The sequence below is a fragment of the Hyphomonas pacifica genome, from assembly GCF_000682675.1.
Taxonomy (GTDB): Bacteria; Pseudomonadota; Alphaproteobacteria; order Caulobacterales; family Hyphomonadaceae; genus Hyphomonas; species Hyphomonas pacifica.
Genome location: NZ_AWFA01000017.1, coordinates 1 through 52,861, shown reverse-complemented (window position 1 = coordinate 52,861; position 52,861 = coordinate 1). Strand labels below are relative to the sequence as shown.

55 protein-coding genes and 2 tRNA genes are annotated in these 52,861 nt (G+C 60.4%); 15 read left to right on the top strand and 42 right to left on the bottom strand.

All coding sequences use genetic code 11. From position 1 onward, the window contains the following. Window positions 1–55: 55 nt before the first annotated feature. Together HY2_RS07240 and HY2_RS07235 are read left to right on the top strand one after the other, a co-directional pair. On the top strand, window positions 56–364 hold the full coding sequence (locus HY2_RS07240) for an ETC complex I subunit (protein WP_034826162.1): 309 nt from the start codon (window positions 56–58) through the stop codon (window positions 362–364). A gap of 19 nt (window positions 365–383) precedes the next feature. After that, window positions 384–460: transfer RNA gene (locus HY2_RS07235), tRNA-Arg, on the top strand. 37 nt (window positions 461–497) lie between these two features. Here the strand turns inward: HY2_RS07235 and HY2_RS07230 are convergent. Then, window positions 498–1,157 (bottom strand): hypothetical protein, encoded by a 660-nt coding sequence (locus HY2_RS07230; protein WP_034826161.1) that lies wholly within the window; start codon window positions 1,155–1,157, stop codon window positions 498–500. Window positions 1,158–1,238: 81 nt separating this feature from the next. Continuing rightward, window positions 1,239–2,939, bottom strand: a complete 1,701-nt coding sequence (locus tag HY2_RS07225) for a class I adenylate-forming enzyme family protein (RefSeq protein ID WP_034826160.1) — start codon at window positions 2,937–2,939, stop codon at window positions 1,239–1,241. Between the two features lie 117 nt (window positions 2,940–3,056). Between HY2_RS07225 and HY2_RS07220 the strand changes: the two genes are divergently transcribed. From HY2_RS07220 to HY2_RS07210, 3 genes are all read left to right on the top strand, one after another. Further along, window positions 3,057–3,539, top strand: a complete 483-nt coding sequence (locus tag HY2_RS07220) for a DUF2946 family protein (RefSeq protein WP_112061895.1) — start codon at window positions 3,057–3,059, stop codon at window positions 3,537–3,539. Window positions 3,540–3,620: 81 nt separating this feature from the next. After that, window positions 3,621–6,308 carry a TonB-dependent receptor gene (locus tag HY2_RS07215; protein ID WP_034826158.1) on the top strand — a complete coding sequence of 896 codons (2,688 nt, stop codon included), beginning with the start codon at window positions 3,621–3,623 and terminating at the stop codon, window positions 6,306–6,308. Window positions 6,309–6,365: 57 nt separating this feature from the next. Then, window positions 6,366–7,082 (top strand): PepSY domain-containing protein, encoded by a 717-nt coding sequence (locus HY2_RS07210; RefSeq protein WP_034826157.1) that lies wholly within the window; start codon window positions 6,366–6,368, stop codon window positions 7,080–7,082. Between the two features lie 10 nt (window positions 7,083–7,092). On the opposite strand, the gene HY2_RS07205 is transcribed toward HY2_RS07210, so the two are convergent. The 5 genes from HY2_RS07205 to HY2_RS17550 all read right to left on the bottom strand — a co-directional run bounded on the left by HY2_RS07205 (window position 7,093) and on the right by HY2_RS17550 (window position 10,925). Further along, complete coding sequence (locus HY2_RS07205) at window positions 7,093–7,578, bottom strand: UPF0262 family protein (protein ID WP_034826156.1); 486 nt, start codon at window positions 7,576–7,578, stop codon at window positions 7,093–7,095. Beyond that, complete coding sequence (gene hisD / locus HY2_RS07200) at window positions 7,578–8,879, bottom strand: histidinol dehydrogenase (RefSeq protein WP_034826155.1); 1,302 nt, start codon at window positions 8,877–8,879, stop codon at window positions 7,578–7,580. Before hisD ends, HY2_RS07205 begins: the two co-directional genes overlap by 1 nt. A 3-nt stretch (window positions 8,880–8,882) precedes the next feature. Continuing rightward, window positions 8,883–9,335 (bottom strand): DUF2948 family protein, encoded by a 453-nt coding sequence (locus tag HY2_RS07195; RefSeq protein ID WP_051594822.1) that lies wholly within the window; start codon window positions 9,333–9,335, stop codon window positions 8,883–8,885. 18 nt (window positions 9,336–9,353) lie between these two features. Further along, window positions 9,354–10,634, bottom strand: a complete 1,281-nt coding sequence (gene murA, locus HY2_RS07190) for a UDP-N-acetylglucosamine 1-carboxyvinyltransferase (protein WP_034826151.1) — start codon at window positions 10,632–10,634, stop codon at window positions 9,354–9,356. 147 nt (window positions 10,635–10,781) lie between these two features. After that, entirely contained in the window at window positions 10,782–10,925 is a 144-nt protein-coding gene (locus HY2_RS17550) for a hypothetical protein (RefSeq protein ID WP_199285697.1), read from the bottom strand. Window positions 10,926–11,002: 77 nt separating this feature from the next. Here HY2_RS17550 and HY2_RS07185 point away from each other — a divergent pair. Then, window positions 11,003–11,077, top strand: a tRNA-Thr gene (locus HY2_RS07185). A gap of 37 nt (window positions 11,078–11,114) precedes the next feature. Here HY2_RS07185 and HY2_RS07180 read toward each other — a convergent pair. The 5 genes from HY2_RS07180 to HY2_RS07160 form a co-directional block, all read right to left on the bottom strand. After that, window positions 11,115–11,336, bottom strand: a complete 222-nt coding sequence (locus HY2_RS07180) for a hypothetical protein (RefSeq protein WP_034826149.1) — start codon at window positions 11,334–11,336, stop codon at window positions 11,115–11,117. An 87-nt stretch (window positions 11,337–11,423) separates the two neighbouring features. Then, window positions 11,424–12,905, bottom strand: coding sequence for a glycerol kinase GlpK (gene glpK, locus HY2_RS07175; RefSeq protein ID WP_034826147.1), 1,482 nt, complete (start codon window positions 12,903–12,905; stop codon window positions 11,424–11,426). 57 nt (window positions 12,906–12,962) lie between these two features. Continuing rightward, window positions 12,963–13,430: a hypothetical protein gene (locus HY2_RS07170; RefSeq protein WP_034826145.1), complete on the bottom strand. Its 468-nt coding sequence runs from the start codon at window positions 13,428–13,430 to the stop codon at window positions 12,963–12,965. After that, a complete protein-coding gene (locus HY2_RS07165; RefSeq protein WP_034826143.1) occupies window positions 13,418–13,837 on the bottom strand; it encodes a D-Ala-D-Ala carboxypeptidase family metallohydrolase in 420 nt (139 codons plus the stop codon). The genes HY2_RS07170 and HY2_RS07165 overlap by 13 nt, the downstream gene beginning before the upstream one ends. Before the next feature lie 116 nt (window positions 13,838–13,953). Further along, the gene (locus HY2_RS07160; RefSeq protein ID WP_034826141.1) at window positions 13,954–14,955 is read right to left on the bottom strand and encodes an NAD(P)H-dependent flavin oxidoreductase; all 1,002 of its coding nucleotides are present in this window, start codon (window positions 14,953–14,955) and stop codon (window positions 13,954–13,956) included. 176 nt (window positions 14,956–15,131) lie between these two features. On the opposite strand from HY2_RS07160, the gene HY2_RS07155 reads away from it, so the two are divergent. Both HY2_RS07155 and HY2_RS17595 read left to right on the top strand, forming a co-directional pair. Next, a complete protein-coding gene (locus HY2_RS07155; RefSeq protein WP_034826138.1) occupies window positions 15,132–16,316 on the top strand; it encodes a glycoside hydrolase family 43 protein in 1,185 nt (394 codons plus the stop codon). A gap of 131 nt (window positions 16,317–16,447) precedes the next feature. Beyond that, window positions 16,448–16,888 carry a hypothetical protein gene (locus HY2_RS17595; RefSeq protein WP_034826135.1) on the top strand — a complete coding sequence of 147 codons (441 nt, stop codon included), beginning with the start codon at window positions 16,448–16,450 and terminating at the stop codon, window positions 16,886–16,888. 34 nt (window positions 16,889–16,922) lie between these two features. Here HY2_RS17595 and HY2_RS07145 read toward each other — a convergent pair whose 3' ends face one another. Further along, window positions 16,923–17,141: a hypothetical protein gene (locus HY2_RS07145; RefSeq protein WP_034826132.1), complete on the bottom strand. Its 219-nt coding sequence runs from the start codon at window positions 17,139–17,141 to the stop codon at window positions 16,923–16,925. Between the two features lie 126 nt (window positions 17,142–17,267). On the opposite strand from HY2_RS07145, the gene HY2_RS07140 reads away from it, so the two are divergent. The 6 genes from HY2_RS07140 (at window position 17,268) to HY2_RS07115 (ending at window position 23,338) form a co-directional block, all read left to right on the top strand. Further along, the gene (locus tag HY2_RS07140) at window positions 17,268–19,187 is read left to right on the top strand and encodes a methylmalonyl-CoA mutase family protein (protein WP_034826129.1); all 1,920 of its coding nucleotides are present in this window, start codon (window positions 17,268–17,270) and stop codon (window positions 19,185–19,187) included. Continuing rightward, entirely contained in the window at window positions 19,187–21,349 is a 2,163-nt protein-coding gene (gene scpA, locus HY2_RS07135; protein ID WP_034826127.1) for a methylmalonyl-CoA mutase, read from the top strand. The genes HY2_RS07140 and scpA overlap by 1 nt, the downstream gene beginning before the upstream one ends. Before the next feature lie 123 nt (window positions 21,350–21,472). Beyond that, the gene (locus HY2_RS07130) at window positions 21,473–21,901 is read left to right on the top strand and encodes a hypothetical protein (RefSeq protein WP_112061904.1); all 429 of its coding nucleotides are present in this window, start codon (window positions 21,473–21,475) and stop codon (window positions 21,899–21,901) included. A 44-nt stretch (window positions 21,902–21,945) separates the two neighbouring features. Then, window positions 21,946–22,560, top strand: a complete 615-nt coding sequence (locus HY2_RS07125) for a class I SAM-dependent methyltransferase (protein WP_034826121.1) — start codon at window positions 21,946–21,948, stop codon at window positions 22,558–22,560. A gap of 56 nt (window positions 22,561–22,616) precedes the next feature. Further along, window positions 22,617–22,937, top strand: a complete 321-nt coding sequence (locus tag HY2_RS07120; protein ID WP_034826119.1) for a YbjQ family protein — start codon at window positions 22,617–22,619, stop codon at window positions 22,935–22,937. Then, window positions 22,934–23,338, top strand: a complete 405-nt coding sequence (locus HY2_RS07115; RefSeq protein WP_034826117.1) for a metallopeptidase family protein — start codon at window positions 22,934–22,936, stop codon at window positions 23,336–23,338. Before HY2_RS07120 ends, HY2_RS07115 begins: the two co-directional genes overlap by 4 nt. Here the strand turns inward: HY2_RS07115 and HY2_RS07110 are convergent. From HY2_RS07110 to HY2_RS07060, 11 genes are all read right to left on the bottom strand, one after another. After that, entirely contained in the window at window positions 23,335–23,739 is a 405-nt protein-coding gene (locus HY2_RS07110) for a GFA family protein (protein ID WP_081814973.1), read from the bottom strand. The two genes, HY2_RS07115 and HY2_RS07110, sit on opposite strands and share 4 nt — an antisense overlap. A gap of 1 nt (window position 23,740) precedes the next feature. Then, window positions 23,741–24,220 (bottom strand): YbjN domain-containing protein, encoded by a 480-nt coding sequence (locus tag HY2_RS07105; protein ID WP_034826115.1) that lies wholly within the window; start codon window positions 24,218–24,220, stop codon window positions 23,741–23,743. A gap of 89 nt (window positions 24,221–24,309) precedes the next feature. Beyond that, entirely contained in the window at window positions 24,310–25,758 is a 1,449-nt protein-coding gene (locus HY2_RS07100; protein WP_034826112.1) for an amidase, read from the bottom strand. A 61-nt stretch (window positions 25,759–25,819) separates the two neighbouring features. Continuing rightward, a complete protein-coding gene (locus HY2_RS07095; protein WP_034826110.1) occupies window positions 25,820–26,281 on the bottom strand; it encodes a periplasmic heavy metal sensor in 462 nt (153 codons plus the stop codon). Next, window positions 26,278–26,724 carry a hypothetical protein gene (locus tag HY2_RS16745; protein WP_051594821.1) on the bottom strand — a complete coding sequence of 149 codons (447 nt, stop codon included), beginning with the start codon at window positions 26,722–26,724 and terminating at the stop codon, window positions 26,278–26,280. Before HY2_RS16745 ends, HY2_RS07095 begins: the two co-directional genes overlap by 4 nt. After that, window positions 26,721–27,263 (bottom strand): RNA polymerase sigma factor, encoded by a 543-nt coding sequence (locus tag HY2_RS07085; RefSeq protein WP_034826108.1) that lies wholly within the window; start codon window positions 27,261–27,263, stop codon window positions 26,721–26,723. The genes HY2_RS16745 and HY2_RS07085 overlap by 4 nt, the downstream gene beginning before the upstream one ends. A 100-nt stretch (window positions 27,264–27,363) precedes the next feature. After that, a complete protein-coding gene (locus HY2_RS07080) occupies window positions 27,364–27,840 on the bottom strand; it encodes an EF-hand domain-containing protein (protein WP_051594820.1) in 477 nt (158 codons plus the stop codon). Window positions 27,841–27,895: 55 nt separating this feature from the next. Continuing rightward, window positions 27,896–30,574 (bottom strand): bifunctional [glutamine synthetase] adenylyltransferase/[glutamine synthetase]-adenylyl-L-tyrosine phosphorylase, encoded by a 2,679-nt coding sequence (locus tag HY2_RS07075; RefSeq protein WP_051594819.1) that lies wholly within the window; start codon window positions 30,572–30,574, stop codon window positions 27,896–27,898. 4 nt (window positions 30,575–30,578) lie between these two features. After that, window positions 30,579–31,982, bottom strand: coding sequence for a sensor histidine kinase (locus HY2_RS07070; RefSeq protein WP_034826106.1), 1,404 nt, complete (start codon window positions 31,980–31,982; stop codon window positions 30,579–30,581). 33 nt (window positions 31,983–32,015) lie between these two features. Next, window positions 32,016–32,687, bottom strand: coding sequence for a response regulator transcription factor (locus HY2_RS07065; protein WP_034826172.1), 672 nt, complete (start codon window positions 32,685–32,687; stop codon window positions 32,016–32,018). A gap of 36 nt (window positions 32,688–32,723) precedes the next feature. Next, window positions 32,724–34,265, bottom strand: coding sequence for a Do family serine endopeptidase (locus HY2_RS07060; RefSeq protein ID WP_034826104.1), 1,542 nt, complete (start codon window positions 34,263–34,265; stop codon window positions 32,724–32,726). A 621-nt stretch (window positions 34,266–34,886) separates the two neighbouring features. Here HY2_RS07060 and HY2_RS07055 point away from each other — a divergent pair. Beyond that, a complete protein-coding gene (locus tag HY2_RS07055) occupies window positions 34,887–35,450 on the top strand; it encodes a prepilin peptidase (protein WP_051594818.1) in 564 nt (187 codons plus the stop codon). Here the strand turns inward: HY2_RS07055 and HY2_RS07050 are convergent. The 18 genes from HY2_RS07050 to HY2_RS16740 all read right to left on the bottom strand — a co-directional run bounded on the left by HY2_RS07050 (window position 35,447) and on the right by HY2_RS16740 (window position 52,708). Further along, the gene (locus HY2_RS07050; RefSeq protein WP_034826102.1) at window positions 35,447–35,863 is read right to left on the bottom strand and encodes a cytochrome c-type biogenesis protein; all 417 of its coding nucleotides are present in this window, start codon (window positions 35,861–35,863) and stop codon (window positions 35,447–35,449) included. The two genes, HY2_RS07055 and HY2_RS07050, sit on opposite strands and share 4 nt — an antisense overlap. Beyond that, entirely contained in the window at window positions 35,860–37,752 is a 1,893-nt protein-coding gene (locus HY2_RS07045) for a heme lyase CcmF/NrfE family subunit (protein ID WP_051594817.1), read from the bottom strand. The genes HY2_RS07050 and HY2_RS07045 overlap by 4 nt, the downstream gene beginning before the upstream one ends. Further along, a complete protein-coding gene (locus HY2_RS07040; RefSeq protein WP_034826100.1) occupies window positions 37,749–38,174 on the bottom strand; it encodes a cytochrome c maturation protein CcmE in 426 nt (141 codons plus the stop codon). The genes HY2_RS07045 and HY2_RS07040 overlap by 4 nt, the downstream gene beginning before the upstream one ends. 57 nt (window positions 38,175–38,231) lie before the next feature. Continuing rightward, the gene (locus tag HY2_RS07035; protein ID WP_034826098.1) at window positions 38,232–39,305 is read right to left on the bottom strand and encodes an acyltransferase family protein; all 1,074 of its coding nucleotides are present in this window, start codon (window positions 39,303–39,305) and stop codon (window positions 38,232–38,234) included. Window positions 39,306–39,371: 66 nt separating this feature from the next. Further along, entirely contained in the window at window positions 39,372–40,004 is a 633-nt protein-coding gene (locus HY2_RS07030; RefSeq protein WP_034826096.1) for a tetratricopeptide repeat protein, read from the bottom strand. Beyond that, window positions 40,001–41,434 carry an ATP-binding protein gene (locus HY2_RS07025; protein ID WP_034826094.1) on the bottom strand — a complete coding sequence of 478 codons (1,434 nt, stop codon included), beginning with the start codon at window positions 41,432–41,434 and terminating at the stop codon, window positions 40,001–40,003. Before HY2_RS07025 ends, HY2_RS07030 begins: the two co-directional genes overlap by 4 nt. A 25-nt stretch (window positions 41,435–41,459) precedes the next feature. Continuing rightward, window positions 41,460–42,143 carry a response regulator transcription factor gene (locus tag HY2_RS07020; protein WP_034826092.1) on the bottom strand — a complete coding sequence of 228 codons (684 nt, stop codon included), beginning with the start codon at window positions 42,141–42,143 and terminating at the stop codon, window positions 41,460–41,462. A 36-nt stretch (window positions 42,144–42,179) separates the two neighbouring features. After that, window positions 42,180–42,491: a PepSY domain-containing protein gene (locus HY2_RS07015; RefSeq protein WP_051594816.1), complete on the bottom strand. Its 312-nt coding sequence runs from the start codon at window positions 42,489–42,491 to the stop codon at window positions 42,180–42,182. A 49-nt stretch (window positions 42,492–42,540) separates the two neighbouring features. Beyond that, entirely contained in the window at window positions 42,541–43,203 is a 663-nt protein-coding gene (locus HY2_RS07010) for a hypothetical protein (RefSeq protein WP_034826090.1), read from the bottom strand. Further along, window positions 43,200–43,802, bottom strand: a complete 603-nt coding sequence (locus HY2_RS07005) for a hypothetical protein (RefSeq protein ID WP_146617178.1) — start codon at window positions 43,800–43,802, stop codon at window positions 43,200–43,202. The genes HY2_RS07010 and HY2_RS07005 overlap by 4 nt, the downstream gene beginning before the upstream one ends. A gap of 125 nt (window positions 43,803–43,927) precedes the next feature. Further along, window positions 43,928–44,695 carry a helix-turn-helix transcriptional regulator gene (locus HY2_RS07000; RefSeq protein ID WP_034826085.1) on the bottom strand — a complete coding sequence of 256 codons (768 nt, stop codon included), beginning with the start codon at window positions 44,693–44,695 and terminating at the stop codon, window positions 43,928–43,930. 69 nt (window positions 44,696–44,764) lie between these two features. Next, a complete protein-coding gene (locus HY2_RS06995) occupies window positions 44,765–45,880 on the bottom strand; it encodes a hypothetical protein (protein ID WP_146617177.1) in 1,116 nt (371 codons plus the stop codon). A gap of 198 nt (window positions 45,881–46,078) precedes the next feature. Then, a complete protein-coding gene (locus HY2_RS06990; protein WP_034826082.1) occupies window positions 46,079–46,957 on the bottom strand; it encodes a DnaJ C-terminal domain-containing protein in 879 nt (292 codons plus the stop codon). A 44-nt stretch (window positions 46,958–47,001) separates the two neighbouring features. After that, window positions 47,002–50,631, bottom strand: a complete 3,630-nt coding sequence (locus tag HY2_RS06985) for a baseplate multidomain protein megatron (protein ID WP_034826081.1) — start codon at window positions 50,629–50,631, stop codon at window positions 47,002–47,004. 3 nt (window positions 50,632–50,634) lie between these two features. Then, on the bottom strand, window positions 50,635–51,066 hold the full coding sequence (locus tag HY2_RS06980) for an NlpC/P60 family protein (RefSeq protein ID WP_034826080.1): 432 nt from the start codon (window positions 51,064–51,066) through the stop codon (window positions 50,635–50,637). Then, window positions 51,063–51,710 (bottom strand): DUF2163 domain-containing protein, encoded by a 648-nt coding sequence (locus tag HY2_RS06975; protein ID WP_051594815.1) that lies wholly within the window; start codon window positions 51,708–51,710, stop codon window positions 51,063–51,065. The genes HY2_RS06980 and HY2_RS06975 overlap by 4 nt, the downstream gene beginning before the upstream one ends. A gap of 3 nt (window positions 51,711–51,713) precedes the next feature. Next, window positions 51,714–52,325, bottom strand: coding sequence for a phage distal tail protein, Rcc01695 family (locus HY2_RS06970; protein ID WP_034826079.1), 612 nt, complete (start codon window positions 52,323–52,325; stop codon window positions 51,714–51,716). Between the two features lie 2 nt (window positions 52,326–52,327). After that, a complete protein-coding gene (locus HY2_RS16740; protein WP_051594814.1) occupies window positions 52,328–52,708 on the bottom strand; it encodes a phage tail tape measure C-terminal domain-containing protein in 381 nt (126 codons plus the stop codon). Window positions 52,709–52,861: the final 153 nt, after the last annotated feature.

The window sequence follows — 52,861 nt, the reverse complement described above, 5'->3', positions numbered from 1 at the left end:
GTAGGTTCGAATCCTATCGCTCCGACCATTTCTTTCGCAGCGGTGAGGCTCATCAATGCAAGCGCGTATCTACAAACCTTCTAAGAGCGCCATGACGTCTGGCCGGGCCAAGACGAAAACCTGGGTTCTGGAATTTGTCGATAATGATGCAAAGCGTTCTGTTGACCCGTTGATGGGCTGGACCAGTATTGATGATACATCCGGCCAGGTTCGCCTGACCTTCCACACACGGGAACAGGCCATCGATTATGCGCAGAGCCAGGGCATGACCTTCACGGTCGAGCCGACGCATGAGCGCAAACGCCTTGTAAAGTCTTACTCGGCTAATTTTGACGCAGATCGCAAGCAACCCTGGACGCACTAGGGGGCTGCCGGCACAGTCCGGCCCCGTAGCTCAGCTGGATAGAGCACCCGACTTCTAATCGGACGGTCGCAGGTTCGAATCCTGCCGGGGTCGCCATGACTTCATGGCATCTGCTTATTAGGTCACCATCACCCTATTCAGAGCGCGGGATGCACTCACCGGCTTCGTAACGTTTCTTCATCCGGCTTTTCTGAAGGTCGAGGTGTAACAGAACATCTTCCCCGAAATCATATGGAATGAATAACCGAGCCACGACCGGGGAGACGATCGTGACTTGCCGGCTAATGAATGGCGGCTGGGTCACCTTGCGTCCCCCAATTTCAACCTCCACCTTTTCGCCGTTCATCCGCTCCGGATTTTTCTCATAGAAATAAAAGCGGGAATCGATGGTGCAGCGCCACTCCGTCCGCGCGCTGCCATCAGCCGCCTGTACAGTCCGCGCGACAGGTGTGTAGTCGTAGTCCTGAGAGCCAAACCCATACTTGCCACAGGCCTTCAATTGATCCTTGGCGCCGGGGAAATCGTAAAACGCCAAGATGATCGACTCCTTGGCATTCTCCCCGTTCAGGTCTCCGCGATACTCCAGCCAGACCGAACTGGCAGGAGGCGTCGCCGCCAGTTCCTCATCCATGAATTCCAGCTTCTTGTCCGGAAAGAAGGTGATCTGTTGCAGGGTGACATGGCCATTGGCGTCTTCGAAATAGCCTGCCTTGATCTGGTGTGAGTCCCCCATCACACCGGATTCGCAGAAAGGGATGTCCGCCCCCTCTTCGGCAAAAGCGCCTGGCGACATTACGCACAATGCTGCCGGCAGGAGTCCGTAGAATATCTTTATCGCTTGCGTCCCCACGCCAAAAATTCTGCCCGCAGCGACCTAGCTGACTTCCGCGCTGTCCATTTCCTTGGTCAGCTGTTCTTTAAGGTCACGCTTGATGAACTTGCCGCTGGCATTCCGGGGCAGCGCATTCAGGAACCAGATATAGCGAGGCACTTTGTGCTTCGCCATGATCTCGGCGCAATGCGCGCGCAGCTCTTCTGCGGTCAGGCTTTCGCCATCCTTCAGCACGACCGCCGCGCCGACTTCTTCGCCCAGTCGGTCATCCGGAACGCCAAACACGCTACATTCTGCGACAGCGGGATGGCGGTAGAGCGTCGATTCGACTTCCGCGCAGTACACATTCTCGCCGCCGCGCAGCACCATGTCTTTCTTGCGGTCGACTATGTAGATGAAGCCATCCTTGTCGATGCGCGCAATGTCACCGGTGTGCAGCCAGCCATCGGTGATGGCTTCCGCCGTCGCCTCAGGCCGGTTGATGTAGCCCTTGATGACAGATGACCCGCGCACCCACAGCTCGCCCACTTCGCCTTGCGGCACAGCTTCACCAAACTCGTTGACGCATTTTGTCTCGAAGTTTGGCATCGCCGGGCCAGCACTGTCGGGCTTGTCGACGAAGAAGTCTGCGGCCACCGACGTAATGATGCCGCATGTTTCCGTCATGCCATAGCCGGTGTTCGGGCGGGCTGTTGCAACTTGCGAATCGATCTTCTGCACCAGGTCCGGCGGCAATTGCGCCCCACCCCCGCCCAGCGTGGCCAGGGTGGATGTATCAGTCTTTTCAAAGTCCGGATGATTGATCAGTTCCCGCGCCATGACCGGCACACCACTCATCGCGGTGATGCCTTCCCGCTCGATCAGTTTCAGCGCCTCGCCGGCATCCCAGCGATACATCAGCACGATCTTGCCGCCCGCTGCCGTAAGCAGATAGGCCGCGCAATTATTGGCCGTCACATGGAAAAGCGGCGTCGTGATCAGGCCGACTGGCACGGGGGGCTCTTCCGGGGGCTCTTCCCCTGTCGCCCATTGTGTCGCGAGCGCCGTGGAGGCGGATGAGAACATAAGATTGAACAGGTTTGCGACACAGCCGCGATGCGTCAGCTGTGCCCCCTTCGGGAAGCCTGTCGTGCCGGATGTATAGAAGATACAGGCATCGGCATCCGGGTCGACCGTTACAGTTGGCAGATCTCCGCCATGCGCGATCACCTCATCCCACGGCGTCACATCATCCGGCACGTCCGGAAGGCGCACGCCGACAAGCTTGATATCGCCTATGTCTCCAATCGCCCGCACACGCTCCAGACGCTCGGAATCCACGAACAGCACCTTTGGCTCTGAATCCTTCAGGGCGTAGGCCATTTCCTCCGGCGTCCACCAGGCATTCATGCCCACAACCACGATGCCAACCGAGGCGCAGGACCAGTAGATCTGCATCCATTCGGGATAATTGCGCATCGCCACAGCCACACGGTCACCCGGCTTTACCCCCTGCGCGAACATCCAGGCCGCCAGCGCATTCGTCCGCTGGTGCGTTTCGGCATAAGTCAGCGTCTCCTCTTCATAGACCAGGTAGGGACGCTCAGCGTATTGAAGGGTCGACAGCCACAGCTCGCGGATGCTGGGCGGGGCGTTCTTGTAAACGCGCAATGTGTTGCCCAGAACATCGGCTTCAACGATCTCGAAATCGCCGCCTGGCCCTGTCAGTTCCTCACGTGCCTTCAGCAGTTCGGTATAGTGCATGCTTCCTCCGGATACTTTGGCAGGATCATACACAATGACGCCGCGTCAGGAATACCAGACGTGGGGGCAACATGCTGTGGGCAGCTTCAATTCTGTTTACGAAACCCAGCATCTGCTATGACTACAACACCATATGTGCGCATCATGCCGCACATGACAGCATTTTCAGAACAGGCTGCCAGTGCTAACAGCCCGCCCATGTTGTCAGGGCTACACGCTGCGACAGCGCGCATTCTGGCGATGCTGGCCATCAGTCTGCTGGGGCTCCAGCCAGGCGCAATGTCCTATGGCCAGGCCCGGGGACTGGATTTTTCCAGCTTTTATTGCGGTCCGTCCGGCGAAGCCCCCAACACCGCCGTCACCAAGACCCTGTCGAAGATTGCCAAGCTGGCAGATGGGAAACAACCCGGTTCACCTTCCCAGTCAAAGCACTGCCCGCTTTGCGTCATGGCGCATGGGGTTGTTCTTCCGACCCTCAGCCTTCCCGCAGCACTGGTGCATTTTGGTCCACACTTTGTAGCAGTTCGCTACGAGCCCTGCTTTTCCCGTCATTCGCATGGGCCGCCGCTCGGCTCGCGCGCGCCTCCCTCACACATCTGAACGCACGTGCCACTGTTCCGCCTGGCGGAACACCTTGAGCTGCGCCCTGGCGCGGCATGCCTCCCCTTGTGTGAGATACAAATGAAACAACTTCAAACCCTGCTACTGGCAGGCACTTCGCTTGCGGCCCTTGCCGCTACAAACTGCAACACCGCTTCCGCTCAGGAGGCAGACCCGGATCCGGACGCCGTCCAGCAAACCGTTATCGTAACCGGTAGCCGGATCATCCGGGATGATTTGACATCAGTTGGCCCGATGTCGATCTATGATGCAACCCAGATCGACAATCTCGGCATCACCAATGTTGAAACGCTGCTACAGCGCGCGCCTTTCTCTGCCGGCTTTGCCGGTAACGCCAATTCAGCCTATTGGGTCGGGGGCGGCTGGGGCACCGCGCAGGTCAATCTGCGCGGTCTAGGCGTGAACCGCACGCTCGTCCTACTCAACGGACGCCGAGTCGTCGCTGGCGGGTCAGGTGCCAATGACTCTGTTGACCTGAACATGATCCCTATCTCGATCCTCAACCAGGTCGAAGTCCTCAAAGACGGCGCGTCGGCCGTCTATGGGGCCGACGCGGTGGCAGGGGTTGTGAACCTGATCACCAAGGATACCTTTGATGGCCTGCAGATTGAGGGCAAATATGGCATCACCGGCGAAGGGGACGGCGAAGAATACCTGCTGGACCTGACATGGGGCGTCAGCAATGATCGCGGTAGCCTGGCGCTAAACATGAACTATCAGGACAGTCAGGCCGCGCCCCTGTCGCCCCGCGCCCCCTGTTCTGTAGCGGACCTTGATGGAAACGGCAGCCTGGAGTGCACCCCCGGCAGCTCCTCCACCGCGGGCGGTCGCGCCGTGTTGCCAAATGGCGATCAGATCAATTTCATTGGCGGGGATGTCTACGAGCCATTCGACATCCAGAAGCATGGCTTCAATTTCAATCCCTATTTCAACGCCTCGAACCCTCTTAAACGCCTCAGCTTAAGCGCCTTCGGGAGCTACCGGCTGAACGATACCACAAATTTGTTCTCGGAAGCGCTGTTCAACTGGCGTAATTCCACGCAACCGGCATCACCTGCGACCCTGAAGAATATAGCTATATCCGCGTCCCATCCCGCAAACCCGACGGGAGAGGACATTGTCGTTCTCAGTCGCCGCACGACAGAATTCGGCGCGCGCACATTTGAGCAGGATGTTGAAACCTGGCGCATCGTCGCCGGGCTTGAAGGGGAGTTCGGCTCAGGCTGGCACTATGATGTTGCGCTCAATTGGGGTCGCAATACCGCCACCGATGCCCTTCTCAACAACATCAATACGCGCCGCTTTGCCGAAACCCTGAATCCAGACCTTTGCGGATCGAATGGCATCCCGTGCGCCGATATTCTCGGTGAGGGAGACCTGACGAAAGAGATTGGCGACTATATCCTCGTCAATCAGAGAAGCACTGGCGGCAATGAGCAACGCAGCCTGACCAGCAATCTCACGGGCCAGGTATTTGACTTGCCTGCGGGCACGGCCGGAATCGCGGTCGGCTTTGAACTGCGCGAGGATGAAGGCTGGCTGGAACCGGATGCCCTGCTCGCCTCTGGCGGTGCACTTGGCAACGCGCAGACCCCCATCCGGGGCAGGATAAAGGCGAGCGAGATTTACGGCGAAATCAATTTGCCTCTTTTAAAAGATGCCGCCTTTGCAAAGGCGCTCGATCTGGATGCGGCTGTTCGCTATTCCGATTACCACCTGTTCGGCGGAGACACAAACTACAAGCTGGGCCTCAACTGGCAGATTGTGCCATCCTTCAAGTTGCGGGGTACATGGTCCACCGCTTTCCGTGTACCGAGCGTGCGGGAATTGTTTTCCGGGGTAAACGAAGCGCAACTTCCCACGCAAGACCCGTGTTCCAATTACGTAGATCTCGACCCGTCCAGCACAATCTATAAGAACTGCCAGGCGGCAGGTGTTCCGCTCAATTTTGAACAATTCGGCTCTATTATCCTGACAGACCAAGGCGGCAATCCGGACCTGCAACCGGAAACCTCGAAAACCTTCACCTTGGGCCTTGTTGCAAAACCTGACTTGGTCCCTGGCCTGTCTCTCACTCTCGACTATTTCGATATTGAGATTGAAGACGCGATCCGGCAGACCTCCGGCTCGGCAAAGCTGGCAAGCTGCTACACAACGCCGGGCTTCAGCCATCCTTTCTGTGCCAGCAGGCACCATACACGCAACCCACTGACGGGCGAGGTGAACTTCCTGTCGGCGCAAAGCTCCAACACAGGTGACGAGACTATGCGCGGCATTGATTTCGGCGCGTCCCACACAGGCGAACTCGGCCAGCTGAACAGCCATGTCCAGTTGCAGACGACCTACCTGATCGACTATGAAACGGTGGCCTTCGACGGGGCAGACCCGTTTGAGTATGTCGGCGGGGTTGGCTGCTGCGAAGGGGGCTATCCGGAATGGCGAGGTCAGGCCAGTTGGACGCTATCGTCTGACTGCTGGGGCGTGACCTGGAATGCCCAATATATTGGCGAAGCGACAGACCTCTACGGAGATCCTGAAGGCGTCGGTTACAATATTGATCCTGTAGTTTATCATAACGTACAAGGACGGTATCGCCTGTCAGACACGGCAGAACTGGGCTTTGGCATCGACAATCTGTTCGATGAGAAAGCGCCATATGTTCAGTCTTGGTCCGATGGCAATACCGACACGATGACCTATTCACTGCTCGGTCGCTTCTTCTATATGCGGGCGACGCTGAACTATTAGGCCCAACACGCTTCCGGCGGCATATACTGCCGGAAGCGACCTTTCAGGACAGATACGATGATCATTCTGCGATGGGCCGTTCGGGTCCACAAATGGCTGGCCCTTCTGATAGGCCTTCAGGTCTTTCTCTGGCTGCTTGGCGGGCTGGTGATGAGCGCGCTGCCGATTGAACGGGTGCGCAGCGAGCATAACATTGCTGAGCATCCAGCCTTGGAACTATCGCCTGCCAGCCTGATCTCACTGCAGCAGGCGACTGACGCGGCTGGCCTCGCCGTGATTGATGAGGCAACACTTGGCGGGCTGGCCGGCGCGCCCGTCTGGCGGCTGAAGAGTGGCACGCAGACGGTTCTGGTCTCTGCTGAGGATGGCACACGGCTGACGCCCCTGCCTGAGCAGCTTGCCCGCACAATTGCCGAGGATGATTTTGCGCCCGACATCCCGGTGAAAAGCGTCCAGCTTATGGAAAAGCCGCCTTCGGAATATGGACCAGGAGGCCCTGTCTGGCAGATTGTCTTTCAGGACAAGGAAGACACGCGGCTCTATGTCGATCCTGAGAGCGGGATTGTTCGTGCCAGGCGGTCATCTACCTGGCGGCTGTTTGACTTCTTCTGGCGCCTGCATGTGATGGACTATGATGATGGGGCGGATTTCAACCATCCCCTGCTCATCGCATCTGCTCTTCTGGGCGTTCTGGTGTCTGTCGCCGGACTGGTGATCCTGTTCTTCCGAATGCGGCGCTTTCTTCAGATCAGGGCTGTCAGGAAAATCCGATGACTCCTGTAGACTAGCCTGCCGCGCGGGTCTGTCCCGCATGCAGGGCGCAGATCAGGGTGAAGAGGCGGCGGGCCGTCTGGAAATCGACCTCCACCTTGCCTTCCAGGCGCTCAGCCAACAATTCGGAGCCTTCATTGTGAATCCCGCGCCGCGCCATGTCGATCGCCTCGATCTGGTGCGGCGTCTGCGTGCGTATGGCATCGTAATAGCTGTCGCAGATCATGAAGTAATCGCGAATCACCCCCCGGAACGGCCCCAGGGACAGGATGAAGGTGTGCACTTCATGGCCCGTCTCATCACGCACGGCAAAGACGAGACGACGCTCTATCTTTGACAGAACAAGCAGATAAGGCCCCTCATCCTTCTCGATCAGTTTGAAGGAATTGCTTTCCAGCAGATCAAAGATCGCAACGCGCCGCTCATGCTCTGCATCGGGGCCGGAAGCGCCCAGCGTCTCATCGTCGATCTCGACACCGATGAGTCTGTCATTGCTCATCAGTCCGGTTCCCTGTTGGACCGGATCGACACAGACCGCGCATGGGCCGGCAGGCGTTCCGCCTCAGCCAGGCGCAGGGCCGCTGGCGCAAGTGCGGCGAAACCCTCAGGGCTCGCGCGCTGGACACTCATACGCTTCAAAAAATCATACAGGCCAAGCCCCGAAGAGAACCGGGCCGCCCGGCTGGTCGGCAGAACGTGGTTGGAGCCCGTTACATAATCGCCCAGCGCTTCGGGTGTGTGGTGCCCCAGAAACACCGCACCGGCATGGCGGATGCTCGGCAACAGGGCATCTGGATCGGCAATTGCCAGCTCAAGGTGCTCGGGTGCGATCTGGTTCGCAATGTTCGCGGCAGTGGCAAGGTCAGGCGCATCGACAATAGCGCCGTGTGCACTCCAGCTCTCGGCTGCGCGCTCGCCCGTGGAGAGAGATTTCAACTGACTTTCCACCGACTTATCCACAGCCTTGCCCACAGACTTGTCCACGGTGATCAGAATGGATTGAGACGAGGGGTCATGCTCTGCCTGGGACAGCAGGTCAGCGGCGATCCAGTCCGGGTTTGCCGTTTCATCCGCGATCACGAGAATCTCTGACGGGCCCGCAATTGTATCGATGCCGACGCGTCCGAAAACCTGACGTTTAGCCTCTGCGACAAAAGCGTTGCCGGGACCGACAATCTTGTCTACCGGCGCAAGGCTAGACGTTCCAAACGCCAACGCACCAACCGCCTGCGCGCCGCCAATCGGGTAGAACTCATCCACGCCAGCCTTCACGGCGGCATAGGCAACCGCAGGGGCCAATTGCCCCTCCGGCGCGGGCGCGACCATGACAATCCGTTCCACACCGGCAATCTTTGCAGGCACGACATTCATCAGAACCGATGACGGATAGCTTGCCCGGCCGCCTGGCACGTAAACGCCGACGCTTTCCAGCGCCGTCCAGCGCCATCCGAGTTGCACACCGGCATCGTCGGTAAAGCTGTGGTCATTTGGCCTCTGCGCCGTGTGATAGGCCGCGATCCGGTCATGTGCATAATCAATGGCATCGCGCAGATCCTGCGGGCATTGCGCGGCCAGAAGGTGAAGATTCACATTGTCCGATTGCAGCGTCGCAGGATCGATCTGCAGCTTGTCGAACTTGACGGTATATTCGGCCACCGCTTCGCCGCCGCGCGCCTGAACATCTCTCAAGATGCCTGACACGATATCTGCCACATCATGCCCTGTGCCGCGCTCTTCCTTCAGGAAGGCGGCAAACTCGCTTTCGAAAGCGGCGCGTGAGGCATCAAAGTGGCGGACCATGATCTATCTCCGGCGCCGCTCATGATTTGGCAGGTGGCGCGTGGGCCACACATAGTCACTATCCAGCAGAGTTGCATCCAGTACTTCGACGTCGAGTGCAATTTCGCCATCGCCTGCGAACAGCAATGTCACGGTTCCGCCTGGCGGTTCCTGAGATGGCGTGAAGGTAACCTGCAACAGCGACAGGATCATTTCCGGGTCAGCCTTGTTCACGGCGCGAGTTTTCACCTTCAGCACGCCATCAAAGGCCAGCAGAGACCGGATGCGCTCGCCTTCCTTGGCGCGCTTGCCCTGGCTTTCCCAGCGATAGCGGTTCAGTTCCAGCGTGAACCGCCTGTGGCGGGACTCGTAATTCAGGTTTTCCGCCTTGACGACGCTATCCTGAATGGCCGCTGAAATGACTTCCAGATCCTCGACACTTTCGGCGAGGAGGCGAAGTGGTTTTACATCAGCCATAACAGCCCCTTGAATAATCTATTCGTCTTCTCCCGACCGGCGCTCAATGCTTGCACCACAGGCGTTAAGCTTCTCTTCCAGTCGCTCGAACCCCCGGTCCAGGTGATAAATACGGTTCACCACAGTCTCCCCCTCCGCGGCAAGCCCCGCAATCACCAGAGAGACGGACGCGCGCAGGTCTGTTGCCATGACAGGTGCGCCGGTCAATTGCGGAACACCTTTCACAATGGCCTCCTGCCCGCGCACCAGAATGTCCGCGCCCAGCCGCTGCAGCTCTGGCGCGTGCATGAATCGGTTCTCGAAAATGGTTTCACGAATGATGCTCGTGCCGTCCGCCAGGCTCATCAGGGCCATGAACTGGGCCTGCAGATCTGTTGGGAAGCCCGGATGCGGCTGGGTCGAGACATTGATGGATTTCAGCCGTGTGCCATTGCGCACGATGCGTAACGTATTGGCCTCCTCGTCTGCCTCCACCGTCACGCCAGCTTCTCTAAGCTTGGAGATCATCGCGCCCAGCGCAGCCACAGGTGCGCCTTCCAGCGTAACATCCCCGCCCGCCGCCGCCGCGGCCATGGCATAGGTGCCCGCCTCAATCCGGTCCGGCATCACGGCATGAGTCGTGCCGTTCAGCTTCTCAACGCCCTGAATGCGGATCTTTGACGTGCCCGCGCCGGTGATTTTCGCGCCCATGGCGTTGAGGCAGTCGGCCAGATCCTCGATTTCAGGCTCCCGCGCAGCATTCTCCAGCACGGTTTCGCCCTCGGCCAGGGTCGCCGTCAGCATGGCATGCTCTGTCGCGCCGACACTCGGCATGGAGAAATTGATATGCGCGCCCTTCAGCCCATGAATGGCCGCTGCCTTCACATAGCCTTGCTCGACGCGCAGGTCCGCGCCCATGGCTTCCAGCGCCTGAAGGTGCAAATCCACCGGACGCGCGCCGATTGCGCACCCGCCTGGCAGGGACACTGTCGCATGGCCCGAACGGGCAATCAGCGGGCCCAGCACGTTGAAGCTGGCACGCATCTTCCGCACCTGATCATAAGGGGCGATTGTGCTTTTCAGCTCCGCTCCGTTCAAGTGACAGGTAGATTCGCCCTTAGGCCAATAGACTTCCACGCCCAACGTTTCCAACAGCTGCGCCAGAAAGCGCGTATCTGCCAGGCTGGGCATATTGGTCAGCGTGATTGGCTGGTCCGTCAGCAGGCAAGCGACCATCAGCTTCAGCGCAGAATTCTTCGCGCCGGATACCGGAATGCGGCCGTTCAGGTGAGCGCCGCCCTTGATGTGCAATCTATCCATGGGAGAGGCTTATACAGCGCTTCGCGGCTTTGAAAGGGCCTGAATGTGGCAGGGACTGTACGATTTTATGCAAAGCTTACTTATGCTTAGCGTCGGCAAGCAGGGTTTAGCGCCAGGACGTCGTGAGACGGCTACATTCATCTGACGTCAGCTATCGTGTTTCTTGCCCTTGCTTTCACTGGACTGGGCATCCTTCGCCTTGCGATTGGCCGCTTTCCTGCGCCTCAGATTTGCCCGCAATGCCTCCGCCCGGCGGGCGGCTTTGTCGTCTGCTATGCTCTTGTCTGTCATATAAGGTGTATTTCGCGCTGAAACGGTCTTTTCATGTCCGGCTTCATAAGCTAAAGCCCGCTTTCTGTTTCTGCAACGCCGCGGTAGCTCAGTGGTAGAGCGCATCATTGGTAATGATGAGGCCGGGAGTTCAATTCTCCCTCGCGGCACCAGCCCTTCAATAAATCTCAGTATGGGGGCACGAAACAGCTATCTAACCTTTCGGCTACGTTCCAGGACAGGGCGGTTGCCTTTGGCATCCAGCATACCATTCTTCGGGGCACCTTTCTGGGCCCCATCAACCTGCCCGTCATGTGACGTTCGAGTGTCGAGATGTTCATGGCCGACTTCTGTTTCGGATTGACTCTTCTGCTTTAGCGCACGCCGGGTTTCTTCTACCTGAGCGGCTTCAGTGTTGTTGGACTTCTCCATGGTTTGTCTCCCATATATGGGGTTAAAGCAGGATGCTTGCCTGCTCATATATAACGCCATGGCCGGAAGACAGTTCCGGTCTTACTTTCAGGCCAGCGTCTTGCGCAGGGCCGTTGCCCAGCCCTGGCGCAGTCTGGCAGACATCGCGGCTTCCATCTTCGGCTCGAACGTGGTGCCGGGTACGTCACGCTCTGCCCAGTCTTCCGGGTTTAGCCAGCCGAGCTGGATCGCGGCCAGGGCAGCCGCACCGAGGGCCGTCATCTCGCGATAGTCAGGCCGCAGAATCGGCCGCTCGCAAATATCCGCGATGAATTGCATCAGCCAGTCATTCGCCACCATGCCGCCATCGACGCGCAGTTCCTTGATCGCGACACCATCTGCCTCAAATGCATCCAACAGGTCACGCGTCTGATAGGCGACGGATTCGAGGCCCGCGCGCACCAGATGCTCCGCCGTCGTCGCACGCGTGATGCCGGTAATCGTGCCGCGCGCATCCGCCGCCCAGTGCGGCGCGCCGAGGCCGGTAAAGGCCGGCACGATATAGACTCCGCCATTATTGCTGAGCCCGGCGGCGATCTCTTCGGTTTCGCCAGCATCGGAGACAAGGCGCAGATCATCGCGCAGCCATTGCACAATCGTGCCTGCATTGAAGATCGAGCCTTCCAAGGCCATCGCGCCCTTGCCGGCACCTTCATAACCGACCGTTCCGAGAAGACGATTAGACGAATGCGGACGATCGGTTCCGGAATTCGCCACAAGGAACGCCCCCGTGCCATAGGTGATCTTCGCCGTTCCCGGGAGAATACAGGCCTGCCCGACCAGTGCAGATTGCTGGTCGCCTGCCGCGGAGAGGATCGGCAGCGCCTTGCCAAACAGGCTTTCTTCACTGGTGCCGAAATCATCCGCATTCTGCCGTATCTCTGGCAGCATGGATGCCGGCACCCCAAACAGCGCGCACATGGCTTCGCTCCAGCCGCCATCTTCGCCGAGACCCAGGCGATAGAGTAGCGTACGCGAAGCATTGGTCACATCGGTCACGTGAGATGCGCCGCCTGTCATCTTCCAGATCAGGAAGCTCTCCACCGTGCCAAAGGCCAGTTCGCCCATCTCTGCCCGCGCACGGGCACCGTCCACATTGTCCAGAACCCAGCCGATTTTCGTACCGGAGAAATAGGGATCGATGAGCAGGCCCGTTTCCGCCTGCACAGCGGGCTCATACCCGTCTGCTTTCATCCGGTCACAGATGTCTGCCGTCCGCCGGTCCTGCCAGATGATGGCCGGGGCGAGGGGCTTGCCACTTGTCTTGTCCCAGACCAGCGTTGTCTCGCGCTGGTTGGTGATGCCGATGCCGGCGATCTTCTCCACACCGCCCGCCTGCTCAATCGCATCGCGGCAGACGTCCAGCGTCTTCTGCCAGATCTCCTCGCCATCCTGTTCCACCCAGCCATCATTAGGATAGGTCAGCGGCACTTCCTTCTGGGCAACCGCGACCTGCTCCAGATCGCGGTCAAACACGATGGCCCGTGTCGAAGTCGTCCCTTCATCAATGACGAGAATATAGTCGCCCATGCATGTATCCTGCCCTTTGCCTGTTTCGGGCAGGATGGACCGGGCGGCCTCATCTGGTCAACGCGCCATGCGCTTTGTCCCGCGATCCCCAAACCACCAGAGCGTGGCCGCCGTTGCGGCAAAACTCGCCGTCTCGACGATCCTGGCCTGTTCCGGCTCCGGCGCGCCCGTATAGACGAGCCAGGTGATCAGCCAGAGCAGAAGGGTCAGTACAGGCCGGGTCAGTGCCCGCACGGCATTCACCCAGGCATAGGAGTCGCCAATCGCGGCCTCGGCCTCAATGGATGCGGCGAGGCCCTTCCAGCTGCCCGCCGTCTCGGCCTGTCGCACATCGGCTTCGGCGGCGTCTCGGCGCGCCTCCATCTGCAGGGTGACCAACTGGGCTTCATGCTGCCAGCGCACCTGCTCATGGGCTTGCGCCTGACTCTGCTCGAAATAGCCTGCGACCCGGCCGATCACTGTGCCGATCAGACCGAACACGCCGCCCCCGGCTGCACTGGCCGCCAGGCTGATTACCTCTCCCATAGCGCTTTGCTCCCCGAATAATACCAGCGGGCAGGTTTGCTGCGCCGGTCCAGATGAAGAAAATGACGGCCAAGGCCGATGCCGGTGAAGCCGCCCTGCTGTGCCGCCGCCAGCAGCGCAAAACGGTCATGCCAGGCCAGCGCAATATCGACGGCAATCTGCCTGTGCATAGAATGCGCGGCCCCGCCGACATGCGTATTCCATAGCGCGCAGCGATGCCCGGAATTGATGACCAGCGGCTGGCCGACCGCCGCACGCAAAGCCTCCAGCACATCCAGAAACTCCGGATCGTGCCAGTACTCGCCACCGCACAGCCGCCCACCGCATTTGCAGGACAGCTCTTGTGGAGAGAAATGCGGCCACCGCCAGCCGCTTGTATCGAACAGGGTGAAAGATCGTATCAGCATGAGCGCAAGGCTGACACGGGGCCGACCCTGCCGGATTCGATTTGGAGCGAAATGCAAAAGACCCCTAAAATCACTCGGACTTCAGGGGCCATCCAGCATCAGATGCAGGGGATAAATCAGACCATTTGCGCAGGGATCGGCTTCGGAGAGAAGCCTTTGCCCTCTGCCAGCGCGGCGCGCGCCTCATCATATTCACGCTTCAGCTTGGCGACATAGTCTGCCGTCGGCATACGCTTCTGGATGGCGCCGATGCCTTGACCGCAGCCCCAGATGTCTTTCCAGGCCTTGGCTTCCTGATTGCCGCCTGAGCCGAAATTCATCTTGCTTGGATCGCTCTCCGGCAGATTGTTCGGGTCAAGCCCCGCACGGGAAATCGACGGCGCCAGATAGTTGCCGTGCACGCCGGTGAAGAGGTTCGAGTAGACGATGTCGCCCGCCTTGGAGTCGACGATCATGTCCTTGTAACCATCGACCGCATTTGCTTCGTCACAGGAGATGAAGGCAGAGCCCATATAGGCAAGGTCTGCGCCCATGGCCTGGGCTGCTGCGATGGCACCGCCATTTGCGATGGAGCCGGACAGCGCCAACGGTCCGTCAAAGAACTGGCGAATCTCCTGAATCAGCGCGAAAGGTGACAGCGTGCCGGCATGGCCGCCAGCGCCCGTGCAAACCGCGATCAGGCCGTCCGCGCCTTTTTCCAGCGCCTTGTGCGCGAAGACGACATTGATGATGTCATGCAGCACGATACCGCCATAGGAATGGATCGCATCATTCACTTCCTGACGCGCGCCCAGCGACGTGATCACGATCGGCACCTTGTACTTCACACACATCTCGACATCATGATCGAGACGGTTGTTAGTCTTGTGGACAATCTGGTTCACCGCGAATGGCGCAGCGGGCTGGTCAGGATTCTTCTCATTGTACTCGGCAAGCTCTGTGGTGATCCGGTCGAGCCATTCGTCCAGCACATGTTCCGGGCGCGCATTCAATGCGGGAAAGCTGCCGACCACGCCAGCCTTGCATTGGGCGATCACGAGATCCGGATTGGAAATGATGAACAGCGGAGACCCGATGACGGGCAAGCGCATGTTCTGAAGAATGGGGGGCAGTGCCATGAGAGAATACCTCATTACCGAACAGGATACAGTTTACGTAAACGGAAACTAGCGGATGATCCATGCGGCACAAGCCGTTACGTTGGGGATACCTCTTGCCCTGACAGCAGCTTCAGGCCAGACTGTCATCCAATCCAGAACATTCACATAGAGAAACCACCGAGGGAGAAAACGGAATGCGGAAAGCCAGCCTTGCTTTTGGTAGCGCTATCATACTTGCGGCACATCTTGCCGCCTGCTCAGGCGAGAAACCTGCAGCGCCTGCAGAGCAGGAGACGGTCACACAAACACCGCCGGTCGAAGCAGAACGGGTAGAAGACGCCTCTGCCACTCATTCGAAATATCTTGAGCAGCCCCTCGTAACCGAAATCTTCACGGCCGACCCGTCCGTGCATGTCTGGGATGATGGCCGCATCTACGTCTATCCCAGCCACGATTACGACGCCGGCATTCCGGAAGATGATCTCGGCAGCCAATATGCGATGCGCGACTATATCGTCCTCTCCATGGATGAAGTCGGCGGTGATGTGACGATCCACGATGTCGCGCTCGACGTAGATGATGTGCCATGGGCAGCCCAGCAAATGTGGGCCCCGGACGCAGCTCACAAGGATGGCAAATACTATCTCTATTTCCCGGCCAAGGATGAGAATGGCGTGTTCCATATCGGTGCAGCCGTTTCCGACAGCCCGACCGGCCCGTTCACGGCCGAGTCGGAAGCCATTGAAGGCTCATTCTCCATGGATCCGGCTGTCTTCGAGGATGATGATGGCGAGTACTACATGTATTTCGGCGGCATCTGGGGCGGCCAGCTGCAACGCTGGGCGACAGGCGAATACAATGACGATCCGAATCTCAACACAGATCTGGTCAATGACGATCCGCTGACCAATGAGGATGAAGCTGGCCAGCCGGATGATGTCGCGCTGATGCCGAAAATCGCCAAAATGGCTGACGACATGGTCTCCTTCGCAGAGCCCCCCAAGGATGTGATGATCCTTGATGAGAATGGCGATCCGGTAAAAGCCAAGGATCATGACCGCCGCTTCTTCGAAGCAGCCTGGGTCAATCGAATCGGAGACACCTATTATCTGTCCTACTCCACCGGGGACACGCACAAGATTGTCTATGCAACCGGGGACAGCCCGTATGGCCCGTTCACCTATCAGGGCGTTGTCAATCAGCCAGTTGAAGGCTGGACCAATCACCACTCCATCTTCCAGCATAATGGTAAATGGTATCTCGCCTATCATGACGTCCAGCTGTCCGGGAAAAGCCATTTGCGGAACGTGAAGATCACGGAGCTCACCGTGAACGATGATGGCACGATCGAACCGGTCAACCCGATGCCGGGCGAATAAGCCCAGCTCAAATCGCAAAGACCTAAAAGCTGGTGAGCCTCTCGCCAGCTTTTTTCATTTCTGGCGCAACCCTTTCGCTGCCTGCGCGTTATGGCCCCGCCGCTTCAGCGGCCATAACAAGGAGACGCCCCATGAATTCAGCTCGACGCCGCATCCTGCTTGCAGGTGGCACCGCCATGCTGGCCACATCTCTTTCCGCCTGCGGAACCATCCTTTATCCGGAACGCAAAGGCCAGAGGAGTGGCCGTATCGACCCCTCCATTGCCATTCTTGATGGCATTGGCCTTCTTCTTTTCCTCGTACCGGGCGTGATCGCCTTCGCAGTGGACTTCTCCAACGGCACAATCTACCTGCCGGGCACTCAGGCGTCAGCCGAGACGAATGATGAGATCCAGACGGCGCGCTTCAAGGGCGAGCTAACGGAAGAAAAACTCGATACGGCCTGGAACGAGACTTATGGCGATGCAAAGCCATTCGAAGTCTCCCAGCTGCAGCGGTATCCGATCCGCAACCAGTCCGACATTTCATCCCTGATCGGTCACCTGTCCGCATCGAATTACGCACGCAGCTAAATTGTCATGCATCTGCCGGCTGACCGAGGGTCCCTCAACCCCTGGTCAGCCGGTCCTGCATCATCGCCAACCAGCTCTGCTGGCGATGCAGCATGGATATGACATCATCCGGATCCCCACTCTCCAACAGCCCATCAATGGCGACACGAGACACCTGCGTGTGACGCTGTGTGAAGTCCTGCATAGATTGATGTTTCATTGCTTCAGGACGCTCAGACGGACGGGGCTGGAAAGTAAGAAGTTTGGCTGACATCACTTCGCTCCAGTTTGCGAATAATTCTCAATCGCACACTTATGCCGTCTCAGTCAAGCGACCATTCGCCCCTGACGCATCGGAAAGAGTTCACAAACCCCATATGTTCGGCATAAATGCCGGCTCATGGCAGACGATATCCTTTCCCTGAGCAGCAGCTTCCCCGATGCGACCGAGGCCGATTGGCTCGCAAGCGTTGAAAAGGCCCTTAAAGGCCGCGGTATTGATTCCATTACACGAAAGACGGCAGATGGGCTGGAGATCCACCCGCTCTATCGCGAGAGCGACTTTCCTTCGGCCTCTGATCCGCTCGGCACGCCGGGCGAGGCGCCCTATCTGCGTGGCCCCACCGCCGCGCCGGACAAATTCATGCCTTGGGACATCCGCCAGGCCTTCACGCATCCGTCGCCGCATGTGACGAATGAAGAGATACTGCGCGACCTTGAGCGCGGCGTGATGTCGATTGAGCTGAAACTGGATGCGACAGCTCGTAATGGCGTTCAGATCACCACGCTGAACGAAATGAAAGCTGCACTCGACGATGTGCGTGCAGACATTGCCACCATCGCTCTGGACCATGGTGCGGGCGCCGGAACGCATGCCGCCACGCTTTTGGCCTTATGGGGACAAAGCCAGGCAGAGACGCAGAATCTGAAGCTCGACTTCAACATGGACCCGCTCGGCGGTCTGGCCCGCAGTGGTGCCCTGGAAGGCGGCCTGAACCAGACCTTCGCACGCCTTGCGGAAACGCTGGAGCAATTGGGCAAAACCTATCCGAATGCCGGTCTTGTGCGCATTGATTCCCGGATGGTACATGAAGCAGGCGGCTCGGAAGCGCAGGAACTCGCGGCCCTCATCGCCAGCGCTGTCGATACCTTGCGGCGCCTCGACCATCGCATGGACATTTCCAAGCTGATCCCGCGGATGAGTTTCGCCGTGGCGCTGGATTCCAATTACGGTATCGGCGTTGCCAAACTTCGCGCCGCCCGTCGCCTCTGGGTCCGCTGTCTCGATGCGCTGGGCCAGGACGCCGTGCCGATGCGCCTGCACGCAACAAGCTCTGCGCGCATGCTGACACGCTATGATGCGTGGACCAACATGCTGCGCAATACCGGCGCGGCCTTTGCGGCAGCTGTCGGCGGCGCAGACATTGTGACGATCCGCCCCTTCAACGAAGCCCTCGGCATTCCGGAAGAGCTGGGCCGCCGCATCGCGCGCAATACGCAGATCATCGCCATGGAAGAAAGCCAGCTTGGCCGCGTGGCAGACCCGACCGGCGGCGCATGGTTCACCGAAACCTTCGCAGACGATCTGGCCGAAGCCGCCTGGAAGGAGTTCCAGGCCATTGAGCATGAAGGCGGCTTTGCAGCCTCTCTCATCTCCGGCGCATTTCAGGACCGTATCGCCGCGATCCGGACGGAACGCGGCAAGGCCATCGCCAAGCGCAAGGTGCCGATCACCGGTATCAGCGAATTCCCGTTGCTCGACGAGATCACCGCGCCCGTGGCAGACGACGTTTCCATCACCCCGCGTGACGGTATGTCTGATGAAGGCCTCAAGCACTTCGTCCAGAAGGAAATGCCCCCGGCAGAAGAAGACGCCACATGCACGCCGCTGCAGCAGGTTCGGCTGGCCGGAGACTATGAAGCCCTGCGCGATGCCGCCGCAGCGCAGCCGAAGACGCCCATCATCTTCCTGGCGACGCTCGGTCCGCTGGCAGAGCACAATGCCCGCGCAGACTTTGCCCGCAACCTTTTCGCCGCTGGCGGACTGGAAGCCACGCAACCGCCTGTGCCACCGCAATCGGCCTCTGAAACCGTCGCGGCCTTCAAGGCATCCGGCAGCAAGCTTGCCTGCATTTGCGGCGCGGATGCCCGTTACGAAGACGAGGCCACTGAGACCGCCAAGGCCCTGAAAGCCGCTGGTGCATTGCATGTCTGGCTCGCCGGAAAGTTCGAAGGCGAGGGCATCGACACAAATATCTTCATAGGCTGCGATGTGCTGCACTCGCTGAAACTCGCCCACGCAGAACTGGGAGTGAAGTAATGAGCAAATTTCCTGACTTCACCAAAATTGATCTCGACAAACCGCACGCCAAGGCAAAATCGCCTGATTTGGGCGCGCCATGGGAGACGCCTGAAAGCGTCGAAGTGAAATCAGCCTATATGGCGGATGATCGCGATAATCTGGACTATCTGGACGACTATCCGGGCCTGCCACCCTTTGGCCGTGGCCCTTACCCGACCATGTACACGAACCAGCCCTGGACAGTTCGTCAGTATGCGGGCTTCTCCACGGCGGAAGACTCCAACGCCTTCTACCGCCGCAATCTGGCCGCTGGCCAGAAAGGCCTCTCGGTCGCGTTCGACCTCGCCACCCACCGCGGCTACGACTCCGATCACGTCCGCGTGTCTGGTGATGTCGGCATGGCGGGCGTCGCCATCGACTCCATACTCGACATGCGGACACTCTTCTCTGGCATACCACTGGACAAGATGTCTGTCTCCATGACGATGAATGGTGCCGTCCTGCCGATCCTCGCGCTCTACATTGTGGCGGCCGAGGAACAGGGTGTCGGGCCGGAAAAACTGGCCGGGACGATCCAGAACGATATCCTGAAAGAGTTCATGGTGCGGAACACCTATATATATCCGCCCAAGCCCTCCATGCGGATCATTTCAGACATCTTCGCCTATACGTCGCAGAACATGCCGAAATTCAACTCCATCTCCATTTCCGGCTATCACATGCAGGAAGCCGGTGCCACGGCGGATCTGGAGCTGGCCTACACGCTCGCCGATGGCATCGAATACATCCGCGCCGGTGTGGATGCCGGGCTGGACGTCGACGCCTTTGCGCCGCGCCTCTCCTTCTTCTGGGCTATCGGCATGAATACCTTCATGGAAGTTGCCAAGATGCGCGCCGCGCGCCTGCTCTGGGCAAAACTTGTGAAGGAAGAGTTCAACCCGAAGAACCCGAAATCCCTCAGCCTGCGGACACACTCTCAGACGTCCGGCTGGTCTCTCACCGCGCAGGACGTTTACAATAACGTCATTCGCACCTGCCTTGAAGCCATCGCCGCGACCGGCGGGCAGACGCAATCGCTGCACACGAACAGCTTTGACGAAGCCCTCGCCCTGCCGACGGACTTCTCCGCCCGGATCAGCCGCAACACGCAGCTTTTCCTGCAACAGGAAGCCGGTGCCTGCCAGACGATCGACATGTGGGGCGGCTCCTACTATGTCGAGCGCCTGACGCATGACCTTGCCGCCAAGGCCCTCGCCCATATCGAGGAAGTCGAAAAACTGGGCGGCATGCGCAAAGCCATCGAAGAAGGCGTGCCGAAGCTGCGCATCGAAGAGGCCGCCGCCAATACGCAAGCCCGTATCGACAGCGGCACGCAGACCGTTGTCGGCGTCAACAAATTCCTGCTGGACGAGGAAGAAGACGTCCCCGTACTGAAAGTTGACAATGCTGCCGTGCGCCGCATGCAGCTGGACAAGCTCGCCCGTCTGAAGTCAGAGCGGGATGAAGCCGAAGTCACCGCCAAGCTGGATGCGATCGCAAACGCCGCAGCAGGCACTGAAGGCAATCTCCTCGCGCTCGCCGTGGATGCGGCCCGCGCCAAGGCAACCGTGGGAGAAATCTCCGAAGCGGTTGAGCGCAGCCAGGGCCGCCACAGCGCCGTGATCCGCTCCATCAAGGGCGTTTATGGCGGCGGCGTAAAAGGCAATGACAAGGCCGAGCAGGCCGTCTCCCTCGCCCAGGCGTTCGAGAAGAAAGCCGGTCGCCGTCCAAAGATCTACATCGCCAAGATGGGTCAGGATGGACACGACCGTGGCCAGAAAGTCGTCGCCTCCGCGCTGATGGATCTCGGCTGGGATGTCGAGATCGGCCCGCTCTTCCAGACGCCGGAAGAGGCCGCCGCCGATGCCCGCAAGGCTGGCGTGGACATTGTCGCCGCCTCCTCGCTCGCGGCCGGGCACCTTACCCTGGTGCCGGAACTTAAGCGCGCGCTCGGCAATGAAGGCGCCGCGCATACGCAGATCATTGTGGGCGGCGTGATCCCCCCGCAGGATTTCGACGCGCTCTACGCTGCCGGGGCCACCGCCATCTTCCCGCCCGGCACCGTCATCGCCGACAGCGCCATCAAGATGCTGGAAGTTCTGAACGGGGATGATGACGGCACGAAGAGGGCGGCGGAATAGAGCCACATATCAAGGCGATAAACTCGATTTGAATGTCCAGAAGGACATGGGGATTTGCCGTCTCAGGGAATCTTTATTATAGTCCGGATAGGGAAGTCCTGAGATGAAGTGGGAAGTGGATTCATGAACAGAAACAGTGTGTTCGGGCTTTCGGCCCTTGTCCTTGCTGCATGTGGCGGCGGTGGTGCCACGTTCACCGATCCGGTGAACCCGGAAGACATCCGTGCTGCAGCAGCGGCAACGCTTGATGTTGTTTGTCAGGAAGTCGATGGCAGTAGCACCATCAAGTGCGACAACGATGAAGAGCAGATGATGACCTCGTTCACCAAGCTCCGGATCCAGGTCGCTGAAGAAAGTGACGGCAGTCTGTACGCCACCATTATTTCGGTTCAGCAGGGTCGGCTGGAGCGCAAAAAGGTGGTCGCCTTCCTTAAGCGGTTCGGTTTCTCGGAAGATGACTTCCTCGCGGCCATCGAACGCGGACAACGCATCACGCAGGGCGACTTCACACTGTATGACAATGGCGACTATATGTCGATCTACTCGAACTAGGTTACGCCGATTGCCGGGGCGGAGGTGTCTGATAGGCTTCCGCGATGGCTGAGTTGACCTCAACCTCCGGATATGACGAAGAGGCGGACGACCTGTTCGTGCGCTACGAGGCGCTGTCGGCGCCGGAAACGCATGCGCACTGGCACCGCCTGTTTCCTGAACCGCCCATGCACACGCTGGATATTGGTTCAGGCACCGGGCGGGATGCGGCCTGGCTGGTTTCGCTCGGCCACTCCGTTCTGGCGGTGGAGCCTGTGGAGACGCTACGTACAGGCGCGACGCGATTGCATCCGGAGGCCGGGATTACTTGGCTGGAGGACAGCCTGCCGAACCTCGCAGCGACACGCGCCCGCGGCGAGACCTTCGGCATGGTGATGATGAATGCCGTATGGATGCATCTGACGGCAGAAGAAAGAGCCGCCGGTATGGGCCGCGTTGCCGCGCTGATGGCACTGGGAGGTCGCCTGTTCATGAGTCTGCGGCACGGGCCTATCCCTCAAGGGCGCCGCATGTTTGACGTCACAGGCTATGAAACCATCGCCCTCGCCGCCCGTCATGGCCTCGTCCCCATCAGTCATATCCGCAAGAATTCCATAATGGCTGAGAACGCGGCGGGCGGTGTTGAATGGACCGCACTCGTCTTTGAAAAAACCACTTGAACCGATGGCGCAGCCTCCCATCTATATATTGTTATTCGATAAAAGGAGCGCCTACCATGATCATCTCCACCACGCCGACCCTTCAGGGTCATGAAATCTCGAAATATCTCGGTATTGTCTGCGGGGAGATCGTGATTGGTGCCCATATCGGGAAAGACATTCTCGCCAGCTTCACCAACATCGTCGGCGGGCGCTCCAATGCCTATGAGAGCACGCTGCGCGAAACGCGCGATGATGCACTGGCAGAGTTGGTAGAGGAGGCGAAGAAGCTTGGCGCGGACGCAGTTGTCGGCCTGAAATTCGATTACACCGTTATCGGCCAGAACGGCTCCATGATGATGGTCGCCGTCTCCGGAACAGCCGTCACCCTCGCATGAGCCTGCTGGATGAAACCGCCCCGACAGCGGACGTGATGCTGGACATCGCGACAGCCTGTCTTGAGCGGCTGCCAAAGCATATGCGTGATGCGGCGGGCGACATCCGCATCATCGTGTCAGACTATGCCGAGAAGGCAATCCTGCACGACATGAAAATCCCGGACGCCCTGGGCCTCAGCGGGCTTTATGTCGGTGTTCCGCTGACGCATGAAAGCGTGACTTATCCCTCAATGGACCGCCCACTGATCTATCTCTACCGCATGCCGATGCTGATGGAGTGGGCCGCGCGGGAGGATGTCACCATCACCGAAATGGTGGAGCACGTGTTCATCCACGAACTCGGCCACCATTTCGGGTGGTCTGATGAAGATATGCACCGCACATTAGGCGGTGAAGACTAGGACGCGTCCGCCTTTGATTTGTGGGCCAGCGAATCCGCATTGGCTTCCCAGTTCTGGCCATCGAAGCGATTAATGGTCACGTCGAAATCCTGCCAATTGTCCAGGCACCGCCAGGTGATGGCATAGCCATCCTGGTTAGACCGCGGCACATAGAAGCTCTTGATGCCACAGATACTGCAGAAGCGATGCTTCGCCCCACCCGTATTGAAAGTGTATTCGGAGAGTTTGTCCGCTCCCTGAATAAGGCGGAAATGCGTTCCCGGTACGATGACATGTATATTCCCGCTCATCGCGCAGATGGAACAGTTGCAATCCTCAACTTCAAACGCATGAGGCAGTTTCACCTCGTAGCGAACTGTTCCGCAATGGCACCCACCGAGGCGCCAGGCCATACCTGTCATTCTAATCCTCTTCAGACATGTGACTGGTATAAGAGATAATAATCTCTTCAAACAGGTTCAGGTCTTCCTCATCAAAATTATGCTCGTTCTGCAGATCAATGCCATAATCCACACCGACGGCATAGGTTTCATCATCTCCGCTCGGCAAAATAAAGGCCCGGCCGAAAGGATAACTGTCATTATAAAGATTGGTTCTCTCATACATGCTGAAGTCCGGCGCGCCATCCATCGTAAAGGTGGAAAAGAACATAGCTGAACTGCAGGTGCGGGAGTCGTCACAATTCATCAGACGAACAGAGTAATAATATTCGCCTTTCTTTGCATCCAAGCGCGCGACATCATCGCCCAGCCAAGTCACTTCGACCTCCTCGCTGCCAGCATTGGTCAGCACCTTGCCGGCATTTTCAGGCGCAATCGGCCAGGCAAAGGCAGGAACCGCAATGGAAACCGCAACCACACCACAAAGCAATATTCTGATCATCCCGTATTCCCCTGCACAATTGATCTTTCAGCATTCTGACATGCTGGCACGGAAAATATCAATGGATGCAAAAGTTGAAAATTTTATGGCTATCCTGCCCATATAGGTGGACGCCTACGCACCCATGGCTTTGCCCGCTCCAATTGTCCGGCTAGAGAGTACAGCAAGGCCTCGCTGCCATAACGCCCACCAAACATCATCCCGATCGGCAGCCCCTGCGGAGCCGTTTCAGTTGGGGGTGTCCAGTGCAGAGGTACAGACATGGCCGGTGCCCCGATCTGATTGAAGAACGGGCAATGTGGTGAAAAGCTTGCCACAGCAGCGCCCATTGAGTCCGGGTCGGCTGTCAGCGCCATCACGCCCAGCTTTTCCGGTGCCCGGGACAGGGTTGGCGCCAGGATCAGATCATATCCGCCCTCATTCAGAAACGTCTCAAAAATGATGGCATTCTCGTTGAAAAGATTGTTCGCCTTGGCCAGTTCCACCATGGGTACCGTGCGCCCCAGATTGGACATGGCCAGCGTGATCGGCTCCAACTCGTACTCGCGCGGCTGACGCCCGGTCATCTTAGCGCGGTCATCAATCATGGCCGCGATATTGGCGGAGATCGTGAACAAGGCCGCCTTTCCGATAGCCTCTCCGTCAATCTGCGGCGCGGCCTCAACCACTCTATGGCCCAAATCTTCCAGCAGTTTTGCCGTCGTGGCCAGCCCTGCCGCCGCATCCTCATCCGGCTCGGTGCCATTCGGCGCGGTACGCCACAGCGCAATCTTCAGCGGCTTCGGATCGCGGGAGACCTCTTCCAGGAATGACCGCTCCGGCTTGGGGGCCTGATAGCGATTGCCGGTCTCCGGGCCATGCGTTGCATCCATCAGAGCCGCATTGTCCCGCACGCTGCGGCTGAGGGCATGGATTGTGGAGAGGCCATTCCAGTTCTCCGTGCGCCATGGTCCCATCGGAATACGCCCGCGAGAAGGCTTCATGCCAAACAGGCCACAACTGGCGGCCGGAATACGGATGGATCCTCCACCATCACTCGCCTGCGCCATGGGCAACACACCTGCTGCCACGGCTGCAGACGCCCCGCCGGATGAGCCGCCTGACGTGCGGGTCACATCCCAGGGATTTCGCGTTTGCCCATAAAGCGTGGACTCAGTTGTCGTTGTCAGGCCGAATTCGGGGCTGGTCGTCTGGCCGAAGAAGACAAGCCCCGCATCCCGGTAACGCTGGGTGAGCGTAGAGTCCCACTCGGCAACATGCCCCTTCCAGCTGACCGATCCATTGGTCAACGGCGCACCTTTTACGGCGACAGCCAGATCCTTAGTCACAAAGGGCACGCCAACAAAAGGGCCCGTCTGGTCTCCCTTCGACAATTGCTGTTTCGCAAGATCAGGGTAGAGCGCCGAGAAGCAATTCAGATCTCCCTGCACGGCCTCTGCCCGCTGCACGGCTTCATCCAGTAATTCACTGGCAGATACCTGACGCGTCCTGACAAGCTCTGCCAGCCCCATCGCGTCATAGTCGGAATATTCCTTCATGGCCTCTCTCCCTTTTCGCGCATACTGTAATGTATGCGCAGGGAAGGAAAGCCCTTCAGGCCTAGTCCTTGTGGCGGTGGCGCTCAGGGCCTCGGGCCAGGCGTTCAGCCATCATGGCCCGCTTTTCCGGGGACATGGCCTCCAGCCGGTCAATCATCGCCTCATGCGCTACAGCATGCACGCGCTCGTCCGATACGCGCAAATTGCGAAAGGCCTCTTCCGCGGCAGGCCGGTCGAAAGGCTGCCGGGTCAGAACATCCGCCAGCTGACTACGCACCAGCTCCCGGGTTTCCCGTTCCGGCTTCGTCGAGCGATAGGATTCCTTGAGCATCGTATAGAAGGCCTTGCGGTCTTCCTCAGACAGCGGCTTTTCCTTTCCCGGCAGACCGGGCGGCGGCTCTTTGCCGGGCGCCTTGTTGTGCAGCACCATACCGCCCACCAGGCCCAGCAACATCATGTTGCCCAGCAGGGAAATCGTAAGCCAGAACGGAATACGTCGCGGCGAAGAAACGGGCTCTGTCATTGCGGGGCCTCATCTTCAAGGTCCATGGAATATGTATCAAAGCCAAGCGCAGCATAGACCAGTTCCTGCGCCTGGTCTTCCTGTGCAGGCGTAGAGGTTTGCGCGACGCTCATGCCGGCAAACAGGCCCACAGATAAGGAGGCAATCGCCCCGGCCGGGATCCATACCGGCAGACGCCATCTGCGCCCCGCCGCTCTGGCCGGTTTAGGGGCATTGTCTATAAGGCGCGCGCGCAGCTCTGCCGGGGTATCCACCGGTGGCACAGCCTGCAACAGCATGTCCAGGCTGCGGGCCTCTTCCAGCGCGGCGGCAAAGGCCTGTGGGTCAGCCTTCAACAGCACGCGGGCGCTCTCGCGCTCATCTTCCGGGTAGGCGTCAACATCTGCGCCATACGTCTCGATCAGCGCGAGCAAACGTTCTGCAGTGATGTTCCGTGCACTCATGACCCGGTCCTTTCCATCAGGCTGGCCCTCAATCCGCGACGGGCACGGGCCAGCAGGCTCTCCAGCGCTTCCACGCTGACTTCCATTATCTCTGCAGCCTCTGCCTGAGAGTGGCCTTGCAGGGCGCACAAGGTCAAGGCGGCTGCCTGGCGTTCCGGAAGGGCAATAATGGCTGCTTCCACCGCGCGCACTCTTTGTTTCTGCTCCAGCTCTTCTGCCGGGTTCAGGGCCGGATCCGTTCTCTCCGGCAGATGTTCCATCGTCACTTCGCGTCGCTTCCTCAGCCGGTCATAGCAGAGGTTCAGCGCCACCCTGTGCAGCCAAGTCGAGAATTTCGCCCTTGGCTCCCAGCCCGGCAAGGCCTTCCACGCGCGCAGGAAGGTTTCCTGTGTCACGTCTTCCGCCTCCGAGACATCACCCAGCATGCGCGTGGCAACTGCCAGCACGCCGCCACTATATCTGTCCACCAGTGCCGAAACGGCCGCAGGATCGCCTGCCGCCGCCCGGGTGATCTGGTCGAGATCGGATGAAAAAGCCACGAAGCAGAGCCTAACCCAAAACGGGCCGAAAGAGCGAGATCATGTTGCGCGTGTATGTGCTGTAACATGCATGTCCATCCGGCCCGGCCCTTGGCAGGGATTATTGGGGAGTCGGCCCAGCCTTCTTCTTGCTCCAACGCTCTTTCATCTGTGCCTGCATCGCAGCGCGCTCTTCTGCGGTGACCACACCATCCCCATCGGCATCGGCCTTTTGAAAACCGGGCATCTGGTGAGTGTTGAACTCTTCGGCGCTGATCGCGCCATCGCCATCCGTGTCCATTTTAGCGAACATGCGGGCTTCACGCTCGGCGCGGCGCTTGGCGCGCTGTGCCTCATGATGGGCCGTCATTTCTTCAGGGGAGACCTGGCCGTCACCATTTGTATCAATCTCGGTAAATTTCGCCGCACGGAAGGCTTCCACTTCTTCCTTGGAGATATCGCCATCTCCATTGGTATCCATTTGAGCCATGTAGGCCTTCATGCCGCCATGACCGCGCGGTCCGGCATTGGCTGCAAGTGGCAGCGCAATAGCGGCAATGGCGCCAAGGGATACGGTCGCAAGGGTAATACGTTTCATGAGAGAAGTACTCCTGTTCAGTGTTGTACCCATCGCGTGTTGAACGCATGAGCCCTCAGGAATCCGTCGCGCCAAGATGCAATTTTTCCACGGAAAGCGTATGAACTTTTGATTTCATTGAAGATAATTCTTCTTCAAGGCTTGCAAAATTTTCTGCACCTGCCGCCCGGCATAGCCTGTCTTTCAGGCCCGCCGGCAGGTTCTCTGCCTGAATATCGCTGCCCAGCGCCAGTCTCTGCACCTGCTGGAGGGACTGCATCAGCTTCACCGCCTCGCCCAGCATCTTCCGGTCAGCAGGTGCCAGAGAAGCACGGGCAATCGCCTCGCGTATGTTCGGGATTATCACATCCGGATCGCCCGCCAGCAGCATGTCCTGCTGCACGATGAACTCCGCATCTATCAGCCCGCCTTCTGCCGTCTTGAGATCCCAGAGCCCCTTGCCCGGCTTTTCGCGATAGAGGCGCTGGCGCATATCGGTGATGTCAGCAGTAATCTTGCCGTGATCTGTCTTGGCGCGGCTGACAATTGCCTCATGTGCAATGTCCAGAATGGTCTGGCTGAAACCGGCATCCCCCGCCACCGGGCGCAACCGCGTCAGTGCCATATGCTCCCATGTCCAGGCATCCTGGGTCTGATAGCGCTCAAAGGCTGGCAGGCTGACTGCCACAGGCCCGGCCCGGCCAGAGGGCCGCAGCCGCATATCGACCTCATAGAGTTCACCTTCCGCCGTCGGAGCGGTCAGCGCTGTGATCAGGCGCTGCGTAAAGCGCGTGTACCAAGTTTGCGCTTCCAGCGGGTCGGCATCATAAATGACAATGATGTCAAGATCAGACCCGGCCGTCAGCTCACGCCCACCCAGCTTGCCCATGGCAAAAATACCCCAACGTCCCGGCGTCGGACCATATCGCCCTACTGTCTCACGTTCCGCAGCAGCGGCCATTTCGCGGATCGTCTCATCCGCCAATTCAGACCAATAGCCCGCGGCATCCTGCGCATCTATCAGACCATGCAACAGGCGATGCCCGGTCAGAAAGCTTCGTTCACGATGATACCGGCGCCAGATATCCAGCGCGGTATCGAATGGCATGTCGTCCGTAATGACCGGCTGCATCGGTTCCTGCCGACTGACCAACGCCTCCAGCAGGTCCGGCCTGCGCGACAAGATCTCCGCCAAGCGTGGGGCAAGCGCCAGTGTCGCGACAAGATCATCCAGAAGGTCCGGCTCGGCCAGCAACATGGCCAGCGTCTGCACACCGGAGGTCAAACCCTCAAAGAAGCGGGAGAACCAGCGAAACGCCTCATCCGTCTCGCCCACCTTGCCCATCGCCACCAACATACCGGGCAACAGCGCCGTCAGCAATTCCCGTCCGCGCGGCGTGCGGGTCGCGGGAACGCGCCCCCTGTGCCAGTTGCGGATCGTGTTTATCGCCGCACTCGGATCACTGAACCCCAGCCCTGCCAGTGTTTCTATCGTACCAGGATCATCATCTACGCCGGTGAAGACCAGATTGCCCAACGGGTTTTCCTGCAACGCGCGGTCTTCATGGGCAAAAAGGTCATCATAAGCCGCCTGAACCATGCGGCGCGTCTCCAGCAGGTCACGGTCAAAGCTCGCCAGATCCTCATAGCCGCACAGCCGGGCGACATCAGTGCGATCAGCCTCGTCTGCCGGTACGGTATGGGTCTGCTCGTCCCGTCTCATCTGGACGCGGTGCTCCAAATTACGCAGGGCCAGATAGGCCGCCTCCAGATGATTTGCGGTGTCGGTCTGGACCACGCCTGCCTCGGTCAACGCTTTCAGCGCGCCAAGGGTAGTGTTGTTGCGCAGCTGCGGCTGACGTCCGCCCAGGATCAGCTGCTGTGTCTGAGCGAAGAACTCAATCTCGCGAATGCCGCCCGGCCCCAGCTTCACATCCGGCGCGACGTTCTCCAACCCGGCACTGCCTGCCTTTCTGTTGATCATGCGCTTGATGGCCTGAATGTCGCCAATCGCCCAATAGTCCAGATTGCGCCGCCAGACGAAGGGCTCGATCACTTTCAGGAATTTGTTTCCACACGCCAGATCCCCCGCCGCTACGCGCGCCTTGATCCAGACCATGCGCTCCCAGTTCTGGCCAACACTTTCATAATAGACATCAGCCATCCGTGTAGAAACTGCCAGCGGCGTTGAGGACGGGTCCGGCCGCAACCGCAAATCAGTACGGAACACGTATCCGTCTGCCGTCATGTCTTCCATCAGACGCACCAGATCCCGCGCGACACGCTGGGCAGAGTCTGCGGGGCCCTTGTCGCCCCCGTCAAACACGTCCGGATCATACATGACGACAATATCGATATCGCTAGAATAGTTCAGCTCATACGCGCCCATCTTGCCGAGTGCGACAGCAAATATGCCTTCGCATTTCAGCCCGCGTTTGGAGAGCGCTGTGCGCAGCGCGGCATCGACACTCGCACCGGCAAATTCCGTCAGCGCCCGCGTCACCTCCATCACGTTCAATTTGCCGGAAAGGTCTGCTGAGGCGAGCGATAGATGCGTCTGCGCCTTGGCGCGACGCATGATCTGCATGGCCTCGTCTTCGGGCGTGCTTTCCGCAATGGCCTTCACATCAGCCAGCGCCGCTTCCCAGCTTCCGGAAATACCCCGATCTTTCAGACGGCGCAGATAGGGCGCAGCATCCAGTGCCTCCTCCAGCACGCGCTCAGGCGTTTCAGCAATCGGCTTAATGTTCAGCATATGTTTAAACTCTCGGCAGTCGCAGGATCGCCTTCAGGCCGGGGGCTTCAGGCGGCCCACCTGCATCTGTCAGAATAAAGTCCCCCCCGTGCATATCGGCCACCGAATCCACCAGCGCGAGCCCGAGGCCAGAGCCCGGCTGAGTCCGCGCCGAATCCATTCTTTGGAAGCGCTGCACTACGCGTTCCCGCGCCTCTTCCGGCACACCCGGCCCGGAATCGACAACAATCATGTCGACTGTATTGTTCGGGCCGCGCGTAATGCTGAACGTGATCGCGCCGCCCTCCGGCGTGTACTTCACCGCATTGTCCAGCAGATTGGACAGCGCCTGCCCAACCAGATCGCGGTCGGCCAGAACCGTCATGTTGCGGCTGATATTGCTCTTGAAGCTCAGACCCGCCTCCTCACAAGCCGGGTCGAATAATTCGGCCAGTTCCTCGCCCAGGCCTGACACATCCATGCGCACCCGCTCGCCCTCGGCCCCGGCCTCCAGCCGCGCGAGACGCAGGATGGCATTGAACGTACCCAGCACGCGGTCCACCTCTTCCACAGTCTCGCCCAACGTCGCCTCGGCGCTTTCCTTGGACATCGGTTCAGACAGGGCAATCTCCAGCCGGTTGCGTAGACGCGACAGGGGTGAGCGCAGATCGTGCGCAATCGCATTGCCCGTATGTCGCGTCGATTCCACCAGCTTCTCGATCTGGTCCAGCATGGCATTAAGGCGGGAGGCCAGCCGGTCGAACTCGTCACCGGAACCGCGCACAGGTGCACGCCGCTCCAGCTCTCCGCCCATCACGGCCTCCGCCGTTCGCGCCAGTTCGTCGGCCCGCCGCGCCGCGCCGCGAGAGATCAATATGCCGCCCAGCAGAGACAGAATGAGGCCAATCGGTGCCGCGATGAATATCGCACGCTGAATCCGCCCCACAATCGCCGTCTGCTGCGCAGTGTCGAACGCGACCAGCAAGGCCCCGCCATTATTTGTCAGCCGCACGATCCGGCCTGCCGCCGGGCGCTCGACAATGGTGCCGTCCGGCTCTTTCTGTTCGAAGGTAAAATAGACCGTCTGTACAAGATCAGACTGCGGTGGCGCAGCGGGCAGCCTGCCAAAGTGCCCGGCAATCTTCCGGCCTGAGGCATCTTCAAGATAATAGAAATAGGTCGAGCCCGTGCGTGTCATACGCTCCAGCACGGACTGACTCAGCCGCTCCATGCCGCCGGTATAGTAGGCATTGCCGAGTTGCTCAAATTCAAGATCCATCCGCCGCTCGCTTTCGGTGCGGATGTAGTAGACGGTCGAGTAATACAGATAGACCAGCAACGCAGCCGAAAACGCCGCAAACATGGCGCTGTAAATCAGCGCCAGTTTGAACGTCGTCGTTCGTAGAAAAGTCGGCAGGGCGAGTTTCATGCCTCGCTACGTGCCAGTCGTCTGCATCCGCGTCTAGCCCTGCAGCCGATAACCGGCACCGCGTACTGTGTGCAGCAGAGGCTCTTCAAATTCCTTGTCGATCTTCGCCCGCAGGCGGGAGATGTGAACATCGATGACATTGGTCTGGGGGTCGAAATTATAGTCCCAGACTTTCTCCAGCAACATGGTGCGGGTCACCACTTGGCCGGCATGACGCATGAGGTATTCCAGCAAACGGAATTCGCGCGGCTGAAGGTCAATCTTCTGCCCGGCCCGCGTCACCTTGCGGGTCAGCAGATTCATTTCCAGGTCACCCGCCTTCAGCACGGTCACCTGCTGCTCGGTCCGCACGCGGCGGCCCAGCGCTTCGACACGGGCGGCCAGCTCTGACGGCGCGAACGGCTTGGCCAGATAGTCGTCCGCCCCCGCCTTCAGGCCCTGAACACGGTTCTGGACATCGCCCAGCGCGGACAGGAACAGTGTCGGCGTCTGACCGCCGGCTTCCCGGTATTCCTTGACCAGCGTCAGACCATCCTTTTCCGGCAGCATCCGGTCGACCACGAGGGCGTCGAATTCCGACGCCCTCGCCATGGCGAGCCCGCGCTCGCCATCCGTGGCCATGTCCACCTGGTGGCCCGCTTCGACGAGAACCTTCTCGATAAAGCTGGCCATTTCCAGATCGTCTTCGATTACCAGAACGCGCATGGTATCTTCCTGAACCGTATCCAGCATTCTGCTCTCCTAGCTAGCATCTGAAAGGTCAATCGTACGATAGTTCGTGATCTGACCAACACGGATAGCGATCAGCACTTTGGTACGATCCGATTTTCGGGCATCTGCGATGGCCTTGCGGAAGTCATCCACAGAGGCGGCCGGCTTGTTGTTCACCTCAAGGATCACCATGCCTTCGGCCAGGCCTGCCTTGTCCATGACGCCGCCCTTTTCGACATGTGTTACGACGAGGCCACTTTCACCGCTGCGCAGGCCAAGACGGCTGCGAAGCTCATCATCCATCTGCTCGAACGTGGCGCCGACATCCTTGACAGACGTGCCCTTGTCAGGCGTGTCGGCTGGCTTGCTGGAAGAGGCCGGAACCGTGCGGGCATACGGATCTTCCGGACGTTCGCCCACGGTCACATTCAGCGTCTTCGGCTTGCCGCCGCGGATGATCTCGAACTTGTTGGACGTATTGGCGATCAGCTTGCCAACCACGCGGGTTGTTGAGGTTGCATCCGTCACCTTCTTGTCATTGACAGACAGGATGATGTCGCCACGCTCCAGACCGCCCTTCTCTGCCGGGCTGCCATTTGTAACGTCGGCAATGATAGCGCCTTCAGCATTCTTGATGCCTTGGGCCTCGGCCATGTCTTCAGTCAGGTCCTGAATGGAAACACCCAGCCAGCCACGAGAGACCTTGCCCTCCTTGATGATCGCCTGCGTGATCTCATCAGCGAGCTCTGCCGGAATGGCAAAGCCAATTCCGACAGAACCGCCCGTCGGCGAAAAGATCGCCGTGTTCACACCGATGACATTGCCATTCAGGTCAAATGTCGGGCCACCGGAATTGCCCCGGTTGATGGACGCATCAATTTGCAGGAAGTCTGTGTACGGGCTGTCCGGGCCAATCTCGCGGCCGTCAGCTGACAGGATACCTGCCGTTGCCGTACCGCCCAGGCCGAACGGGTTGCCCAGAGCAACTACCCAGTCGCCCTTGCGCATGGTTTGCGCATTGCCGAAGTGCACGAAGGGATACTTGCCCTTCTCGATGACGCGCAGAACGGCCAGGTCGGTCTGCTTGTCGGTGCCGACCAGTTCTGCATCCAGTTCGCGGCCATCCTTCAGCACAACCTGAATTTCCTTGGCGCCCTCAACAACGTGATTGTTGGTAACAATATAGCCATCCTGAGAGATAAAGAAGCCGGAGCCGAGCGAACGGCCTTCCTGAACTTCCGGTTCTTCAGGCTGGTCTTCCTGTTCCTGGCGACGCTGTTCCAGGAATTCGTCAAAGCCCGGCATGCCGCGGAATTGTTCGAAAAACTGGTCCATGTCGCGCAGACGACCAACTTCGCGCTCGGTTGTGACGTTCACACTCACAACGGCAGGTTCGACCTGTTCAATCAGGTCAGCAAAACTCAGCGGGGCATCATGGGGCGCCTGTACCGTAATCGGCTGAGCGCCCGCTTCCGGGCTGAAGACCTTCGGGGCGACGGACAATGTGCCGACGGCTGCTGCACCGAACAGCGCGGCTACCAAGGCCTGTCTTGAGATGCCTATCGTCTTCATAAATCTCTCCAAGTCACTGAAAAATTGCCGGTTAAGGCGAATGTGGGTCAGCATAAGCATGCCACAAGGAATGTGGTCATTAAAAGACAGTAAGGGGCACTGACTGGACCATCTGCTCTCAGGAATGTGAACGCAAAAGCCATATCAGGTCCCTTTACGCCTTAACAGATCAGCCGCCTTTCCCCTGTCAGGAGAATTTAACATACATCAAAAATATACTTCGCCTTCTAACTTAAAAAAATCTTGTAATATTGATTATCGCAAAGCATCATGCCCCAAGAACAAGTTTCTTGGGTTGGGAACGGGCGATGGGCTCACTGGTGTATCTACACCAGAATACAGCTTTGTTCGCTCAGCGGGGATGCATTCCAGCCCATGAAAGAGTTGCCGGCGTCGCTAAGGCCCGCATTGCGGGCTTTGCGGCTTTTGCCACCTTCTGGCACCCGTCCTCTGCCAGGACATTCGCCAGAGGGCCTTGCCATACGTCAAGCGTCGTCCCCACCCAGCTGACGGAAGGTACAGGATAGCGACGCCGGCATACCAACACCCACAAACGCTTGCTTTCTGTTCCGGCGCACTGTTTGCCTGTCATGGACTGGACCCCTCTGAAAGGCCTTCCATTTGAGCCGCAAAACGCCCCTTCTGCTGACCAGCCTGGCCATGCTCGCCCTCGTCGCGGTTACGGCAGTTGCCTTCGCGCCTTCAGGTATCCTGCTCTGGTTCAGCCTTGTCCTCGGCGCCCTGCTGGTTGCACTTAGCGTGCTTGACATGCGCACGCTGACCCTGCCCGATCCGCTAAATCTTGCGGTCTTCGCCCTGGGTGCACTGATGGTGTGGCAGACACGGCCTGATGCCTGGCCGCATCATCTGATCGGCGCCTTTGCCGGCTATACGCTTCTGGTGATGGTGGAGATCACCTATCGCCGGATGCGCGGGCGCGACGGCCTTGGCAGGGGCGATGCGAAGCTGCTCGGCGCGCTCGGCATGTGGACCGGCTGGGCAGGCCTTGCCCCCATCATGCTCGTCGCCTCTGTGTGCGGATTGCTTTCCGTCGGCATTCTGTCGCTGACAGGCAAGCGCCGTTTTGACAGCACCAGCGCAATCGCCTTCGGGCCCTTTATCGCCCTTGGCGGCTGGATCGTCTGGCTAGGCGCGGATTATCTCCTGCCAGCTGGGCTCTACTAGATATCTTCAGGTTTTATCGGCTCAATCGGTGCCTTGCGCGATCGCGCGACGGCCAGGCCGATCAGGGCGGCAAACACCAGCAAGATAAAAGGCGTGCCCCACAGCACCCATCCAGAGAGGCTATCGCTCTTGGGACGGAATAGCACGAACTCGCCATACCGGTCCTCGAACCAGTCGCGCACTTCGGTATCGCTCGCACCGCCCTCGATCATCACGCGCACACGGGCGCGCATGTCTTCGGCAATCGGCGCGGAGGATTGCGAGATCGGCTCATTCTCACAGGCCACACAGCGCAGCTCGCGCATCAAAGCCTGAGCGCGGGCTTCCTGCTTGGGATTGTCCAGCTCCACATCCTCGGCATGGGCTGCGCCCATCATGAGGACAGAAGCCAGCAGGATAACCAGAAACCTCATGCCGTCTTCTTCCTCTTGCGTGGCCACATGCAAAAGCCGCCGCCAATCGCCATCAGGATGACGCCGAAATAGACAAGGTCAATCAGCGGATTGAAATAGACCCGGAACACCCAGCGCGGCTCGCCATCCACAATGCGCTGTTCGCCCAGCGCCATATAGAGATCGCCTGTGCCCGTCTTGTGGATCGCCGTTTCCGTCGTCGGCATTTGCGCGGCGGGGTAATAGCGCTTCATCGGGGCCAGCACGGCTTTCGTGCCGCCCTTCACCGCTGTCAGCACCGCGCGGTCGGCATACCAGTTCGGCCCTTCAATCGCGCGCACCTCGTCCAGCGTCAGCGTCCAGCCAGCAGCATTTCCCGTACCGCCCTCGGCAAGCGCGACCGTCGTTTCATAGCGGCCGGTGGTCTCCACCACAGCGCCGATCACGAACAGGCCGAGGCCGACATGCGCCAACGTCATGCCCCAGACGCGCGGCGGCATCTTGAACACGCGCTTCACGGTAACCGCCCGGCGCGAGAGTTCATACAGCGCGCCAAACACCAGCCACACGCCCAGCGCCAGGCCAAAGGCTGCGCCCAGCGAGATGCTCCAGATGCCCACGCCCAGCGCCATGAACACCAGCACCAGCGCAATCCCGCCTGCCGCCCATTTCATCCAGTTGCTCAGATCCGCCTTGCCCCAGGCCCAGGCCTGCACCACGGGCAGGATGGCCAGCAGCACGGCCAGCATCGGCGTAAAGGTCAGCCGGAAATAGGGCTCGCCAACAGAGATCGTCTTCCCGGCCGCTTCCGCCATCAGCGGGAATAACGTGCCCAGCAATACGGTCAGCGTCGCCACGATCAGCACAATATTGTTCGCCATCAGCGCGCCTTCGCGGCTGAGCAGCACCCAGGGTTTGCCGCCGGACAGCTTGTAGGCCCGCAGCGCAAACAGGATCAGCGCAAACCCGCCATACAGGACAAGTCCAAACAGCAGGATCGCCCCCCGTTCCGGGTCAACTGCAAAGGCGTGGACCGAGGTCAACACACCGGAGCGGACAAGGAACGCGCCCATGATCGAGAACAGAAAGGCCAGTACAGCCAGCAGCGCGGTCCAGGCGGCAAAGCCTTCGCGCTTCTCCGTCACGATGACGGAATGGAGCAGCGCCGCCCCGATCAGCCACGGCATCAGAGAGGCATTCTCCACCGGGTCCCAGAACCACCAGCCGCCCCAGCCAAGCTCGTAATATGCCCAGTAGGAGCCGAGCGCGATGCCAATGGTCAGCGGTACAAACGCCGCCAGAGACCAACGCCGCGCCTCGCGGGCCCAGACCGCATCAATACGGCTTTCCATCATGCCGGCGGCGGCCAACGCAAAGACGAAGGAATAACCGACATAGCCAAGATACAGCATCGGCGGATGAAAACTCAGCGCCGGGTCCTGCAGCAGGGGGTTAAGCCCCGCGCCCTGAAACGGGGCCGGGTCCAGGCGCAGAAAAGGAGAGGAGGCGAACAGCAGATAGCCCATCGCGCCAACAGCCAGCAGGCCCTGAATGCCCAGCGTGCGCGCTTCAAGCTTGTCGCGCCCCGTTTTCATCCACAGCGCCCCCGCAGCGCCAAAGCCCAGCGTCACAAGGCACCACAGCGCCATGGAGCCCTCATGGTTCCCCCACGCGCCGGAGATCTTGTACAGCATCGGCTTCAGCGTGTGGGAATGCTGCGCCACCAGCGCGACAGAAAAGTCAGACCGCACAAAGGCCAGGATCAGCGTCAGGAACGATACCAGCATCAGGCCGAACGCAACCAACGCCGCCCAGCCTGCTACGCGTCGCTGCCCCATAAGGCCGTAAATCCCCTGCGCCAGCGCCATCGCCAGAGACAGGAAGGCCGCCAGATGGCCGAGTTCGATCATCCGGCCGCTTCCAGCGGTTTCAGTTCCCGCGGTTGGTAATTCTCGTCATGCTTGGCCAGAATCTGGCGCGCCGTGAAGCTGCCATCGGTCTGGAATGTGCCTGTCGCGACGACGCCCTGGCCTTCGCGGAACAAGTCCGGCGCAATGCCGGTATAGCTGACGGTGATCGTATTCGGGCTGTTGTCGATGACCGTGAAGATCATCGTTGCGCCATCCTCGGAATAGGTCAGCGATCCGGGCTCTACCCAGCCGCCGACTTTCACTTCCTTGCCGTGCACGGGCGTGCCCTTCTCGGCTAGGATCTCCGGTGTATAGAACAAATTCGCATTCTCGCGCAGGGCAAAGAATGCCAGCGCCGCTGCTGCTGCCAGCAACAGGGCCGCAATGCCGAATGTATAGAGTCGCCGTGTACGTGCTCGCATGGGGCCCTTATAGGCTGCACCGCACCCTTTTGGGAGTGCGGCAGATGCAACCTTTTGTCAGCGAACTGCAATCTTATCCTTGGGCGGCTTGCGGTCAAAGACCCTGCCCCAGGCCTGATTGAGATATTTCCGGCTCGGTTTCTCGATCAGGAAATAGGTGACTGAGGCCAATGCCACGACAAGAACCAGCAGAATTGCCAGATTCACCGGGCTTTTCGTCAGCTCGTAGAAGCGCTGCATGTAGCGCAGCACAAACCAGTGCGTCAGATAGATCGAATAGGAAATGTTACCCAGATAGCGCAGCACCGGATTGCCCAGCACATATTCCGCCCAGTTGGAACGGACTGTTGCAAACAGCAGCATCGGCGTCAGCAGGAAGATCACCGGATCTGCCCACGGGTCAACGGCGCGTCCGTAAACCTCCTCGGCAAAGTGCGGGAAGACCAGCGGCAGCATCGCCATCAGCGCCAGCCACAGATAATTCAGCTTCATCGGCCGAACCAGCCGGAACGCCAGATAAGCCAGAATGCCCAACAGGAAGATGTGCCCGTTCAGCACGATCTCCAGGAATTTCAGATTCACGCCCAGCATCGCCCAAACAGGCGCGCGCACCGCATTCCAGACAAGGAAAGCCACCAACAGGCCGATTACCATCAGCGTGTCATTCCTCAGCCGCGCGCGCAGATACCAGATCGCCGGGTAGACGACGTAGAAACAGATCTCGACCGGAATGGTCCACAGCACCGAAACGCCGTCCATCAGGAACAGATGGCGCAGCAGATTGCCGTCATTCACGTCCAGCACTTTCAGGCTCTCGCCTGCCAAAGTCTGCTTTCCAAGAAAGTATGATGCCAGCACGACAAAAATGAACAGCGGCAAGACACGCGCCAGGCGCCTCTGCCAGAAATTCAGGATATTCTTCCAACTCGGCTCCACGCCTTCAGTGACATAGCACATCAGGAAACCAGACAGCGCGAAGAACAGGATTACACCCAACTGGCCTGCACCAATCCCTGCATAGAAGCGCAGGAAAGCCGTCTCATTGCTATAATGGGACAACAGCACAATCATCGCCGCCATGGCCCGAAGGCCATCAAGCGCCGGTAGAAGAGGGCGTTTCTCCAAGGCCATCACAAGGCTCGCTTTGCTGGTTCATGTCGCTGCGACAGACACCTGCAAAAGCTATACCAGTAGCAGCTATTCCTGTTGCGGTTCAGGCGTTTCGGGGGCTGCAGCAGGCGGGGCAGCGTCGCCGTCCTGGCCGATGGCATCGATCATGGCGCGGAAGCGGTCGCGGCGCGGGTCATCTTCCGGCAGGCGGGAATAGATATAGCGCATGGCCTGCTCGGCCTTTTCCTGATCACCCGCCTGCGCGGCGCCCATGGCGGCCCACATGCCGGCGCGCACCTGCGTCTCGTCCAGCTCATAGGCCTTGGCGAACAGGCGCGTCGCTTCCGGGCTGACGGCGCCATTGTTCAGCTCCACCAGCGTATTGCCCAGCGCCACCAGGGCCGGCACGAAATCCTTGTCGCGCCGCAGGGCAGACTGATAGGCACGCGCAGCATCTGAGGTACGCCCCTGCGCGCGCAGAATCTCGCCAATGAAGAAATGCGGTTGCGGGTCGTCCGGGCGTTCTTTCACCGTCGCTTCCAGACGCGACAGGGTTTCCGCAGGCGTCAGCTGTTCGGGGTGATCGCTGATTTTCTTCATCAGCCCCGCCTGACGCTCTACCATGGGCTGATCCGCCATGCCGGGCTTACCGATCAGCAGATAGCCGCCAATGCCAAGGGCCACACAGATGGCGGCGATGATCCAGTTCAGACGTGTCATCTCTTCGGAAACCTCAATACGGCGCTCAGGCCGCCCAGACCGGCATCGCCCAGTTCCAGGCTTCCCCGGTGCAGCTCTGCCAGTTCATTCACAATGGACAGGCCCAGCCCCGTTCCGGGTGTGGTCTCATCCAGTCTCACGCCGCGCTTCAGGGCGCCTTCGCGCTCCTCCGGCGTCAGGCCCGGACCATCATCTTCCACCTCGATGACCAACGCCTCTGCATCATTGCGTACGCGCACCAGAACTTCGCTGCGCGCCCATTTGCAGGCGTTTTCCATCAGATTGCCGACCATCTCTTCCAGATCCTGTTGCTCTCCCCGGAACACGGCATTCGCCCCGCCGTCAACGGACACGTTGACGCCCTTGCGGTCAAACAGGCGGTTCAGCATCCGCGCAAGGCCATCCACAACAGGGCGGATCTCGGTCCGCGCGCCCAGCGCCTCGGCCCGCGCGGCGACACGGGCACGCTTCAGATAATGCTCAACATTGGTCTGCATCGCTTCGCTCTGGCGGCGCACGACATCATCCAGCTGGGTGCCGCCTGTCGCTTCATTGCGCAGCACGGCCAGCGGTGTTTTCAGGGCATGGGCAAGGTTACCGACATGCGTTCGCGCCCGCTCCACCACCTGCCGGTTATGGTCGATCAGCTTGTTCAGCTCATCGGCCAGCGGGCGCACTTCGGAGGGGTAATCCTCTGACAGTTTCTGCCGCGTGCCCTCGCGCACTTCGGCAATGTCATGGCCAATCTTCTGCAGCGGCCGCAGGGAATAGCGAATGCCCGCCACCATGGCCGCAAACACGCCGCCGAACAGCGCGATCATGGTGAACAGCAGCAGACTGCGGAAGCGTTCTGCCGCCTCATCATTCGGCGCACGGTCAGCGGCGGTGATCAGCACAAGCGGCGTCGGGCGCTGAGCAATAAGGATCGCGCGGGAAGCCACCCGTACACGCTGGCCCGCCGGGCCGCTGAAACGATAGTCGCCAAACTGAGTCGTACCGGGAGAGGCGAGCGTGCGCTCCAATTGCCTCTGGCGGATCGGCACGGGCTCGTCCCATAAGCTTTTGGAGCGCATGTCACCGACGATCTGGCCGTCCTCGTTCACGCCGACGATGGACCAATAGCGCCCGGAATATTGCGTGCGGAAACGCACATCGCCAGCGAAGAATTCCCGGCCCGTATCCGTCACCCGGCCATCGGGCAGGAAGGCCTCTTCACGGGTCATCTCCCGCGTCAGGGCAATCAGTGTCTGCTCAAGGTCTTCTTCCAGCAGGGTCAGTGTCTGCGCGCGGTAGACCGCCGACAGCGCAATCGCCCCCCCGACCAGCACGACTAGCCCCCACACCGCAGCGGCCAGCATTATACGCCGCGCCAGGGACAGGCGCGTCCAGCGGTCCAGCAGGGTCGGTTTGGAAGGGGCGCTGTCGCTCATCCGTCCGCTTTAGCGCCTCGGCGCCCTATCCCGCAACGCGGGCTTCGATGTCAGGCACCACCAGGCGATAGCCGAGGCCGCGCTCGGTCTGGATACGGTCCTGGCCAATCTTGCGGCGCAGGCGTCCGATGAACACCTCGATCGTGTTGGAGTCGCGATCAAAATCTTGATCATAAATATGCTCGACCAGTTCCGTGCGCGGCACAACGCGGCCCATATGGTGCATCAGGTAAGACAACACGCGATATTCATGCGCCGTCAGCTTCACAGGCTCGCCATTCACACTGGCGCGGGCGGCACGTGTGTCGACCACCAGCTTGCCAGCCTCCAGCGTCGCCGCGGAATGGCCTGCCGCCCGGCGCAGCAACGCGCGCAGACGGGCCAGCAATTCCTCTGTGATGAACGGCTTGGTCAGGTAATCATCCGCGCCGGCATCAAAGCCTGCCACCTTCTCGCTCCACGAATCACGCGCGGTCAGGATCAGCACGGGGAAGGATTTGCCATCGGCGCGCCATTTCTTCAGAACGCTCACCCCGTCCATCTTGGGCAGGCCAAGGTCCAGGATCACGGCGTCATAGGGCTCTGTATCACCCAGGAAGTGGCCGTCCTCGCCATCTGCCGCCAGGTCCACGGCATAGCCGGACTGCGACAGCACATCCGCCAGCTGGCGGCGCAGGTCTGCATCATCTTCAACTACCAGGATACGCATTGGAACGTCCTTTACAAATCTCGGGGTAATGTCGGGTCAAGCGCCTTGCCGGTCAAGGATGCGGCCCGTGCGGGCGTCGACAATAAAGCGCATCTTGCGGCCATCCCCGGTCATCCAGTCAATGCGGTATTGCGGGTTGCCACCCCGGTCGAACAGGTCCGCGCCCAGCTGATAGCCACCATATTGGCGCTTCAGGCTCTGGAATATCTGGCTCAGCGGCACGGTTTTACCTTCGCGCACAGAGTCGCGTGCCTGGCCGGGGGACCAGGAATTCTTCCAGTCCTGCGCCATCGCCGGAGGCGTCAGGGCCAGACCGATAGTCAAACAGAGAGCAAAGAGCCGTTTCATACCCTGCCGTATAGGCAGTTAGCTCTGAATGTTAAGTGAACGCTGGCAGTCAGTTTTGTTCAGGCTTCAGGTACCAGGCCGGGCTGGAAATTGTCATCCGCACAACACGCATCGGCCTCGGCATGTTGAATCCCGCCTTCGGGTGGTTGAAATCGCGGACGCTGCCTTCCTGGCCCATGGTGATGTGGACCTGCGGCACATCGAAATAACCAAGGCCGCTACCCTCTGGCCGGGGCTTGATGAAGCGCATGTTCACACTGGTCGACCGGTCATCCATTTCATAGGCCATATCCGTCTGCAGACAGGGCGCCAGCCACGTCATGACGGACGTCACCTTCGCGTCGAATGCCGTGGCATCCGCCATCATGATCTCGGCATCCTCCGGCTCTTCCGGCATCTCGCGGATCACGCAGACATAATCCGTCGTCACCTGGCTGCGGATGCTTTTATTGTCTGAAAGACGGTCATCCTCCAGGCGGCAGGAATCAAAGCCGTCCAGAACCTCATCCCCCGTGAGCGCCAGGTCACGTGCGTGCCAGCCAATAGGCAACGGATACTCCGCCGTCAGCGGGCGCTCCTGCTCCAGACGGCTGACCACTTGCTTCACCTCGGCGCAATCGGCATGGGCCGCACCTGGCCGGACGGCCAGCAGCGTCACCGCCACCATCCCGCCCATGGCCAGCGCTTTCACATTGCGAACATCCCGGCTCATTCGCCTGTTCCTTCCACCTGCTTCTGGGCCTGCACTGTCACTTTCCAGCCGGGCGTGGTGCCCCGCGTGCGGCCGAAGAAGGGCGTGAAGCTCTTTTCCACATATAGCGGATAGGCTCTGAAATCGCCGGTCTGCTCTTCCGGCTCCACCGGCTCGAAGGTCGTCTTGTGATAGACCGGGTGATCAGAGCTTTCGGTCTCGATCTCAGCTGTCCAGCCATCGCCCAGGCAGGTTGTGATCTGGTTGACCGCTTTCTGATAGGCCGCTTCGGCCAGTTTGCCGTCGGCTTCCTCATCCGTGGTGCCGGCTTCAAACATCGTGCAGGAATAGGTGTAGATTGAGGTGTCACCGCCAAAGAAACCGCGCATGGCGTTTACCCTGCACGCCCCGCCCAGCGTGGATTGCCTGGACTCCCAGCTATCCGGCAGTGGCGTTTCTCCCATCATGGCCTGCTCGCCCGTCAGGCTTTTGAAGGGCGGGCTTTCCTGGCGACCTTCCATCATGGCGGAGACCTGTGCGCACGGATCATCATTTGCGGCGGTTTTGGTCTCCCCACACGCAACCAGCATGGCCACAGGCAACAAAAGCAAGAGTCTCATCCGGAATATTCCTCGAAGAAATGAACTGATGAGAAACCCTAGTGGCGCGTTCCCCCGCCTTCATCCCCCTTGGGGGGCATTGGTGCCAGAAACCTGTTGCGGCTGAAACAGAGCAAGCAGGCTCCCTATCGGCCCGGCTCGGCCACATCAAGGCCGGTCGAGCTGTCCACCCGGCGGGAAACATCATCCGACACGATGACATAGCCCAGTTGAACGCCTCTCATCACGGCAGCCGTCCGATCAAAGACGTTCATCTTCGACATAAGCTGCTTGGTACAACTCGCCACGGCTTCAGGGCTGAGGTTCAGCTCTTTTGCAATCCCGATATTGCTGAGCCCTTGCGCCATCCAGTACAGCACATCCAGCTCGCGGGTCGAAAAGCTCAGCATCTTTTCACTCTTCATGCCGACCTTCCGGTAATAGGCGGCAAAGGAGGCCATGGCGATCACATGGAAGCCATTGACGTCTACAGAGTCGATGCTGTCATCGCCCGGTGACATGCTGGCCCCGATCATGGCCACACGGCTGTGCGGACCAAACACAAGCGTACAGATGCCCTGACTCATGTCCCAGTCCTGCAACTTGTCCAGATAGGCCTGCTCCTCAGGGCGCAGAGACAGACCGGGCGGCAGGTGATGCCAGAATAGCGGGCCAGGCTGCAAGGCCGTTGCGCCAGGGATCGGGTCGACAGACCGAAACCCTTCACGATAGCTTATTTCCCATTCACTTGAGAAACCAAAGCTCAACAGGTTGCGGCCGCGTGTGCGGTCATTACTGATCGGCCCCAGATAATAGGTCCTTGTAAGGCCTAAATCAGCAAGCGCAGCATTTGTCGCCACGTAGATTTCAGGCGCCGTTGTTGCGGCAAAAATCTTGTCGATGGCATCACGCACACTCACCCTCCAAACCGGAACAATTTCGTATGCTAGTTGAGTGCCTGTCAGGATACAAGCCCGCTTGCATCAGCCCCCAAGCAGCAACAAGGTCGTGGCATCAGAAGAGATGCCCGCCTGCAAGGCGTACAAATGATCCAGAAGATTCAGTGTCGCCTTGGCGTCATGGCATCGGTCATCAATGTAGAACCAATAGTCCCGATATTGCACAGCAATCGTGGCACTTGCCGGCTTTTCTTTGGAAGACTGCACGGCAAACAGGCCGCCATTGATGTCATGCCATCCACCAGGGGCCCGGCAGGGGTCTGTCGACTGAGCATCCACCGGCAGGGCAGACCGGGCAATCTGCTTGTGCTCTTCCGGAACATGTACAGATTGCGAGAGTGCAGACATCACCCCAAGCACAGACCGTCCGCGTGCGGCATAGTCCCCAAGCGAATTCCCGCGCGTGGAAATCTCGGTAATGTAACGGTCGCCGGAAATCACGCTGACATCAGACACCCAGTACCGGCGGAAGAAATCCGCCAGTTGCTGGCCCAGATCAGACGTGCGCCGCCATTTCAGGATCACGCGTGGTTTGCCGTCACTGTTCTCATCGCTCTGATCCGGGTCAATTACCTGCACGAACAGATCGCCCCGCTCCTGCAGGGAACTCATCAGGCTGGCGAGTTCGCGAAAACGCGCATTGTCCGGCATCACCGGCGGTGGCGGCCCAGCAGCCGCGCGCGCATTTTCCAGGTCCCCGATGCGGGATACACAGCACAGCATCAGCCGCTCCACGCTCCAGCCCGACTGGCTCATCAGGAAGATCGTCGCCGGCGGCAGCGGCTGCAATACTTGCTGGGCATAGTCAGACCCGCGCAGCGCCGAATAGGCAATCGTTGGCTGGCTGCTCATATTGGTGCCGACATTGCCGTTCAGCACCTGGTCCAGGTCCTGCCCGCTGAGAGCGATCGCAGAAGACAGCCCGCCATTCACCTGGGTGTTGTCTGTGGTGGTGATGCGCTCGGCATCCACGAAACTGACAGGATCATTATACCTTAAACGAACAATATTCAGCAGCAACTGCGTCTCGCGCGCTGTCGACAGCGCCTCGGAATAGACCAGCGTGTCAGACGCAATCGGGGCAATCGGCCGGTTCGGATGCGTACATCCGGCCAGGGCGGTGATGGCAAGGCCCGCCATGGCCAGTCTGCCTCTGGAAAAAATCTTTCTCCGCGCGCGTCCTGCCATCGCCTGCCTCTTCAACTCTACACCATAACGCCCTGCAATCTGCATGGCTGGCTGCAGATCACTCACCTAACCTTAGGCCAAAGCCGGGGCGCTCATGTCAACGTTGTTCGGTAAATTTCCTGTAGAAAGGTCGGGAGAGGCAGTTGGTTACTACCCCTCCGCCCATTTCTTGAGGCTTTCATCCTTGGGGTCATCCAGCACGATCTCCAGCCGCGCATAAAGATTGCCGGGCGGGGTGGATTGCACCCCCTTGCCGCGCAGGCGCAGCTGAGAGCCGGTATTGGAGCCCGCAGGCACTTTCAGCGTCACCGTGCCGGAAGGCGTCTTCACATCCACACTGCCGCCCAGCACAGCCACTTTCAGGCTGACCGGCACGCTCATGCGAATATCCTTGCCGTCCCGCTCCCACACTTTACTGGGTTTGACTTCAACCTCCAGCATCGCATCTCCGGGTGGACCGCCATTCGGGGATTGCTGGCCCTGACTTTTCAGGCGCAGCGTCTGGCCGCTCTCGATGCCGGCCGGAATGTTCACATCCAGCGCCGTGCCATCGGCCATGGTCATGCGGCGCCGTGCACCGGTCACGGCATCTGCGAAATCAATGGAAACGCGATAACGCACATCGCGACCCTTCATCGGGCCGGCATTGCGCCGTCCGCGTCCGCCAAACATGCCGGACAGGATATCCTCGAACGGGTCCCCCTGCGCGCCGCCAAACGGGTCACCACCACGCGATTCCCAACGGAACCCGCCATTGGGCGATCCACCAGGGAAGCCACCACCGCCGCCGCCAAAGCCGGCCGGGTTGCCGTCGCCATCAATCTCGCCGCGGTCGAATTTCGCGCGCTTTTCCTTGTCGCCCAGAATATCCCAGGCTTGGGAGACGCGCTTGAACTCTTCCGCTTTCTTGTTGTCATCCGGGTGCAAATCGGGGTGCAGGGCTTTCGCCTTCTGCCGGTAGGCCTTCTTGATCTCGGCCTCGCTGGCTTTGCGGTCCACGCCGAGCACCTTGTAAGGGTCAAGAGCCAAGGTCGGTTATTCCTTCTGTTAGAGAATCTTCTATCAGCCCTCAATTAGGAAGTCCCGAGGCGTATTGAAACCCATGGGCCGTACCGACCATCCGCGCCAATCGCCGCAATTCGCGCCGCCACAGCGCCAGATGGCACGTCTGCATGGGCTTCAGAGACAGTGATTCCGCCAGAAAAACCGCTTCCGCTATCGGCCTGCACCGCGAAATTCCCGCTATTTGCCCCTTCAGGCAAGGCCCAGCTTTCCGGCAGGTCGGCCCCGCGCCGCGTCCAGCTGAGCTCGCCCCCGCGGGCTTTCAGATGCGCTACGGGCCAAGGCAGCCCCGACCGGTCCTCAAAGGACAGCATCTCGGCCTCGTCATCGCCCGCCGCCTGCCAGATCAGATCCAGGCCGATCTCCTCAGGCCCAACGCTTGCCTGCACCACGGCGCCGTCCAGCAGCACGAGACGCGCCCCTGCCTCTGCCGCGCCCGGCACACTGCCGCGTTGCCCCCTCAACAGGCCCAACAGCCGCCATGTGTCCTGTCCCACCAGCACGGCCTCCTGAAACTGCATCAGCTCCCAGCCCTGATCCGTCTCCAGCAGCGCGGCATTGCCACCGCCCAGCACCTGCAGCTCCGGCAGGCTCGCAAACTCCCCGCCGGGGCAGACCAGTTCCAGCGCGTTTGCCCGGTCCCATCGCCCGACCGGCCCGGCCTCGCACGGTGCCGTCAGCCGCCCGATCACAGAGGGCCGTGTCAGCCGCGCCCGCTCCGTCATCGCGCCGGCCTCCAGCCCTGCCTTCACAACCACTTCGCCCGGCCACGGGTCCGCCCACGCGGCCACCAGAGGCCCTGTCCCGTCCGCCTGCGGAATACCAGGCGCGTCGATCACCACCAGATCCACATTGCCAAAGACAGGCGCAGGCGGTGGCAGCGTGCCGATCTCTCCCGCCCGCACAGGCGCCGCGCCGGAGACATCCTCCCGGCAGGTCAGCGTGCGCACCATGCCCCGGTCGCTGATCTCGGCAATCCGCCAGACCGGGCCACCATCCACACGCACGCCATCCCCCGGCTCCAGCGCCAGCCCGGACAGCGGCAGGCCGCAGCTTGCGCTCTCCCGGCTTGATGCCGCCTCCAGCAAGGCCCGCGCAATCGCCCCGGCCCGTGTCCGGCCCAGCGCCAGCGGCAACTCCACATCCTGCACCAGACGCGGATCACCGCCTGCCAGCCGCGCCTCCGCCATGCCAGGCTGATAGTCCGCCTCAAGGTCCACATGCGTCAGACGCAGCCGCGCGGGTGCCTTGTCCAGCAGCTTGCGTGTCCGCCGCAAACCGCCCTCCACCAGCGCGGCGGTCTCCACCTCCATGACGGGGCCATCGCCCGTCATGCGGAACACCAGCCTGCCATCCCGCTCCACGCAGTCGAATCCGTAGGCGGATCGCAGCGCCTCCAGCGCCGCCCGTACCGAATGCACCCCCTCCAGCGCATAGCCTTCAAGAATACCGGAGAGACCACTTGTGCTGACATCCTTCACGCCGCCGCGCGCGCAGATATCTGCCACCACGGCCGCAAGCGTGGTCAGGCCGCTGCGTCCGTTCAGCCAGTGCCCGCGCGCCCAATTGTCTCCGTCGCCCCACACATCATCGCGCAGTGGCCAGGCCGGAAAGGGCCGCCCGTCCCAGGCCCAGACATAAGCCGCCTCGACCAGCGGGTTCGCCTCCCAATAGGGCAGCACCGTCGCCAGCGCCCGCCGCTGGAACACCTCGTCCCGCGCTCCACTAGAATAGGGCGGCAGCGCGCTGTCGATGCTTTTAGGGTCATAGAACACATTCGGCGCATTGCCGCCCTTATCGACCGCCGCAAAGCCGATTTCGGACAGGCGCACCGGCTTTGCCCCCGGCACCCAGCCCGTCGGCGTGGTCTGCCGCACACCGCCCAGCCGCTCATGGTGGTAGTGCCCCGCCCAGCCTGCAATATCCTTCTGCCGATAGATCCAGGGCTCACCATAAGCTCCATCAGTAATGGGTGTACGGATCTGCGCCTCCCGGTCTGCCGGGTTGGCGTAATACCAGTCATACGCCTCGCCGCCCGTGATCTGCATCGCCAGATAATCCGGGTCATCCGCCGCGCCATAGCCTGCCAGCGCGTCCAGATGGGCCTCGCCGTCGCGCCAGTCACCCATTGGCGGATACCAGTCCACCCCGACAAAATCGACATTACTGCTCGCCCACAGCGCATCCAGCGGGAACAGCACATCGCCGCCACCATCACCCGCCGCATAGGCGCCATACTCGGTCCAGTCCGCCGCATAGGAGAGTTTCACCCCGGGCAACAGCGCCTTCACCTCTGCCGCCAGCGAGACCAGCGCCTCGACAAACGGAAACGCCCCCGCCTCATCGCGCACCTGCGTCAGTCCGCGCATTTCGCTGCCAATCAGAAACGCCTCAACGCCGCCTGCATCCGCCGCCAGCTGTGCATGATGCAGAATAAAACGGCGAAAGCCATTTGCTCCGTTCACGAAAGCATTGACCTCGCTACGCGCCGCCGCCGTGCCATCTGCACTCACCCCAATCCGCCCGCGCCAGGGAAAGCCCGGCGTATCCATGAACAAGAAGGGCGACACCGTCACCTTCATGCCCCGCGCCACCATCTCGCGGATCGCGCTGACCACAGCCCGGTCCGCCGGTGTGCCGCCATAATTGGCATTGCCCTCCGCATCGCGGGAAATCAGATATGCATCGCCGCGGGAAATGCCCGCCACCTCCCATGCATATGGCCGCGTCAACCGCTGCCGCGTCTCCACACCGGGATGGATCTCGCACGCCCCCGCCATCACATTCGTGCCGAACCAGCCAACCGTCAGCGCCACATGCTTTGCCCGCGGCAGGGCGGCTTCCATCTGATCCAGCCCTACCAGAAAATCCGCCCGGGCCTCGCCAGACCAGGCGTTCAGCGCCCGCTCTTGCCCCGGTACTGTCCGCTCCCGTACAATCTCTGTCGCATAGACGAACTCCCCGGATGCAGGGATCATGTTTACGCCCGTCACAGTCTCCGCCAGCCCGGCCTCTGCCCCGCCCGGCGGCACGCGCTCCACCTCGAAAGACAGCTGCGGCAGGCGGTTACCGAACGCCTCCAGCGGCAAATCCTCGAACACGATATAGGCCGTGCCGCGATAGGCCGGTGCCTTGCCCGCGCCCTCGATCATCTCGATCAGCGGGTCCGGTGCCTGCGTCTCGTCTCCGCCATAAACACGGTGCACCGCACCGGACAGGTCAAACGGCTCTCCATTCGCCCAGGCCCGCCGCACTGCCAGCACTGGCCCCTCGCCTAGCGCCACCGCAAAGCTGACCGAGTAGTCATACTCCGTCATCTTTGGTCCACCTTTACTGCTGGCCCGGCGGGTCGTCTTCGTCTCATGAAAGCACGCCGCCCAGATCACTTGTCCGCCTATCCGCATCCGGCCGTAGGCAGAGGGAACGCCTGCGCCCTCGCGCGCCTCCATTACGGGCAGGGCCTTGATGCGCGGGCCTTCCTGCGCCGGGGCGAAATAATCGCTCACCGCCCGCCCCGCCAGATTGCCCAGCGCCCGCCCCAAAGACCCGCCAGACACTTGCCGCCCCAGCAGGTTCAAGCCCTGCGGCAGCGCCTGCTGGCCAATCGCCCGGCCTGCTGTCGAAAATACAATCTGCGCCATGCCTTAATCCTCCACGCCTGGAAAAGCGAACGCCGCCACCGCCCGCCTCTGCCACCAGGGCACCAGCCGCGTCTCCACCACAGCCCGCCCCCAATAGGCGTGCACCAGCGTGCCCTCCCCCGTCAGCACGCCGCAATGCTTTGCCGGCACACCCGTTGCCATACGGAACACCAGCACATCGCCTGCCCGCGCCGCACCTAGCGCCACCTCGTCCAGATGCCGCCGCGCCGCTGTCAGCAGCGTCTCTTCTCCGGTCACTTCCGCCCAGTCCGGTGAATAGGGCGGCACCCGCTCAGGCTCCGACCCGACCATTTCCCGCCACAGCCCGCGCACCAGGCCCAGGCAGTCACAGCCCGCGCCCTTCAAACTCGCCTGATGCCGGTAGGGCGTGCCAATCCAGCCCCGCGCCGCATGTACAATCTCTGCCCGTCTCATCGTTTGCCCCCATCATTGCCGCTGGCGGCGGGCCCCAGTAGCACAAAGTCCGCCCCCGGCAGATGCGGGAAGCCGCGAAAATTCTCGGCATTGCCAAACACGGCTGTGCAGGTCGCGAATTGCTGATCACACGTCTGCCCCGGAAACGCCGCGGTCTCCACGCCGCAGCGCGCATCGCCCAGCACTGCGTCGCAGGCCTGCGCATAGACACGTCCCAAGGGCCGCTCCAGCTCCGCCTTCAGGCTGACCAGTTCCGCCTCAAAGCCCGCCGCCCCCCGCGACACCTCACTCAGTCGACCGCTCCAGACGTGCACGAACAGATCGGGCCGCTCCCAGTCCGCACGGATCACATCCACATTCGCCCCATCCCACAGGCCGCTTGCAAGGTCTGCCTCTGTGATCGCATCATGCGCCAGTGCCCCGCCCGTCGCCGTATGGCCGGGGCGCAAATCCGCCGAATGGGAAAAGCTCGCCGCTTCCACCGCCGCGCCCGGCTGATAGGTTACGCCGTCCACCTCAAGCGCCCGGTCATGTTCCGTCACCGCCAGCTCAAATCCGTCCGCCCGGCGCAGCCGCCAGCAGAGGCACGTTGTCGCCGCCCCGCTCGCCAGCCGCGCGGCAAACTCTGCTTCAATGATCCGCATACCCTACCCCGCCAGCTCGACCAGCGGCACACGCAGCGCCTTGCCCGCACCAAAGCCTTCCAACGTGATGTCCAGCCGGTCGGTATCGAACCGCACTGCGCAGTCAAACCGGAACCCCGCCGTCACCCCTGCGCCATTTGGCGGCGCACTTTCCAGCGTCACAAGGCCCTGTGTCACATCCACACTGAAGGGCACTACCTCGCCGTTCACCGCCACCAGCACTGTGCCCGCCACTGGCTTGCCGATATGCCGCGCATAGTCGCCATAGGCTTTCAACAGTTGAAACTCCGTTGTCGCACCATCTCCCGTACCGATCCGCTGGTCGCCTTCAGAGGGCACCTCGCCCACAGCGCAGGACCGGTCATCCATCGCATCCCGAAAGCGAAAACCATGCAATCGCCCGCGCCGCGCCTCAAAGAACTCTGTCAGCGCCTGCAGCGCGTCCAGCTTCAGCGCCGCGCTGCCCACATCCCAGCGCCTGCGCGATCCGGCCCACACCGCATTACGCGCTTCGCCGCCGCTCGCCAGCGTCACCACGTCCGTGCGCCGCTCCGGCCCGCCCGTCGCGGCCAGCGCCAGCGGCACGGGAAAGCTCACTTCATGAAAATTCGCCAAACTCACAGGAACCGGCCTCCCCCCGCCACAATCCGCGCCAGCAACGCACTCATCGCGCCCTGGCTCTCGCGCCCGGCAGGCTCCTCCGTCCCCGGCGCATAGTTCATGTTCAGCGTCACCGCCTGCCCCGCGCTCTGGTTCAGCCCAGCCATCGCCGTCACGCTCTCTGCGGCCACGCGCGCAAGGTCCCGTAAAATGCTCTCGGCCATGCGCTCAAAGTTCAGCTCGCCAGAGCGCGCAGCCTGTCCCAGCGCTGTCTCGATGCTCTGCCCGGCACGTCCGAACGCCGCCTCCAGCGCTTCGGCCGCCTGCATACCAGGCCCCTCCGCCAAGGCCTGCAGCGCATCCCCTGCCGAGGCGAGATTGTTGTCGAAGTCTATCATCTAATGCTCCTCTCTTCTGCTAAGCCCTGAAAGCCCGCGCCCGTGCTTCGACTTTGCTCAGCATGAGCGCTCCTAAAGCAGGACCTCATCCTGCTACGCTTCCCGACTCATCGTGCCCCCTTCCAAACTCATCCTGAGCGAAGTCGAAGGATG

Excerpts from the sequence above, each read along its gene's own strand:
- HY2_RS07240 (WP_034826162.1), top strand. The coding sequence starts at position 56 with ATGCAAGCGCGTATCTACAAACCTTCTAAGAGCGCCATGACGTCTGGC.
- HY2_RS07230 (WP_034826161.1), bottom strand. The coding sequence starts at position 1,157 with ATGTCGCCAGGCGCTTTTGCCGAAGAGGGGGCGGACATCCCTTTCTGC.
- HY2_RS07225 (WP_034826160.1), bottom strand. The coding sequence starts at position 2,939 with ATGCACTATACCGAACTGCTGAAGGCACGTGAGGAACTGACAGGGCCA.
- HY2_RS07220 (WP_112061895.1), top strand. The coding sequence starts at position 3,057 with ATGACTACAACACCATATGTGCGCATCATGCCGCACATGACAGCATTT.
- HY2_RS07215 (WP_034826158.1), top strand. The coding sequence starts at position 3,621 with ATGAAACAACTTCAAACCCTGCTACTGGCAGGCACTTCGCTTGCGGCC.
- HY2_RS07210 (WP_034826157.1), top strand. The coding sequence starts at position 6,366 with ATGATCATTCTGCGATGGGCCGTTCGGGTCCACAAATGGCTGGCCCTT.
- HY2_RS07205 (WP_034826156.1), bottom strand. The coding sequence starts at position 7,578 with ATGAGCAATGACAGACTCATCGGTGTCGAGATCGACGATGAGACGCTG.
- hisD (WP_034826155.1), bottom strand. The coding sequence starts at position 8,879 with ATGGTCCGCCACTTTGATGCCTCACGCGCCGCTTTCGAAAGCGAGTTT.
- HY2_RS07195 (WP_051594822.1), bottom strand. The coding sequence starts at position 9,335 with ATGGCTGATGTAAAACCACTTCGCCTCCTCGCCGAAAGTGTCGAGGAT.
- murA (WP_034826151.1), bottom strand. The coding sequence starts at position 10,634 with ATGGATAGATTGCACATCAAGGGCGGCGCTCACCTGAACGGCCGCATT.
- HY2_RS17550 (WP_199285697.1), bottom strand. The coding sequence starts at position 10,925 with ATGACAGACAAGAGCATAGCAGACGACAAAGCCGCCCGCCGGGCGGAG.
- HY2_RS07180 (WP_034826149.1), bottom strand. The coding sequence starts at position 11,336 with ATGGAGAAGTCCAACAACACTGAAGCCGCTCAGGTAGAAGAAACCCGG.
- glpK (WP_034826147.1), bottom strand. The coding sequence starts at position 12,905 with ATGGGCGACTATATTCTCGTCATTGATGAAGGGACGACTTCGACACGG.
- HY2_RS07170 (WP_034826145.1), bottom strand. The coding sequence starts at position 13,430 with ATGGGAGAGGTAATCAGCCTGGCGGCCAGTGCAGCCGGGGGCGGCGTG.
- HY2_RS07165 (WP_034826143.1), bottom strand. The coding sequence starts at position 13,837 with ATGCTGATACGATCTTTCACCCTGTTCGATACAAGCGGCTGGCGGTGG.
- HY2_RS07160 (WP_034826141.1), bottom strand. The coding sequence starts at position 14,955 with ATGGCACTGCCCCCCATTCTTCAGAACATGCGCTTGCCCGTCATCGGG.
- HY2_RS07155 (WP_034826138.1), top strand. The coding sequence starts at position 15,132 with ATGCGGAAAGCCAGCCTTGCTTTTGGTAGCGCTATCATACTTGCGGCA.
- HY2_RS17595 (WP_034826135.1), top strand. The coding sequence starts at position 16,448 with ATGAATTCAGCTCGACGCCGCATCCTGCTTGCAGGTGGCACCGCCATG.
- HY2_RS07145 (WP_034826132.1), bottom strand. The coding sequence starts at position 17,141 with ATGTCAGCCAAACTTCTTACTTTCCAGCCCCGTCCGTCTGAGCGTCCT.
- HY2_RS07140 (WP_034826129.1), top strand. The coding sequence starts at position 17,268 with ATGGCAGACGATATCCTTTCCCTGAGCAGCAGCTTCCCCGATGCGACC.
- scpA (WP_034826127.1), top strand. The coding sequence starts at position 19,187 with ATGAGCAAATTTCCTGACTTCACCAAAATTGATCTCGACAAACCGCAC.
- HY2_RS07130 (WP_112061904.1), top strand. The coding sequence starts at position 21,473 with ATGAACAGAAACAGTGTGTTCGGGCTTTCGGCCCTTGTCCTTGCTGCA.
- HY2_RS07125 (WP_034826121.1), top strand. The coding sequence starts at position 21,946 with ATGGCTGAGTTGACCTCAACCTCCGGATATGACGAAGAGGCGGACGAC.
- HY2_RS07120 (WP_034826119.1), top strand. The coding sequence starts at position 22,617 with ATGATCATCTCCACCACGCCGACCCTTCAGGGTCATGAAATCTCGAAA.
- HY2_RS07115 (WP_034826117.1), top strand. The coding sequence starts at position 22,934 with ATGAGCCTGCTGGATGAAACCGCCCCGACAGCGGACGTGATGCTGGAC.
- HY2_RS07110 (WP_081814973.1), bottom strand. The coding sequence starts at position 23,739 with ATGACAGGTATGGCCTGGCGCCTCGGTGGGTGCCATTGCGGAACAGTT.
- HY2_RS07105 (WP_034826115.1), bottom strand. The coding sequence starts at position 24,220 with ATGATCAGAATATTGCTTTGTGGTGTGGTTGCGGTTTCCATTGCGGTT.
- HY2_RS07100 (WP_034826112.1), bottom strand. The coding sequence starts at position 25,758 with ATGAAGGAATATTCCGACTATGACGCGATGGGGCTGGCAGAGCTTGTC.
- HY2_RS07095 (WP_034826110.1), bottom strand. The coding sequence starts at position 26,281 with ATGACAGAGCCCGTTTCTTCGCCGCGACGTATTCCGTTCTGGCTTACG.
- HY2_RS16745 (WP_051594821.1), bottom strand. The coding sequence starts at position 26,724 with ATGAGTGCACGGAACATCACTGCAGAACGTTTGCTCGCGCTGATCGAG.
- HY2_RS07080 (WP_051594820.1), bottom strand. The coding sequence starts at position 27,840 with ATGAAACGTATTACCCTTGCGACCGTATCCCTTGGCGCCATTGCCGCT.
- HY2_RS07075 (WP_051594819.1), bottom strand. The coding sequence starts at position 30,574 with ATGCTGAACATTAAGCCGATTGCTGAAACGCCTGAGCGCGTGCTGGAG.
- HY2_RS07070 (WP_034826106.1), bottom strand. The coding sequence starts at position 31,982 with ATGAAACTCGCCCTGCCGACTTTTCTACGAACGACGACGTTCAAACTG.
- HY2_RS07065 (WP_034826172.1), bottom strand. The coding sequence starts at position 32,687 with ATGCGCGTTCTGGTAATCGAAGACGATCTGGAAATGGCCAGCTTTATC.
- HY2_RS07060 (WP_034826104.1), bottom strand. The coding sequence starts at position 34,265 with ATGAAGACGATAGGCATCTCAAGACAGGCCTTGGTAGCCGCGCTGTTC.
- HY2_RS07050 (WP_034826102.1), bottom strand. The coding sequence starts at position 35,863 with ATGAGGTTTCTGGTTATCCTGCTGGCTTCTGTCCTCATGATGGGCGCA.
- HY2_RS07045 (WP_051594817.1), bottom strand. The coding sequence starts at position 37,752 with ATGATCGAACTCGGCCATCTGGCGGCCTTCCTGTCTCTGGCGATGGCG.
- HY2_RS07040 (WP_034826100.1), bottom strand. The coding sequence starts at position 38,174 with ATGCGAGCACGTACACGGCGACTCTATACATTCGGCATTGCGGCCCTG.
- HY2_RS07035 (WP_034826098.1), bottom strand. The coding sequence starts at position 39,305 with ATGGCCTTGGAGAAACGCCCTCTTCTACCGGCGCTTGATGGCCTTCGG.
- HY2_RS07030 (WP_034826096.1), bottom strand. The coding sequence starts at position 40,004 with ATGACACGTCTGAACTGGATCATCGCCGCCATCTGTGTGGCCCTTGGC.
- HY2_RS07025 (WP_034826094.1), bottom strand. The coding sequence starts at position 41,434 with ATGAGCGACAGCGCCCCTTCCAAACCGACCCTGCTGGACCGCTGGACG.
- HY2_RS07020 (WP_034826092.1), bottom strand. The coding sequence starts at position 42,143 with ATGCGTATCCTGGTAGTTGAAGATGATGCAGACCTGCGCCGCCAGCTG.
- HY2_RS07015 (WP_051594816.1), bottom strand. The coding sequence starts at position 42,491 with ATGAAACGGCTCTTTGCTCTCTGTTTGACTATCGGTCTGGCCCTGACG.
- HY2_RS07010 (WP_034826090.1), bottom strand. The coding sequence starts at position 43,203 with ATGAGCCGGGATGTTCGCAATGTGAAAGCGCTGGCCATGGGCGGGATG.
- HY2_RS07005 (WP_146617178.1), bottom strand. The coding sequence starts at position 43,802 with ATGAGACTCTTGCTTTTGTTGCCTGTGGCCATGCTGGTTGCGTGTGGG.
- HY2_RS06995 (WP_146617177.1), bottom strand. The coding sequence starts at position 45,880 with ATGGCGGGCCTTGCCATCACCGCCCTGGCCGGATGTACGCATCCGAAC.
- HY2_RS06985 (WP_034826081.1), bottom strand. The coding sequence starts at position 50,631 with ATGGCGCAGATTGTATTTTCGACAGCAGGCCGGGCGATTGGCCAGCAG.
- HY2_RS06980 (WP_034826080.1), bottom strand. The coding sequence starts at position 51,066 with ATGAGACGGGCAGAGATTGTACATGCGGCGCGGGGCTGGATTGGCACG.
- HY2_RS06975 (WP_051594815.1), bottom strand. The coding sequence starts at position 51,710 with ATGCGGATCATTGAAGCAGAGTTTGCCGCGCGGCTGGCGAGCGGGGCG.
- HY2_RS16740 (WP_051594814.1), bottom strand. The coding sequence starts at position 52,708 with ATGATAGACTTCGACAACAATCTCGCCTCGGCAGGGGATGCGCTGCAG.